General features: G+C 59.2%; 52 protein-coding genes, 1 other RNA gene and 1 pseudogene (1 of these 54 only partly in view). 18 read left to right on the top strand and 36 right to left on the bottom strand.

The genetic code is table 11. From position 1 onward, the window contains the following. Positions 1-418 precede the first annotated feature (418 nt). Complete coding sequence (locus BK659_RS10780) at positions 419-697, top strand: DUF3077 domain-containing protein (protein ID WP_123425054.1); 279 nt, start codon at positions 419-421, stop codon at positions 695-697. Positions 698-756: 59 nt separating this feature from the next. On the opposite strand, the pseudogene BK659_RS10775 reads toward BK659_RS10780, so the two are convergent. The 8 genes and pseudogenes from BK659_RS10775 to hmpA form a co-directional block, all read right to left on the bottom strand. After that, a pseudogene (locus tag BK659_RS10775) lies at positions 757-976 on the bottom strand (transcriptional regulator). A 1,147-nt stretch (positions 977-2,123) separates the two neighbouring features. Next, positions 2,124-3,011: a heme o synthase gene (gene cyoE, locus BK659_RS10770; RefSeq protein WP_123425053.1), complete on the bottom strand. Its 888-nt coding sequence runs from the start codon at positions 3,009-3,011 to the stop codon at positions 2,124-2,126. An 11-nt stretch (positions 3,012-3,022) separates the two neighbouring features. Then, positions 3,023-3,370 carry a cytochrome o ubiquinol oxidase subunit IV gene (gene cyoD, locus BK659_RS10765; RefSeq protein ID WP_123425052.1) on the bottom strand — a complete coding sequence of 116 codons (348 nt, stop codon included), beginning with the start codon at positions 3,368-3,370 and terminating at the stop codon, positions 3,023-3,025. Then, a complete protein-coding gene (locus BK659_RS10760) occupies positions 3,370-3,996 on the bottom strand; it encodes a cytochrome o ubiquinol oxidase subunit III (RefSeq protein WP_019693534.1) in 627 nt (208 codons plus the stop codon). Before BK659_RS10760 ends, cyoD begins: the two co-directional genes overlap by 1 nt. A gap of 3 nt (positions 3,997-3,999) precedes the next feature. Continuing rightward, entirely contained in the window at positions 4,000-6,030 is a 2,031-nt protein-coding gene (gene cyoB, locus BK659_RS10755; protein ID WP_123425051.1) for a cytochrome o ubiquinol oxidase subunit I, read from the bottom strand. Positions 6,031-6,033: 3 nt separating this feature from the next. Then, entirely contained in the window at positions 6,034-6,978 is a 945-nt protein-coding gene (gene cyoA, locus BK659_RS10750; protein WP_123425050.1) for a ubiquinol oxidase subunit II, read from the bottom strand. Positions 6,979-7,791: 813 nt separating this feature from the next. Further along, a complete protein-coding gene (locus BK659_RS10740) occupies positions 7,792-8,301 on the bottom strand; it encodes a disulfide bond formation protein B (protein WP_123425049.1) in 510 nt (169 codons plus the stop codon). A gap of 289 nt (positions 8,302-8,590) precedes the next feature. Continuing rightward, positions 8,591-9,772, bottom strand: a complete 1,182-nt coding sequence (gene hmpA, locus BK659_RS10735; protein WP_123425048.1) for an NO-inducible flavohemoprotein — start codon at positions 9,770-9,772, stop codon at positions 8,591-8,593. Between the two features lie 158 nt (positions 9,773-9,930). Between hmpA and norR the strand changes: the two genes are divergently transcribed. The 4 genes from norR to BK659_RS10710 all read left to right on the top strand — a co-directional run bounded on the left by norR (position 9,931) and on the right by BK659_RS10710 (position 14,141). After that, on the top strand, positions 9,931-11,487 hold the full coding sequence (gene norR, locus BK659_RS10730; RefSeq protein WP_123425047.1) for a nitric oxide reductase transcriptional regulator NorR: 1,557 nt from the start codon (positions 9,931-9,933) through the stop codon (positions 11,485-11,487). 270 nt (positions 11,488-11,757) lie between these two features. Beyond that, positions 11,758-12,666, top strand: coding sequence for a chemotaxis protein CheV (locus BK659_RS10725; RefSeq protein WP_123425046.1), 909 nt, complete (start codon positions 11,758-11,760; stop codon positions 12,664-12,666). A gap of 3 nt (positions 12,667-12,669) precedes the next feature. Further along, a complete protein-coding gene (locus BK659_RS10720) occupies positions 12,670-13,152 on the top strand; it encodes a GNAT family N-acetyltransferase (RefSeq protein WP_123425045.1) in 483 nt (160 codons plus the stop codon). A 239-nt stretch (positions 13,153-13,391) separates the two neighbouring features. Beyond that, positions 13,392-14,141, top strand: coding sequence for a YkgJ family cysteine cluster protein (locus BK659_RS10710; RefSeq protein WP_123425043.1), 750 nt, complete (start codon positions 13,392-13,394; stop codon positions 14,139-14,141). Positions 14,142-14,197: 56 nt separating this feature from the next. Here the strand turns inward: BK659_RS10710 and BK659_RS10705 are convergent, their stop codons facing one another. Both BK659_RS10705 and BK659_RS10700 read right to left on the bottom strand, forming a co-directional pair. Beyond that, the gene (locus BK659_RS10705) at positions 14,198-15,340 is read right to left on the bottom strand and encodes a transporter substrate-binding domain-containing protein (RefSeq protein WP_123425289.1); all 1,143 of its coding nucleotides are present in this window, start codon (positions 15,338-15,340) and stop codon (positions 14,198-14,200) included. 212 nt (positions 15,341-15,552) lie between these two features. After that, positions 15,553-15,798, bottom strand: coding sequence for a hypothetical protein (locus tag BK659_RS10700; RefSeq protein WP_123425042.1), 246 nt, complete (start codon positions 15,796-15,798; stop codon positions 15,553-15,555). Positions 15,799-16,009: 211 nt separating this feature from the next. Here BK659_RS10700 and BK659_RS10695 point away from each other — a divergent pair, with 211 nt between their 5' ends. From BK659_RS10695 to BK659_RS10665, 7 genes are all read left to right on the top strand, one after another. After that, entirely contained in the window at positions 16,010-17,179 is a 1,170-nt protein-coding gene (locus tag BK659_RS10695; protein ID WP_123425041.1) for an efflux RND transporter periplasmic adaptor subunit, read from the top strand. Next, complete coding sequence (locus tag BK659_RS10690) at positions 17,176-20,271, top strand: multidrug efflux RND transporter permease subunit (protein WP_123425040.1); 3,096 nt, start codon at positions 17,176-17,178, stop codon at positions 20,269-20,271. The genes BK659_RS10695 and BK659_RS10690 overlap by 4 nt, the downstream gene beginning before the upstream one ends. A gap of 8 nt (positions 20,272-20,279) precedes the next feature. Further along, positions 20,280-20,957, top strand: a complete 678-nt coding sequence (locus BK659_RS10685; RefSeq protein ID WP_123425039.1) for a heavy metal response regulator transcription factor — start codon at positions 20,280-20,282, stop codon at positions 20,955-20,957. After that, positions 20,947-22,311, top strand: coding sequence for a heavy metal sensor histidine kinase (locus BK659_RS10680; RefSeq protein WP_123425038.1), 1,365 nt, complete (start codon positions 20,947-20,949; stop codon positions 22,309-22,311). The genes BK659_RS10685 and BK659_RS10680 overlap by 11 nt, the downstream gene beginning before the upstream one ends. A 270-nt stretch (positions 22,312-22,581) precedes the next feature. After that, positions 22,582-22,806, top strand: coding sequence for a hypothetical protein (locus BK659_RS10675; protein ID WP_123425037.1), 225 nt, complete (start codon positions 22,582-22,584; stop codon positions 22,804-22,806). Positions 22,807-23,052: 246 nt separating this feature from the next. Further along, positions 23,053-24,321 carry an OprD family porin gene (locus BK659_RS10670; RefSeq protein ID WP_123425288.1) on the top strand — a complete coding sequence of 423 codons (1,269 nt, stop codon included), beginning with the start codon at positions 23,053-23,055 and terminating at the stop codon, positions 24,319-24,321. Between the two features lie 154 nt (positions 24,322-24,475). Then, on the top strand, positions 24,476-25,984 hold the full coding sequence (locus BK659_RS10665) for a sensor domain-containing diguanylate cyclase (protein ID WP_123425036.1): 1,509 nt from the start codon (positions 24,476-24,478) through the stop codon (positions 25,982-25,984). A 125-nt stretch (positions 25,985-26,109) separates the two neighbouring features. Here BK659_RS10665 and lpxC read toward each other — a convergent pair whose 3' ends face one another. The 18 genes from lpxC to rsmI all read right to left on the bottom strand — a co-directional run bounded on the left by lpxC (position 26,110) and on the right by rsmI (position 45,640). Next, positions 26,110-27,021 (bottom strand): UDP-3-O-acyl-N-acetylglucosamine deacetylase, encoded by a 912-nt coding sequence (gene lpxC / locus BK659_RS10660; RefSeq protein WP_123425035.1) that lies wholly within the window; start codon positions 27,019-27,021, stop codon positions 26,110-26,112. Positions 27,022-27,133: 112 nt separating this feature from the next. Beyond that, positions 27,134-28,324, bottom strand: a complete 1,191-nt coding sequence (gene ftsZ, locus BK659_RS10655; protein ID WP_123425034.1) for a cell division protein FtsZ — start codon at positions 28,322-28,324, stop codon at positions 27,134-27,136. A gap of 74 nt (positions 28,325-28,398) precedes the next feature. Next, positions 28,399-29,661 (bottom strand): cell division protein FtsA, encoded by a 1,263-nt coding sequence (gene ftsA, locus BK659_RS10650; protein WP_019693553.1) that lies wholly within the window; start codon positions 29,659-29,661, stop codon positions 28,399-28,401. 14 nt (positions 29,662-29,675) lie between these two features. Beyond that, positions 29,676-30,542, bottom strand: a complete 867-nt coding sequence (locus tag BK659_RS10645; RefSeq protein WP_123425033.1) for a cell division protein FtsQ/DivIB — start codon at positions 30,540-30,542, stop codon at positions 29,676-29,678. Between the two features lie 4 nt (positions 30,543-30,546). After that, positions 30,547-31,527, bottom strand: coding sequence for a D-alanine--D-alanine ligase (locus BK659_RS10640; RefSeq protein WP_123425032.1), 981 nt, complete (start codon positions 31,525-31,527; stop codon positions 30,547-30,549). Beyond that, a complete protein-coding gene (gene murC, locus BK659_RS10635; protein WP_123425031.1) occupies positions 31,524-32,984 on the bottom strand; it encodes a UDP-N-acetylmuramate--L-alanine ligase in 1,461 nt (486 codons plus the stop codon). The genes BK659_RS10640 and murC overlap by 4 nt, the downstream gene beginning before the upstream one ends. Further along, entirely contained in the window at positions 32,977-34,047 is a 1,071-nt protein-coding gene (gene murG, locus BK659_RS10630) for an undecaprenyldiphospho-muramoylpentapeptide beta-N-acetylglucosaminyltransferase (protein ID WP_123425030.1), read from the bottom strand. The genes murC and murG overlap by 8 nt, the downstream gene beginning before the upstream one ends. Continuing rightward, positions 34,037-35,254 carry a putative lipid II flippase FtsW gene (gene ftsW, locus BK659_RS10625; RefSeq protein ID WP_123425029.1) on the bottom strand — a complete coding sequence of 406 codons (1,218 nt, stop codon included), beginning with the start codon at positions 35,252-35,254 and terminating at the stop codon, positions 34,037-34,039. The genes murG and ftsW overlap by 11 nt, the downstream gene beginning before the upstream one ends. Next, positions 35,251-36,597, bottom strand: a complete 1,347-nt coding sequence (gene murD, locus BK659_RS10620) for a UDP-N-acetylmuramoyl-L-alanine--D-glutamate ligase (protein WP_123425028.1) — start codon at positions 36,595-36,597, stop codon at positions 35,251-35,253. The genes ftsW and murD overlap by 4 nt, the downstream gene beginning before the upstream one ends. Positions 36,598-36,602: 5 nt before the next feature. Further along, positions 36,603-37,685: a phospho-N-acetylmuramoyl-pentapeptide-transferase gene (gene mraY, locus BK659_RS10615; protein ID WP_054595712.1), complete on the bottom strand. Its 1,083-nt coding sequence runs from the start codon at positions 37,683-37,685 to the stop codon at positions 36,603-36,605. Next, positions 37,685-39,052, bottom strand: a complete 1,368-nt coding sequence (locus BK659_RS10610) for a UDP-N-acetylmuramoyl-tripeptide--D-alanyl-D-alanine ligase (RefSeq protein WP_123425027.1) — start codon at positions 39,050-39,052, stop codon at positions 37,685-37,687. Before BK659_RS10610 ends, mraY begins: the two co-directional genes overlap by 1 nt. Continuing rightward, positions 39,045-40,508, bottom strand: a complete 1,464-nt coding sequence (locus tag BK659_RS10605) for a UDP-N-acetylmuramoyl-L-alanyl-D-glutamate--2,6-diaminopimelate ligase (protein ID WP_123425026.1) — start codon at positions 40,506-40,508, stop codon at positions 39,045-39,047. The genes BK659_RS10610 and BK659_RS10605 overlap by 8 nt, the downstream gene beginning before the upstream one ends. Then, positions 40,508-42,247, bottom strand: coding sequence for a peptidoglycan D,D-transpeptidase FtsI family protein (locus BK659_RS10600; protein WP_185015341.1), 1,740 nt, complete (start codon positions 42,245-42,247; stop codon positions 40,508-40,510). The genes BK659_RS10605 and BK659_RS10600 overlap by 1 nt, the downstream gene beginning before the upstream one ends. After that, complete coding sequence (ftsL, locus tag BK659_RS10595) at positions 42,247-42,540, bottom strand: cell division protein FtsL (RefSeq protein ID WP_123425024.1); 294 nt, start codon at positions 42,538-42,540, stop codon at positions 42,247-42,249. Before ftsL ends, BK659_RS10600 begins: the two co-directional genes overlap by 1 nt. Continuing rightward, complete coding sequence (rsmH, locus tag BK659_RS10590; protein WP_404942525.1) at positions 42,537-43,484, bottom strand: 16S rRNA (cytosine(1402)-N(4))-methyltransferase RsmH; 948 nt, start codon at positions 43,482-43,484, stop codon at positions 42,537-42,539. Before rsmH ends, ftsL begins: the two co-directional genes overlap by 4 nt. Continuing rightward, positions 43,481-43,936 (bottom strand): division/cell wall cluster transcriptional repressor MraZ, encoded by a 456-nt coding sequence (gene mraZ / locus BK659_RS10585; protein WP_071553412.1) that lies wholly within the window; start codon positions 43,934-43,936, stop codon positions 43,481-43,483. Before mraZ ends, rsmH begins: the two co-directional genes overlap by 4 nt. A gap of 402 nt (positions 43,937-44,338) precedes the next feature. Continuing rightward, positions 44,339-44,692: RNase P RNA component class A (gene rnpB, locus BK659_RS10580), an RNA gene on the bottom strand. A 75-nt stretch (positions 44,693-44,767) separates the two neighbouring features. Continuing rightward, the gene (gene rsmI, locus BK659_RS10575; RefSeq protein ID WP_123425286.1) at positions 44,768-45,640 is read right to left on the bottom strand and encodes a 16S rRNA (cytidine(1402)-2'-O)-methyltransferase; all 873 of its coding nucleotides are present in this window, start codon (positions 45,638-45,640) and stop codon (positions 44,768-44,770) included. 208 nt (positions 45,641-45,848) lie between these two features. Here rsmI and BK659_RS10570 point away from each other — a divergent pair, with 208 nt between their 5' ends. From BK659_RS10570 to BK659_RS10555, 4 genes are all read left to right on the top strand, one after another. Further along, positions 45,849-47,660 (top strand): penicillin-binding protein activator, encoded by a 1,812-nt coding sequence (locus tag BK659_RS10570; RefSeq protein ID WP_123425023.1) that lies wholly within the window; start codon positions 45,849-45,851, stop codon positions 47,658-47,660. Further along, positions 47,660-48,022 (top strand): YraN family protein, encoded by a 363-nt coding sequence (locus BK659_RS10565; protein ID WP_123425022.1) that lies wholly within the window; start codon positions 47,660-47,662, stop codon positions 48,020-48,022. The genes BK659_RS10570 and BK659_RS10565 overlap by 1 nt, the downstream gene beginning before the upstream one ends. 101 nt (positions 48,023-48,123) lie before the next feature. After that, positions 48,124-48,717, top strand: coding sequence for a phosphoheptose isomerase (locus BK659_RS10560; protein WP_007904374.1), 594 nt, complete (start codon positions 48,124-48,126; stop codon positions 48,715-48,717). Next, positions 48,714-49,292, top strand: coding sequence for a BON domain-containing protein (locus BK659_RS10555; protein WP_123425021.1), 579 nt, complete (start codon positions 48,714-48,716; stop codon positions 49,290-49,292). Before BK659_RS10560 ends, BK659_RS10555 begins: the two co-directional genes overlap by 4 nt. Positions 49,293-49,426: 134 nt before the next feature. Here BK659_RS10555 and BK659_RS10550 read toward each other — a convergent pair whose 3' ends face one another. From BK659_RS10550 to rplM, 7 genes are all read right to left on the bottom strand, one after another. After that, positions 49,427-49,840 carry a ClpXP protease specificity-enhancing factor gene (locus BK659_RS10550; RefSeq protein ID WP_123425020.1) on the bottom strand — a complete coding sequence of 138 codons (414 nt, stop codon included), beginning with the start codon at positions 49,838-49,840 and terminating at the stop codon, positions 49,427-49,429. A gap of 16 nt (positions 49,841-49,856) precedes the next feature. Next, the gene (locus BK659_RS10545; protein ID WP_123425019.1) at positions 49,857-50,474 is read right to left on the bottom strand and encodes a glutathione S-transferase N-terminal domain-containing protein; all 618 of its coding nucleotides are present in this window, start codon (positions 50,472-50,474) and stop codon (positions 49,857-49,859) included. 150 nt (positions 50,475-50,624) lie between these two features. After that, a complete protein-coding gene (locus BK659_RS10540) occupies positions 50,625-51,407 on the bottom strand; it encodes a cytochrome c1 (protein WP_123425018.1) in 783 nt (260 codons plus the stop codon). Continuing rightward, positions 51,407-52,618 carry a cytochrome b gene (locus tag BK659_RS10535; RefSeq protein ID WP_123425017.1) on the bottom strand — a complete coding sequence of 404 codons (1,212 nt, stop codon included), beginning with the start codon at positions 52,616-52,618 and terminating at the stop codon, positions 51,407-51,409. Before BK659_RS10535 ends, BK659_RS10540 begins: the two co-directional genes overlap by 1 nt. Beyond that, entirely contained in the window at positions 52,618-53,211 is a 594-nt protein-coding gene (gene petA, locus BK659_RS10530; RefSeq protein WP_123425016.1) for a ubiquinol-cytochrome c reductase iron-sulfur subunit, read from the bottom strand. The genes BK659_RS10535 and petA overlap by 1 nt, the downstream gene beginning before the upstream one ends. Before the next feature lie 252 nt (positions 53,212-53,463). After that, complete coding sequence (rpsI, locus tag BK659_RS10525) at positions 53,464-53,856, bottom strand: 30S ribosomal protein S9 (RefSeq protein ID WP_002555064.1); 393 nt, start codon at positions 53,854-53,856, stop codon at positions 53,464-53,466. Between the two features lie 14 nt (positions 53,857-53,870). Beyond that, positions 53,871-54,299 (bottom strand): 50S ribosomal protein L13, encoded by a 429-nt coding sequence (gene rplM, locus BK659_RS10520; RefSeq protein WP_019693576.1) that lies wholly within the window; start codon positions 54,297-54,299, stop codon positions 53,871-53,873. A gap of 248 nt (positions 54,300-54,547) precedes the next feature. Between rplM and BK659_RS10515 the strand changes: the two genes are divergently transcribed. After that, the gene (locus tag BK659_RS10515; protein WP_123425015.1) at positions 54,548-55,588 is read left to right on the top strand and encodes an NADP(H)-dependent aldo-keto reductase; all 1,041 of its coding nucleotides are present in this window, start codon (positions 54,548-54,550) and stop codon (positions 55,586-55,588) included. 132 nt (positions 55,589-55,720) lie between these two features. Here the strand turns inward: BK659_RS10515 and BK659_RS10510 are convergent, their stop codons facing one another. After that, entirely contained in the window at positions 55,721-56,857 is a 1,137-nt protein-coding gene (locus tag BK659_RS10510) for an acyl-CoA dehydrogenase family protein (RefSeq protein ID WP_123425014.1), read from the bottom strand. Positions 56,858-57,100: 243 nt separating this feature from the next. Here BK659_RS10510 and BK659_RS10505 point away from each other — a divergent pair, with 243 nt between their 5' ends. Beyond that, positions 57,101-57,671, top strand: partial view of a GlxA family transcriptional regulator gene (locus tag BK659_RS10505; RefSeq protein ID WP_185015335.1) — the 5' portion only. Its footprint extends 326 nt past the window's final position; 571 of the gene's 897 nt are visible here — the first part of the coding sequence; it begins with the start codon at positions 57,101-57,103; its stop codon lies beyond the right edge, outside the window.

Below are 57,671 nucleotides of genomic sequence, written 5' to 3'. Positions count from 1 at the left end.
CCGCAGCCCTGTTGCGCCCCCCCTCTTCACACCTCAAAAAAGCGTACCCGAGCCACCACATCGCTACGATTGTTCGCCCAATCTCTCCAGGCTAACTTCAAGCCGTCGCTGCCCATTCAGCGACCGGGCCTGATAACCCGGGTAATATGTAGGCGCACCAACGCCCCACATCACGATTGCCGGCGTTTTTTTATGCCCGCAATCTGTGCAATGGCGGCTGTGCGTGGGAGACCTTCGGGTCTGCCGGGTCCTGCATACCGGTTTATCAGCCTGCGCACAGCTGCCACCCATTCGCCTGATAACGAATGAGGCAGCTCTCACGCCATGTAGGAGTTTTGCCAATGTTCACCAATGATCTGTCCAACGTTCGCGCTTCTGCTCCGCCCGTCGTCACCTCCCAACTTCTCGGAGGTGCCCAATGACTAACCCCCAAGACCTGAAAACCATCGGCCTCACGCCCTTCTCCATTCACTCCGACCAAGCGCTATTTCGCGTCTGCAGTGGCGTCCCGATCCTCGAAGCCCTGTCGCACGTTTCCGACTTGCTCCACCTCTCCAAACTGCTGGCCGAAGACGCGGCAATGGAACGCGGCAAGGACCGTTATGCCTGGGCGTCGCATTATTTGCAGGAGATGAGTAAAGCGGTGATTGATGACGTGGTGAAGGTGCTGGGTGCGCCGGGTAACAACCGCAATTGAATAGAAAAAGCCCCGTGCTTCTCTTGAAGGCGGGGCTTTTCAGGTGCTCGGTTATCTGCTCAAACGGCGCCTAACCGCTCAACCATGTCGGGGAATTTCTCCACCAGTCTGATCAACAAGGCGGCCTGCGCATTGGGCTTCGACGTTTTCTTTCGCGTCCACCTCGGGAGCCGGTTTGTCTTGCACGGAATTACTGCGCAGCGTGATCTCGCCTTCGCGCTGAGCCACCATCTCATCAACGCCCTGCATTAACTCTGCAAACAGGTCACGCTTTTTCATGGAGCTACCTCGTACTTTCAACTTTGCCTCAGTGGCTTTTTTGAGCGCATCGTCTTGGTCGGCGACCATCGCAAAACTATAGGCATGTTGCTGAGAGCTAGGCAATTGGTGGCAGACCGCCAAGATCAAAAGATCGCAGCCTTCGGCAGCTCCTACAGATATCCCCTACCCACAATGAAGTAGCGCGCCCCCACCACTCAGGCCGACCGGCAGGTCGCCGTGCTTTGGCTTTTGACTTTGATCCACCCGCCCCCTCGGGAGGCCGAGTGGAGGTGTTCATCAGGGGGTTGGCGCGCAGCGCCGTACGGCGAAGCCGGACACATCGAGAGGAGGTCGTCGCGAAGCAGACCGTAGGCGATGCCCCCTGATGGACGCCGGAGCGAGGGAACGCCGAGCCTAGGCGAGGTGCCGTACGCTTGGGGCGAAGCGTTTTGGTTACTTTTGGGCGTCTGCAAAAGTGACACGCCGTAAGGGCGGAACCCTAAGTGGCCGTTACCGCAGCAACGGATATGTACACCTGCAAGAGATTAGTCGGCTATCAGGCCGCTATCGCGAGCAAGCTCGCTCCCACAGTTTTGATTGGTGTACGTCTGCGGGAGATTAGTCGGCTATCAGGCCGCTATCGCGAGCAGGCTCGCTCCCACAGGTTTGGTTGGTGTACATCTGCGGGAGATTGGTCGGCTGTCAGGCCGCCATCGCAGGCAAGCCAGCTCCTACAGTTTTGATTGGTGTAAATCTGCAAGAGATTGGTCGGCTGTCAGGCCGCCTTCGCAGGCAAGCCAGCTCCCACAGTTGAACTGTTTACATCCGCAAGAGATAGGCCGGCTGTCAGGCCGCCTTCGCAGGCAAGCCAGCTCCCACAGTTGAACTGTTTACATCCGCAAGAGATAGGCCGGCTGTCAGGCCGCCTTCGCAGGCAAGCCAGCTCCCACAATTTTGATTGGTGTACATCTGCAAGAGATAGGCCGGCTGTCAGGCCGCCATCGCAGGCAAGCCAGCTCCCACAATTTTGATTGGTGTACATCTGCAAGAGATAGGCCGGCTGTCAGGCCGCCATCGCGGGGGAGCCCAGCCCCACAGGGACACGCCCAATAAAAAGCCCCGCGTTTCTCTCGAAGCGCGGGGCCTTTTGTACAACCGCAAAACCTTAAGGCGCGTAAGTCAGCAACAACTCGCTCGGCACCTTGAAGTCCAGCGACATCATCACGCTCAACGCCGTGATGGTGAAAATCGAGAACACGAACAGCTTGCGTGCCCAAACCGTGTCATCCACCGCCTTGTAGCCAGTCCAGGCCATGTACAACCAGTACATGCCCATGGCCGCAGCGACAGCGAGATAACTCATGCCAGCGTAACCACTGAACGTCAGCATCAAGGTCGCCACCAGGAACGCCAGGATGTAAAGCAGGATGTGCTTCTTCGCCACCTGAATCCCACGCTTCACCGGCAACACCGGAATCGATGCCGCCAGGTAATCATTGAAGCGAAAGATCGCGATCGCATAGGAATGCGGCATCTGCCACAAACTGAACATCACCAGCAGCGTCAGCGCCGCCATGTCGAAGCTATTACTCACCGCGACATAACCAATCACCGGCGGCATCGCCCCCGACAGACTGCCCACCAGCGTGCCGTGAACCGACTTGCGCTTGAGGTACAGGCTGTAGAAGCCGACGTAGATGACAAAACCGATCACCGCGAACAGCGCCGCCAACGGATTCGCCACGCGGTACAACAGGGCAACGCCGACAACACCTAGGACAGTCGCATAAACCAGCGCCAGTTTCAGGGAGATCAAGCCCTGCACCAGCACGCGGTTCTTGGTGCGCTCCATCTTCAGGTCGATGTCACGGTCGATGCAGTTGTTGAACACGCAACCCGATGCCACCACCAGGGACGTGCCGATCATCGCAGCCAGGAAAATGGCCAGATCGACATGCCCTTTCGAGGCCAGGAAAAACCCGCCTGCCACAGAAAGCACGTTACCGAAAATGATCCCCGGTTTGGTGATTTGGATAAAGTGCTTTAAGGACATCCGGACTTTCCTCAGTGCGCCATCATGACGGAATGGATGCTGTACATGATCCACAGCGACAGACCGACCAACAGGACGATAACCAGCGCCGCGAAAACAAACGCAATCACGTTGTTACGCTGGGCGGCGGAGCGGTCCAGGTGGAGGAAGTAGACCAGGTGCACCAGCACCTGGATCACTGCGAAGGCCAGCACGATCCACAGGGTCATGGCTTTCGGCAGGGATGGGTACATCACCAGGCCGAACGGAATGACGGTCAGGATCACCGACAGGATGAAGCCGATGGCGTAGGACTTGACGCTGCCATGGCTGTCGTCGTGGCTATCGTGGCCATTGTGTGAGTGAGCTGCGTTAGCCATTACAGAGTCCCCATCAGGTAAACAACGGTGAATACGCAGATCCACACAACGTCCAGGAAGTGCCAGAACAGGCTCAGGCAGCTCAAGCGGGTCTTGTTGGTCGACGTCAGGCCATGCTTGTTGACCTGATACATCATGATCGCCATCCAGATCAGACCGCTGGTCACGTGCAGACCGTGGGTCCCGACCAGGGTGAAGAACCCGGACAGGAAGCCGCTGCGGTTCGGACCGAAGCCTTCGGAGATCAGCGTATGGAACTCGTTGATCTCCATGCCGATGAAGCCCAGACCGAACAGGAAGGTGATGGCCAACCAGCCCAGCACCTGAGTCTTCTTGCCTTTGAACAACGCCAGCATGGCGAAGCCGTAGGTGATCGAGCTGAGCAACAGGCAGGCGGTTTCGCCCAGCACGTATGGCAGTTCGAAGATGTCGTGGCCCGACGGGCCACCGGCTACGTTGTTTACCAGTACCGCGTACACCGCGAAGATCGACGCAAACAGAATGCAGTCGGTCATCAGGTAGAGCCAGAAACCGAATACGGTCATCTCGCCCGAGTCGTGGTGATGGTCATCGTGCCCATGGTCATGACCATGGGCGTGTCCAACATTGGTCACTAAGTTCGACATGGTTTAAGCCTGTTCCAACGAGGTTTCAACACGGGTGGCGGTGGCCGGAATCGCTTTGGCCGCAACCAGACGCTTGTGCTGCTCGGCTTCAATGCGCTCGATCACGTCGACCGGCACCATGTAGCCCTGATCATCACGGGCAGCGTGGATCACGAAATAGATCACGGTGCCAGCGAGGCCGAAGATGGCCATCCACCAGATGTGCCAGATCATCGCGAAACCGAACACGGTCAACAGAGCACCCATGACCAGACCGGTCGCGGTGTTGTTTGGCATGTGGATCGGCTCGTACCTGGCCGGAGCCTTGTACGCAGTACCGTTTTCCTTGGCTTCGGTGAACGGGTCGATACCGTCGGCTTTCGGCAGTACAGCGAAGTTGTAGAACGGTGGTGGCGACGAGGTCGACCATTCCAGCGTGTGGGCATTCCACGGGTCGCCGGCTTCGCACATGTTCTGCGGCAGCTTGCGATCACGGATACTCACGTACAACTGGATCAACTGGCAGGCAATACCGAAGGCGATCAGTACCGCACCGACCATTGCCACGTGCAGGTACGGCGTCCACTCAGGGTTGGTGGTGCTGTTCAGACGACGGGTCATGCCCATGAAGCCCAGTACATAGAGCGGCATGAACGCGACGAAGAAGCCCGAGATCCAGAACCAGAACGCTGCCTTGCCCCAACCTTCGTGCAGCTTGAAGCCGAACGCTTTAGGGAAGTAGAAGCCGAAACCTGCGATGTAGCCGAACACGGCGCCGCCGATGATCACGTTGTGGAAGTGCGCGATCACGAACAGGCTGTTGTGCAGTACGAAGTCAGCACCCGGGATGGCCAGCAGTACGCCGGTCATGCCGCCGATGGCGAAGGTCACCATGAAGCCCAGGGTCCACAGCACCTGGCTGGTGAAACGCAGACGGCCCTGGTAAATGGTGAACAGCCAGTTGAATAGCTTCACCCCTGTCGGGATCGAAATCAGCATCGTCGCCAGACCGAAGAAGGCGTTGACGTTGGCACCCGAACCCATGGTGAAGAAGTGGTGCAGCCAAACCATGAAGCCGAGGATCGAGATCGCGCCGCTGGCGTAGATCATCGAGTGGTGGCCGAATAGTTTCTTGCCGGAGAAGGTCGAGATGACTTCGGAGAAGATCCCGAACGCCGGCAGAATCAGGATGTAAACCTCGGGGTGACCCCAGGCCCAGAACAGGTTGACGTACATCATCGGATTGCCACCAAGTTCATTGGTGAAAATGTGGAAATCCATGTAACGGTCAAGCGTCAGCAATGCCAGGGTAGCGGTCAGGATCGGGAAGGAAGCGACGATCAGTACGTTGGCCCAGGTGCAGGTCCAGGTGAAGATCGGCATGTCCATCATTTTCATGCCCGGGGTACGCATTTTCAGCACGGTGGCCAGGAAGTTGACCCCCGTCAATGTCGTACCCAGTCCGGACAGTTGTAATGCCCAGATGTAGTAGTCCACACCCACGCCCGGGCTGTAGCCCAGTTCCGACAGCGGTGGATACGCAACCCAACCGGTACGGGCGAATTCGCCGACACCCAGGGACACGTTCACCAGCACGACGCCGGAGACCAGCAGCCAGAAGCTCAGGGAGTTCAGGAACGGGTAGGCAACGTCACGTGCGCCGATCTGCAGCGGCACTGCAAGGTTCATCAGGCCGGTGAAGAATGGCATCGCCATGAAGATGATCATGATCACACCGTGAGCGGTGAAGATCTGGTCATAGTGTTCAGGTGGCAGGTAGCCAGGCGAACCCTCAGTGGCCAGGGCCAGCTGGGAGCGCATCATCACGGCGTCGGCAAAACCACGCAGCAGCATGATCATGGCAACGATGATGTACATCACGCCGATTTTCTTGTGGTCGACCGACGTCAGCCACTCGGTCCACAAATAGGTCCACTTCTTGAAGTAGGTGATTGCAGCAAATACCGCCAGACCACCGAGCGCGATCATGGCGATGGTCACCATCACGATCGGCTCGTGGAACGGGATCGCTTCCCAACTTAATTTACCAAACATCGTTTACTCCTCTGCCCCGGCAGCTGAATGCGAACTCATGTCCATCCCTTCCATACCGGCCACTTCCTTCTCTTCTTTCTCGTGGTGCATCGGCTTGCCCGGTTTCATGCCTTCATACTTGTCGATGATGGTCTGGAACAGGTTCGGCGCGTACGAGGAGTAGAGTTCAACCGGGTTGTTCTGGCTTGGTTTGGAAAGGGCTTCGTATTCAGCTTTTTCAAGCTGTTTAGGTGCCTTCTTGACATCACTGACCCAGGCATCGAAATCTGCCTGAGAGGTGGCGATTGCTTTGAATTTCATGCCAGTGAAGCCAGCACCGCTGTAGTTGGCGGAGATACCGTCAAACTCGGCATTCTGATTGGCGATCAGGTGCAACTTGGTTTCCATGCCCGCCATCGCGTAGATCTGACCGCCCAGGCCCGGAATGAAGAACGAGTTCATCACGGTGTCGGAGGTGATTTTGAAGTTAACCGGCGTGTTGGCCGGGAACACCATCTTGTTGACGGTGGCGATGCCTTGTTCCGGATAGATGAACAGCCACTTCCAGTCCATCGCGACCACTTGAATGGTGATCGGCTTGACGTCGGATTCCAGCGGACGGTATGGGTCCAGGGCGTGGGTCGACTTGTAGGTGACATAACCCAGGGCAATGATGATCAGCACGGGAACAGCCCACACCGCGATTTCAATCTTGGTGGAGTGCGACCATTTCGGGGTGTAGACGGCGTCCTTGTTGGAAGCGCGGTATTTCCAGGCGAACAGGAAGGTCATGACAATGACCGGAACCACGACCAACAGCATCAGCAGCGTTGCGGTGATGATCAGGTTTCGCTCGTCCAGGCCGACCTGGCCCTTGGGATCGAGCAAGGTCATGTTGCAGCCTCCCAGCAACAGCGTGCCGAGCAGCGGCAATAAGCCTAGTAGTCTGGGGTACCTGTTTTTACTCATCTCACGACCTCTAAAGCAGCTTGCGCAATGCAGTTGGGTTTTAATCGCCAACACTTCACCCTGCCAAGGGTTGGCATTTTTCTTGGATTGAATAAGGGCTTGCCCGTCGCGCGTTAAACGCTGATCGACACATCCTGGGCTAGCGGTGAGTTCTTATTCGATTTCGTGGTCAAAGGCCTTGTTACAGACCAATTCCATTTGGTGCGGATAATTTGGAGGCGCCGACACCTGGCGTCGCATGAAGCCTCTAAAGCCCCACGACCACCCCTTGTGCCAAGGAGCGCGCCGCGCCGGAATTTCAGTGCGGGCGATTGTAGATATGTAACGTTGTATAAACCATGTCTCATCCCGAAATAATTTTTATCGGATACGGCAACAATCATTAACGAAATCTGCAAAGATTAGCCATGGTATCGCGATTAATTCGCAACAAGAACCCCTGAAATTGTAAGTCTACTGTCCACAGTTCAGACAGCTTCGATGCCTTTCGAAGCATCGCCGACCTTGCGCAAGCCCCCTTGTCACAAGGCCTTTGGCCATTCGTCCGAGCCTGTTAAAACTGCCTGCTGCAATGCATTTGCTGGCTTCCAGAGAGGCCCGTCAGCAAGGTAAATTCCTTGTCAGTTTCAGCGACGACAATCGTCTTTGAAATGAGTTGCGACACATGAGCTGTGACAACATGTCGCACGCGAGCCGCACCCTTCTTTGCCGCGCATCACACTCCTTTTACAAAGCCGCTGAAACGCAAAACGCCCCGGCCTCTTTCGAGGACCGGGGCATTCTTTTCAAGGCCCGAAGCTGCGGCGAGAAGCCTCAGTTCAGGTGTTTGCGGTTACGCGAAATGAGCAGCGGCACCAGCACGACGGTCAACACGAAGGCCACCAGCGCCCACTGTGCCAGCGACAAGCCGAGGATCGGCGGGTACGGCGTCTCGCAGAAGCCGTCGACCTGGAAACCCAGCGGGAAGATTTTCGCCAGCGGCAAGCCGTCGACAATCGGTTGCAACACATCGATGCCACAGCTGACCGCCGGGTAGAACTGCGTATAGACGTGATGCCCGGCAGCCGCAGCGCCGGCGAGGGCGAAGATCACCACCAGCACTTCAAACGCGGTAATGCTGCGACGAGTGCGCATGGCGGCACCAATAAAGGCGCTGATCGCGATCAGCAACAGCGCATACCGTTGCAGGATGCACAGCGGGCATGGTGCCTCGCCCAGCACCACTTGCATGTACAGCGCGCCACCGATCAGCGCCAGGCAGATGATGCCCAGCAACACCAGGAAGCGCCGCTCACGGCCCAACCGCATCATTTCCTCATTCATCGCGTTTCCCTTCTAGATATCGATTACAGGCAAGTCTACACGCAGGTTCTGACCTTGGAGAGCCTGGCGCGTGCCGGTGGATATCGGGGAATAGACGATAAACCGGTTAAGAAAGAATTAACTTTCAAGTGTTTTTCAAGAATAGGGACCGCAGCGCGGCCATCGCGAGCAAGCTCGCTCCCACACTGGGCCGATGTGAACACACATCTTGCGTACGTCGCGGTTCCAATGTGGGAGCGAGCTTGCTCGCGATGAAGGCGACTCGGTCCCCCGAGTCGCCTTAGTACGCTTACTCCAGCGCAGCAGCCGGGCCGAAGAATTCGTAGCGGCTCTGTTTCTCCGGCACACCCAAGGCCTTGAGGTGGCGCTTGATCGCGGCCATGAAACCTTTCGGGCCGAGGAAGTAAGCATCCAGGTCACGCTCTTGCGGCAACCAGTCCGCCAACTGCTCCTGACTCAACAGCCCGACCTTATCCGCCGCCGGGCTGACGCCATCATCTTCGGCGTAGCAATAGAAGCGCTTGAGTTGCGGGTGACGCTCGGCCAGACCGTCGATCCAGTCGCGGAAGGCATGCACGCCACCGTTACGCGCACAGTGGATAAAGTGCACTGGACGCTCGGTGGCCAGCGCCGCTTCAAGCATCGGCAGGGTTGGCGTGATGCCGACTCCCCCGCTGATCAGCACCAGCGGTTTGTCGCTGGCGGTCAGGGTGAACTCGCCCGCAGGCGGGAACAGCAGGATGCTGGCGCCGACAGGGAACTGGTCGTGCAGGTAATTCGAGGCGCGACCGCCCTCTTCGCGTTTGACGCTGATGCGGTACTGACCGTTGTCGCCCAGGGACGACAACGAGTAGTTGCGACGAATTTCTTCGCCGTCGAGGATCAGTTTCATGCCGATGTACTGACCCGGTTCCGCCGCGAGAATCGGTCCCTTGTCCGCCGGTTCAAAGTAGAACGAGGTAATTTCCGCGCTCTCTTCCACACGCTTGGCCAGTGTGAATTCCCGCGCCCCGCGCCAGCCGCCGACCGCTGCAGCTTTCTGGTCGTAGATCGCGGTTTCGGCGCCGATCAGGATATCGGCCAATTGGTTATAGGCAGCGCCCCAGGCGCTCATCACTTCTGGCGTGGCGATCTCGTCACCCAGCACTTCGGAAATCGCCCGCAGCAGGCAAGCGCCGACAATCGGGTAATGCTCCGGCAGAATTTGCAGGGCAACGTGCTTGTTGATGATCTTCGCCACCAGGTCGCCCAACTGGTCGAGTTGATCGATGTGCCGCGCATACATCAGCACCCCGCGCGCCAAGGCCCGAGGCTGGTCGCCGCTGGCCTGATGTGCCTGGTTGAACAGCGGACGAACCTCCGGGTACTCAGAGAGCATCATGCGGTAGAAGTGAGTGATCAGGGCTTCGCCACCGCTTTCCAGCAACGGTACGGTGGATTTGACGATGGCACGGTCTTGAGCGCTAAGCATTAAGGGGGTACTCCTGAACGACTGGGTTTATAGCTTTCTACCCATTGCCTATCAGTTTCCATGCCAAGAATTAAAACGATATAAATCAATAACTTAATAAACATGTAGTCATAACGACACAAGCGAATTTATAGTCACCTCGACTACACGGAGTCAATATGACTGCAAAATCCTTGCTCACCGCCCTGCTTCCACTGGTCTCCGACCTTTCCCGCGAACTGCCCGAAGGCGAGCGCTACCGGCGCTTGCTCGAAGCGATGCGCGCCCTGCTCCCCTGCGACGCCGCCGCCCTGCTGCGGCTCGACGGTGAATGGCTGGTGCCGTTGGCGGTGGATGGCCTGAGCACCGACACCCTGGGACGACGCTTCAAGGTCAGCGAACACCCACGCTTTGCAGCGCTGCTCAACAGCCCGGAGCCGACGCGTTTCCCCAGCGACAGCACCTTGCCCGATCCCTATGACGGTTTGGTCGACGGCCACGGCGATCACCTGGAAGTCCACGACTGCATGGGTTGCCCGCTGTTTATCGATGAGCGTCCGTGGGGCTTGCTGACCCTCGACGCGCTGGACCCGGAGCGCTTCGAGCCGATCGAACTGGACGCCCTGCAAGCCTTTGCCAGCCTCGCCGCCGCCACGGTCAACGCCGCCGAACGCATCGAACGGCTGGCCAATCGCGCCGAAGACGAGCACCAGCGCGCCGAGGTCTATCGTCAGGCCAGCGGCCAGCAGAACCGCGAATTGATCGGCCAGAGCAAGGCGCACAAGCGTTTGGTGGAAGAGATAAACCTGGTCGGCGGCAGCGACCTGACGGTACTGATCACCGGCGAAACCGGGGTCGGCAAAGAGCTGGTGGCCCAGGCGATCCACGCCGCGTCACCGCGCGCCGACAAACCGATCATCAGCCTCAACTGCGCCGCGCTGCCCGACACTCTGGTGGAAAGCGAACTGTTCGGCCATGTGCGCGGCGCCTTCACCGGGGCGATGAACGACCGGCGCGGCAAATTCGAACTGGCCAATGGCGGCACGCTGTTTCTCGATGAAGTCGGCGAATTGTCGCTGACCGTGCAGGCCAAATTGCTCCGTGTGCTGCAAAGCGGTCAGTTGCAGCGCCTGGGTTCGGACAAGGAGCATCAGGTCGACGTGCGCCTGATCGCCGCGACCAACCGTGATCTGGCGGAAGAAGTCCGCAGCGGCCGCTACCGTGCCGACTTCTACCATCGCCTGAGCGTTTATCCGTTGCTGGTGCCGGCGTTGCGTGATCGCGGTCGGGACGTGTTGCTGCTCAGCGGTTATTTCCTTGAGCAGAACCGCTCGCGAATGGGCCTCAACAGCCTGCGCCTGAGCAGCGACGCGCAAGCGGCATTGCTGGCCTACAGCTGGCCGGGCAATGTCCGCGAACTGGAACACTTGATTGGTCGCAGCGCGTTGAAAGCACTGGGCAACTCTCGGGAGCGGCCGAAGATTCTCAGCCTGAGCGCGGCGGCTCTGGACTTGCCCCACACGCCCCTCGAAACACCCCCAGCGCCTGTGGCGATTGCTCCGGCGCCTGCGGTTGAAGTATTCGGTGACCTGCGCCAGGCCACCGAAAACTATCAACGCCAGCTGATCACCGCTTGTCTTGAGCGTCACCAGAACAACTGGGCCAGCGCCGCCCGTGAGCTAGGCTTGGATCGGGCGAACCTTGGGCGGATGGCAAAAAGATTGGGTATGAAATGAAATAACACCCCCTGTAGCAGCTGCCGAAGGCTGCGTTCGGCGGCGAAGCCGTCGTAAAACCTGGGTGCGCGGTGCAACAGATACAACGCGGTGCCAGGTTTGGCGAGGACTCCGTCCTCGAACGCAGCCTTCGGCAGCTGCTACGGGAGTTACGCCGATCAGGAAACCGGGATCAGTCCTAAAGCCTACCCCGTCCGCGTCGATAACCCGATATCAATAGTTGCTGGCGGTCCCACAATCGCCCGTCACCTTTTTTCACAGAAGGTTTTTATGTCTTCCAACAAAGCCCGCGCAGATTCACTTTCGCTTCTGCTCTTTACCTTGCGTAGCGGCAAGCTGATGGCGATCAACCTGCTGAAAGTCAGTGAAATCATTCCCTGCCCGCCGCTGACCAGGCTGCCGGAGTCGCACCCGCACGTCAAAGGCATCGCCACCCTGCGCGGAACCTCGTTGTCGGTCATCGACCTGAGCCGGGCGATCGGCGAGCGGCCGCTGGAGGACCCGGACGGCGGCTGCCTGATCGTTACCGATGTCAGCCGCTCCAAACAGGGCCTGCACGTTCAGGCGGTGAGCAAGATCGTCCATTGCCTGACCACCGACATCCGCCCTCCACCCTACGGCTCCGGCGGTGTGCGCTCGTACATCACCGGCGTGACCTCGGTCGATGGCACGCTGGTGCAGGTGCTCGACATCGAGAAAGTCATCCACGGCATCGCCCCGGCGCAGATCGAAACGGCCCCGACCGAGCTGAGCATGGAAGACGCCGAAGTGCTCGGCAACGCACGCATTCTGGTGGTCGATGACAGCCAGGTGGCACTGCAACAATCGGTACACACCCTGCGCAACCTCGGCCTGCAATGCCACACCGCACGCAGCGCCAAGGAAGCCATCGACTGCCTGCTGGACCTGCAAGGCACCGCACAGCAGATCAACCTGATTGTCTCGGACATCGAAATGTCCGAGATGGACGGTTATGCCTTTACCCGAACCCTGCGCGAAACCCCGGACTTTTCCCACCTCTACATCCTGCTGCACACCTCTCTGGACAGTGCGATGAACAGCGAAAAAGCCCGTCTGGCCGGGGCGAACGCAGTGCTGACCAAGTTCTCCTCGCCTGAGCTGACCAAATGCCTGATCACGGCCGCAAAAGCCGTCGCGCAGCAAGAACAAGGTCATTGAGCCTTGGCTGAGGAGTATTGCCTGCTGCTGCGGCGCGACCTCGCTGGAGTGTTGCCGCCAATCGTCTGGCCGGATGGCATCCAGCTGAGCCTCTATCGCCCGCCATTGGCCAACGCCGTTCATGAGGTGATGGAGCTGGGTTATCAGCAAGGCGGCGGTCGAGTACCGGCGCTCCAGGTGTGGCGCGAGCGCTTTGAAAGCGATGCAGAGTATGACCCGGCGCTGTGCTTCATCGCCTCGGATGCCCAAGGCATTGTCGGCGTGGCCCAGTGCTGGACCAGCGCCTACATCAAGCACCTGGTGGTGCATCCGCGTGCTCAGGGCCAGGGATTGGGACGGGCGTTGTTGTTGCATGCCTTCAGTGTGTTTCAACAGCGGCGCGAAGGGTTTGTTGACCTGAAAGTACTGGAAGACAACCACCGGGCCCGGCGTCTGTATGAAAGCGCTGGAATGCGCGTGGTTCGCCGGGAGCTCGTTCCAGACTGAGACCGCTATCGCGAGCAAGCTCGCTCCCACATTGGATCTGCGTCGTTCACAAATCCCCTGTGGGAGCGAGCTTGCTCGCGATAGCGGTCCGCACTACCAACATCAAACCATCATGCAGATTCAGCCCTTGGTCAACACGCGCCCAAGGCCCAGTGACTGGCGCATAACTTGCTTCGAGACACGCCCTCGCGGTGGTTTTCCGTCATCGCTGACGCCTCTGGAATGTGACCGGTCGCCTAATGAATACGACGTTTTCCTGCGTAGGTTGCGGCAAGTGCTGCAACGATCACCACGTGCCTCTGACCCTCGCCGAGGCCCGGATGTGGGCGGCTGACGGCGGTGCCGTGATCGTCCTGGTGGAAGGTTTTCTCGGCAATGGCCTGGGCCTTCCAGCCTTGCAACGCGAGCACGCCGAACGCCGTTCGGTGGTGGTGCCCAGCGGCGCGACCCAGGCCCATGTAGCCATCACCTTCGCCGCATACAACGCCGGTCCCTGCCGGAATCTTGACGAAGACAACCTCTGCCGCATCTACGAACGCCGGCCGTTGGTGTGCCGCATCTACCCGATGGAAATCAATCCGCACATCCCGTTGACACCGGCCGCCAAGGATTGCCCACCCGAGTCATGGGAGCAAGGCCCTGAGTTGATCGTCGGCGGTCAGTTGGTCGATCAGGCGCTGGTCAGCCTGATCCAACGCTCGCGTCAGGCAGACCGCGACGATGTTCAGACCAAGGAAGCGATTTGCCAACGTCTGGGGATTCGCACCACGGCCCTCAAGGGCGACGGGTTTACCGCCTACCTGCCGGACATGGCGGCGTTTGCCCAGGCGATTGATCAGGTTCAGGCACAACCTTCGACGGGTTCAGCCAGTGAATGGCAGTTCCATGTGTCGGGCGACGACATCGCCGAGCAAGTGCAGGCCGCCGGGGCACAAGTGGCCACGGCGGAACCGCTGAACTATGCGTTTATCTCGTTGCGCGCGGCCTGAGACGACAAGCCAGCCGAGACCCCGGACATTACCGCATAGGGCATGTTTATGGAGGGCTAACGCGCAGTGACCGCCAGACATTCAACTTCCACTCGTGCGTCCAATAGCAGCTTCCCGGCAGCGAACGACGTGCGAGCCGGCAATCGATCCGCCGGGAAGTACTGCCTATAAACCGTATTCATGGCGGCGAAATCCTTGATGTCGGCGAGGATGACCGTGCATTTGGCTACGTGAGCCTGGGACGAACCACTACGTTGCAATGCGTCGCGCAGATTCTCCATAGCCTGGGTCATCTGCGGAACGATGCCGCCCTTGACCAGTTCGCCGTCAGCCCCCAGACCGAGCACGCCGGACAGATAGATGGTCTGGCCAACTTGCACCGCATCGGAGAATGGCAGGCCTTCTTCGTTAGGAAAATAGCGTGGCGAATCGGGTGCTGCAGGCGGCAGAAAGCGCTGGGTGATGGTCTGGTATTGGCCGTTTTGCTTGATACGCTCAAGGGCACCGTTCAGGTTATCGCGCAACGCTGTGTCGTTTTTGCGCACGGCGATGGCCACGCCACTGCCCAGCAAAGGGTCCTTGAGGGTCGGGCCGACAAAATCGAAATCTTGCCCCTGGGGTTGGCTTAACAGCGCGTGGGTGATTTCAATGGAGTCTTGCAGGGTGGCGTCGATCTCACCGGCCAACAGACTGGCAACCAATTGGTCGTTGAAATCGAAACTGCGCACCGTCACGCCCGCCGCAGCCCAACGAGTCTTGGCGAACGCCTCACGACTGGTACCCGCCAGTACGCCGACCCGCTTGCCTTTGAGCGATTGCGGATCGGGTTGCAGGCTCGAGTTTTTGCGCGCCACCAGGCGGTTATTCAGGGGGTACAGGTCTTCGGTAAAGTCGAGCCGTTCCCGACGCAAAGGCGTGGCAGTCATCGGCATGATCGCATCAAAGCGCTTGGCTTCAAGCGCGTCGATATTGGTGGCGTAGGCTTGATCGATCCAGACACAGCGGGACTTGAGTTCGGCACACAGCGCGTTGCCCAACTCGATGTTCAGCCCCACCAACTCGCCTTTCTCGTTGCGACTCTCGAACGGAGGAACCAGGGCTTCGACGCCGAAGCGGATCTGAGGGTCGACCGCGGACGACACGCAACCGGTGGTCAGAGCCATCAGAGAGAGCAAAGTTACGGTTTTTACCAGAGACATTTCGGTGGCCTTCATCAAGCAATCATGGGAATCCGCGATGCCTGCCCCTTCAGTGCGGGCAATGTCATCTGGCAATGGGTCAAACGACACACATTACGCGGGCATGAATCTTCAACGAGTGACCACCGACGTCCCAGAGGACAGATCGCTTATCCTTGTGGGAACTATCTCAGTGACAGAGAGAATTGTTTCCAGCCAAAAACGCCTGACTGTCAGCGTTTACCCATCGAGCGACGGGTGCCAGGAGGCGCTGCGCCCGGGGTCTTGGTGTGGCCATTCTTGGCGCCGTTCTTGTACCACGGCTGATTGGCGTTTTTGGCGGCTGCCAGTTCACCCGGTTTGAACGGGAACTTGAAGGCCGGAATTGCGGCTTTGGTTTCGCTGTCGGCGCTGGAGTCGACGCTGTCTGGCAGGTCAGCCTGTTCGTCAGCCGCAGGCGCTTGTATCGGGGAAGTCATGAATGCTCCGGGTGTTACATTGAGTCGGGCCCGATGAGTGGACCACGAAAGGCCGGCAGTATACCTGCGTGCCCATGATCTTTAACCTCCCGCTGAATGAATGGTCGCCTTTGCTGACAACCCTGTCAGTTAGCAGTCACCCTGCTGACCGCAAGGAAGGGCTATAAATAGGCCATTATCCTCCGTCCTTTTTGCCCGGCGCTTGATGCTCATGCCCATTCCAGGAAAAAAACTGCTGATTGTCGCTCTGCTGGCGACGGTCGCTGCCGTGGCCATCGGGGTTGCGATCAAACCCGCAACCAGCAAACTCTCGGCACCGACGGCGATCCCGGTGCGAGTGGTCAGCGTCGCCGAGCGCGATGTGCCGCGATATGTCAGCGGGATTGGCTCGGTGCTGTCATTGCACAGTGTGGTCATCCGTCCGCAGATCGATGGCATCCTCACCCGGCTGCTGGTCAAGGAAGGTCAGTTGGTGAAGGCCGGTGACCTGCTGGCGAGCATCGATGATCGCTCGATCCGCGCCAGCCTCGATCAGGCCCGTGCGCAACTGGGGGAAAACCAGGCGCAATTGCAGGTGGCCGAGGTCAATCTCAAGCGTTACAAGTTGCTCAGCGTCGATGACGGTGTGTCCAAGCAGACCTACGACCAGCAACAGGCCCTGGTCAATCAGTTGAAAGCCACCGCGCAGGGTAATCAGGCGGCGATTGATGCGGCGCAGGTGCAGCTCTCCTACACACAGATTCGCTCGCCGGTGACGGGTCGCGTTGGTATTCGCACCGTGGATGAAGGCAACTTCCTGCGCATGAGCGATACCCAAGGACTGTTCTCGGTGACCCAGATCGACCCGATTGCCGTCGAGTTTTCCCTGCCGCAGCAAATGCTGCCGACGCTGCAACGGCTGATCAGCGCGAATCCACCCGCCGACGTGAACGCCTACCTCGGCGCCGACACCAGCGGCCAGACCGGCGATTTGCTCGGCGAAGGCCACCTGACGTTGATCGACAACCAGATCAACACCAACACCGGGACCATTCGCGCCAAGGCCGAATTCAACAACGCCGGGCAAAAGCTCTGGCCGGGGCAACTGGTGACCATCAAGATCCAGACCGCGCTCGACAAAAATGCCCTGGTGGTGCCACCGAGCGTGGTCCAGCGCGGGCTGGATCAGTATTTCGTTTATCGGGTCAACGCTGACAAGGTCGAATCCGTCCCCGTGCAGATGGTTTATCAAGACAGCAGCCTGAACATCATCAAGGGTGTGCAAGCCGGTGATGTGCTGGTCAGCGATGGTCAGTCACGGCTCAAGCCCGGTGCCCGCGTGCAGATTCTCGGCGAGCCGCCAGCGCTCACGCAAAGCACTACGGCGGAGCAACAACCATGAAGGTCCATGGCGGTATTTCGGCCTGGTGCATCGACCATCCGGTCGCCACGGCACTGCTGACCTTCGCGCTGGTGCTGCTGGGCTTGATCGCCTTCCCGCGCCTGCCCGTCGCACCGCTGCCAGAGGCCGAATTCCCGACCATTCAGGTCGCCGCCCAATTGCCCGGCGCCAGCCCCGACACCATGGCTTCGTCAGTGGCAACGCCGTTGGAGGTGCAATTCAGCGCCATCCCCGGCATGACCCAGATGACCTCCAGCAGTGCCTTGGGTTCGACCAACCTGACCCTGCAATTCACCCTCAACAAAAGCATCGACACCGCCGCGCAAGAAGTTCAGGCCGCGATCAATACCGCCGCCGGCAAACTGCCCAAGGACATGCCAACGCTGCCGACCTGGCGCAAGGTCAACCCGGCAGACAGCCCGGTACTGATCCTCAGCGTTAGTTCGACGCAAATGCCCGGCACCGAACTCAGCGACTACGCCGAAACCCTGCTGGCGCGGCAACTGAGCCAGATCGACGGCGTCGGCCAGATCTACATCACCGGCCAGCAACGCCCGGCGATTCGGGTCCAGGCCTCGGCCGACAAACTCGCTGCCATCGGCCTGACCCTGGCCGATGTGCGCCTGGCCATTCAGAAAACCAGTCTCAACCTGGCCAAGGGCGCGCTGTACGGTGAGTCGAACATTTCCACGCTGTCGACCAACGATCAGCTGTTCCATCCCGACGAGTACGGGCAGCTCATCGTCTCCTACAAGAACGGCGCGCCGGTCCAGCTCAGGGATGTGGCCACGGTGGTCAGTGGCTCGGAAGACGCCTATGTCCAGGCCTGGTCCGGCGATCGTCCGGGGGTCAACCTGGTGATCTTGCGGCAACCGGGGGCCAACATCGTCGACACCGTGGACCGGATTCAATCTGCGTTGCCGGGCCTTCAAGCGATGCTCCCGGCGTCGATACAGGTCGACGTGCTGATCGACCGGACCCAGACCATCCGCGCCTCGCTGCACGAAGTGGAAGTCACCCTGCTGATCGCCATCCTGCTGGTGGTCGCGGTGATGGCGCTGTTCCTGCGCCAGTGGTCGGCGACGCTGATCGTCGCAAGCGTGCTCGGGGTTTCGCTGATCGCCAGTATCGCGTTGATGTACATCATGGGTTTCAGCCTGAACAACCTGACCCTGGTGGCGATCGTCATTTCCGTGGGTTTTGTGGTCGATGATGCGATTGTCGTGGTGGAGAACATCCACCGCCATCTGGAGGCTGGCGACGGCATGCGCGAAGCGGCGATCAAGGGCGCCGGCGAGATCGGGTTTACCGTGGTCTCGATCAGTTTCTCGCTGGTGGCGGCGTTCATTCCGCTGTTGTTCATGGGCGGGGTGGTCGGCCGGTTGTTCAAGGAATTCGCCCTCACCGCCACCTCGACCATCATGATTTCGGTGGTGGTTTCGTTGACGCTGGCACCGACGATGGCCGCCCTGTTCATGCGCGCCCCGGTGCATGACGCCCACGCAAAACCGGGTTTCGGTGAACGCCTGCTGGCGCTGTATGAACGCGCATTGCGTCGTGCCCTCGCCCATCAAAAGCTGATGCTGGGAATCTTCAGCCTGACGTTAGGCATGGCGATTGCCGGCTATGTGTTCATCCCCAAAGGCTTCTTCCCGATCCAGGACACCGGTTTTATCCTTGGCACCACGGAAGCAGCGGCTGATGTCTCCTATCCGGAAATGGTCAAAAAACACCAGGCGTTGGCCGAGATCGTCGCTGCCGACCCTGCGGTGCAGACCTTCTCCCATTCAGTGGGCGTATCAGGCAGCAACCAGACCATCGCCAACGGACGCTTCTGGATTTCCTTGAAAAAACGCGGTGACCGCGATGTGTCCGCCAGTGAGTTCATCGACCGGATTCGTCCGCAACTGATGAAGATTCCGGGCATCGTGCTGTACCTGCGCGCCGGGCAAGACATCAACCTCAGCTCCGGCCCCAGCCGCGCCCAGTATCAATACGTGCTCAAGAGTAACGACGGCCCGACACTGAACCTCTGGACCCAACGCCTGACCGAAAAACTGCGCGGCATTGCGGCGTTCCGCGACATTTCCAACGACCTGCAATTGGGCGGCAGCATCACCCACATCAACATCGACCGTGCCGCCGCGGCGCGTTTCGGCCTGACTGCCAGCGATGTCGACGAAGCGCTCTACGACGCCTTCGGCCAACGGCAGGTCAACGAGTTCCAGACCGAAATCAACCAGTACAACGTAATCCTCGAACTCGACACCCGCCAACGCGGCAAGGCCGAAAGCCTGGCCTACTTCTACCTGCGCTCACCGCTGAGTGGCGAGATGGTGCCGTTGTCAGCGTTGGCCCGATTCGATGCACCGACCATCGGCCCGCTGTCCATCGCCCACGACGGCATGTTCCCGGCCGCCAACCTGTCGTTCAACCTCGCTCCCGGCGTGGCCTTGGGCGATGCGGTGATTTTGCTCAATCAGGCAAAAAATGAAATCGGCATGCCGGCCTCGGTCAACGGCAATTTCCAGGGCGCGGCCCAGGCGTTCCAGAGCTCTCTGGCCAGCCAGCCATGGCTGATTCTGGCGGCGCTGGTGGCGGTGTACATCATTCTTGGCGTGCTCTATGAGAGCTTCGTGCACCCGCTGACGATCATCTCGACCTTGCCTTCCGCCGGTCTCGGCGCCTTGATTTTGTTGTGGATCCTCGGCCAGGACTTTTCGATCATGGCGCTGATTGGCCTGGTGCTGCTGATCGGTATCGTCAAGAAAAACGGCATCCTGATGATCGACTTCGCCCTCGATGCCCAGCGCAATCGTGGCCTGCCCCCGGAAGAAGCGATCTTTGAGGCATGCCTCACGCGGTTCCGCCCGATCATGATGACCACCCTCGCCGCCCTGCTCGGCGCGCTGCCGCTGATGCTCGGTTATGGCACCGGCGCCGAACTGCGTCAGCCGCTGGGGATCGCGGTGGTCGGCGGTTTGCTGGTCAGCCAGGCGCTGACGCTGTTTACCACGCCAGTCATATACTTATGGCTTGAGCGGGTGTTCCATCGGTCGACACCAGCGCCTGCGCTGGCGACCACACACTGAGGCGGGTCATGCGCGTTCTGATTATCGAAGACGAAGAGAAAACCGCAGACTACCTGTACCGCGGTCTGACCGAACAGGGTTACACCGTGGACCGGGCTCCGGACGGGGTCGAAGGTTTGCACCTGGCACTGGAAAGCGATTACGCGGTGATCATCCTCGATGTGATGCTGCCGGGTCTCGACGGCTACGGCGTGCTGCGCGCCCTGCGTGCCCGTAAACAGACCCCGGTGATCATGCTCACCGCTCGCGAGCGTGTGGAAGACCGGATCAAGGGCCTGCGTGATGGCGCCGACGATTACCTCGGCAAACCGTTTTCGTTTCTCGAACTGGTGGCACGGCTGCAAGCGCTGACCCGCCGCAGCGGCGGTCATGAGCCGGTGCAAGTGACCATCGCCGACCTGTGGATTGATTTGATCAGCCGCAAGGCCACCCGTGCCGGCACGCGACTGGACCTGACCGCCAAGGAGTTCTCGCTGCTCAGTGTGCTGGCCCGGCGTCAGGGTGAAATCCTCTCGAAAACCGCGATTGCCGAAATGGTCTGGGACATCAATTTCGACAGCGACGCCAACGTCGTCGAAGTCGCGATCAAGCGTCTGCGGGCGAAGATCGACGGGCCGTTCGAAGAGAAATTGCTGCACACCATTCGCGGCATGGGCTATGTGCTGGAGAGCCGCAGTGCCTCGTAACTCCATCGCCCTGCGCCTGAGCGGCATGTTCACGCTGGTGGCGGCGCTGGTGTTTCTGTTGATCGGCTGGGCCTTGTATCAACAAGTCGAAAAAGGCCTGGCGCTGTTGCCGGCAGCCGAACTGGATGCGCGTTACAGCGTGCTCGAATCCACGGTCGGGCGCTTTGGTACGCCAGAGCACTGGGTGAAGATCAACAACAAACTCAAGCTGCTGGGCGAAGAGGACAAGCGCATCAGCTTCTGGATCATCAGCGGCGATGCCAACTACGAATACGGCAACATCACCCCGCAGATCCGCGCCTTGGCGCAAGGGACAACCGGCAAGCGCGACATACAGCTGCCGGAGCAACCCTATCCGATGAAAGTGCTGGTCAGCCAGTTTCCGGCCAAGGACCAGCGCCCACCGCTGCGCTTCATGATCGGCATCGACACACAAACCTTCTATGAAACCCAGCATCACTTGCTGATTGCCTTGATCAGCCTGGCAATCATCGGCGTACTGCTGGCCTCGGTGCTCGGTTACTGGGTGGCGCGGATCGGCCTCAAGCCCTTGATCAAGGTGTCTCAGGAAGCCCAACGCCTGGCACCGCCGTTGCTGTCCGCACGACTGCAACTGTCGCCACTGCCGCCGGAACTCAATCAGTTCGTCAGCTCGTTCAACTCGACGCTGGAGCGGGTCGAACAAGCCTATACCCGTCTCGAATCGTTCAACGCCGACGTCGCCCACGAACTGCGCTCGCCGTTGACCAACCTGATTGGTCAAACCCAGGTCGCGCTGACACGTGGACGCTCGGCGGAACACTACTTCGAAGTGCTGCAATCGAACCTTGAAGAGCTCGAACGGCTGCGCTCGATCATCAATGACATGCTGTTTCTGGCCAGCGCCGACCAAGGCAGCAAGGCCACCAAACTGACCACCACGTCGCTTGCGGACGAAGTCGCCACCACCCTGGACTACCTGGATTTCATCCTCGAAGACGCTCAGGTCAAGGTTCAGGTCAGCGGCGATGCCCAGGTGCAGATCGAAATCGCCCACCTGCGCCGGGCGCTGATCAACCTGCTGAACAACGCCGTGCAACACACGGCTCCCGGCCAGGTCATTCAGGTGCGGATCGATGTTCAGGAGCACCAGGTCAGTATCGGCGTCACCAACCCCGGTGAACCCATCGCCAGCGAACACCTGCCGCGCTTGTTCGAGCGTTTCTACCGGGTCGACGCCTCACGCACCAACAGCGGGGCCAACCATGGCCTGGGACTGGCCATCGTCAAGGCGATTGCGCTGATGCATGGCGGTGATGTTTTTGTATGCAGCGATCACGGGGTGAACACATTCGGGATCTATTTGCCGATTTAATTCCAGCATCATGCCCCCCCCGTAGGAGCTGCCGCAGGCTGCGATCTTTTGATCTTTTGATCTTTTGATCTTTTGATCTTTTGATCTTTTGATCTTTTGATCTTTTGATCTTCAGCGATCGTACAGGCGCCAAAAGATCGCAGCCTGCGGCAGCTCCTACTGTTGTTTATATCGCAACAGTCCTTTATTCAATCTGCTCTTTTTCCCAACACCCAAGACCTTTACTTTGGCCGCACCAAACAGCACTTGCCAAGCAAGAAGGTTTTCCAGATGTCCAACAGTATGGGTATTGCCAGCGCTTTCGTTTTGTCGTCCTTGTTCCTGTCGCCGTTCGCCATGGCTGAAGAATCGCCGGCATTTATCGCGCATAATGCTGCCCGCGCCGCAGCCTTCGACAAGGCTCAGGCTGAACTGACCGCAAAAACCCAAGCCCCCGCGCAAACCCGGCAAACATCGGCTAACCAGGCTCAACCACAGGTTGAAAAAGATAGCTGATCGGTAACACACCCCAGTTTCCCTCGACACTTCTCAGGGCTCTTTCCCTTGAGAAGTTGTCTTCAAGCCGCTGCTATCAGCGGCTTTTTTTCGTTGTGTATTTTTCAGGCATTCCTTCGTTATTACCCAATAAGAAACACCCGGATTATTAAAAAATAACAGTTACTGTTATTGACCCAAGGAGCTGTATCTCACGTGAGCATCACCCTCAAACTCAGTCCATTATTCATTGCAATAGCCGCAACGATGGGCGCAAGTGTCCAGGCCGCCGACGATTCCAGCCGCGACGGTTTCGTTGAAGGTTCCAGCCTCAAGCTCAACGCCCGCAACTACTACATGAACCGCAATCGTCAGCAGCAGACCAACGACAATATCGAATGGGGCCAGGGTTTCCTCGGTATCTTCGAATCGGGTTACACCCAGGGCACGGTCGGTTTTGGCGTGGATGCCAACGCCATGCTCGGGCTCAAGCTCGACGGTGGTGGCGGCACCGCTGGCTCGAGCATCCTGCCGATCAGCGATGGCAACGGCAAAGCACCGGGTTCGTTTTCAAGCGGTGGCGGTACCCTGAAAATGCGCGCCCTGGACACCGAGCTGAAAGCCGGTGACCTGTTTCTGAACAACCCGGTGATCGCCGGCGGCATGAGCCGCATGCTGCCGCAGACCTTTCGCGGTGTCAGCCTGACCAACCACAGCTTTGACGGCTGGTTGATCGAGGGCGGCCAGGCCAGCTTCACCAAGCCTTACAACCAGAGCGGGCACAAACGCATCGATACGTCCTACGGCAAGCTTGCGGACGGCGACAAAAGCCAGCACCTGAACTGGGCCGGTGTGGCCTGGAGCGGCCTGCCGGGCCTGACCAGCAGCCTCTATGCGTCCGAACTCAAGGACATCTGGAACCAGTACTACTACGACCTGGACTACACCTACGCGGTCAACGAACTGGTCAGCCTCAACCCGGGCCTGCACTACTATCACACCCAGGACACTGGCGACGCGTTGCTCGGCAAAATCGACAACAACACCTACAGCCTGCACTTCACCGTGGGCGTCGGCAGCCACAGCGTCACCGCCGCCTACCAGCGTGTGAACGGCAACACACCGTTCGACTACATCTCCCAGGGCGACAGCATCTTCCTCGACAATTCGCAGCAGTATTCGGACTTCAACGGCCCGAACGAGCGCTCGTGGAAACTCAAGTACGCCTATGACTTCGCCGGTGTCGGCGTGCCGGGCCTGACCTCTGCCGTGTCGTATTCGCGTGGCACGCTGGACTTGAGCAAGGTCGACCCGAACAGCCGTGGCTACGCGAGCTTCTACAACGCAGACGGCAAAAACGCCAAACACTGGGAGCGTGATATCGATCTCAAATACGTGGTCCAGGGTGGTACGGCCAAGGATCTGGCGGTACGTCTGCAGTGGGCCACCAACCGTGGCGGCAACGGTTATGGCGCGCTGGATACCGACACCGATGAATACCGGATGATCATCGACTACCCACTGAACGTTTTCTAAGAAAAACCTGCAAAAAGGCCAGCACCTTCTGCTGGCCTTTTTTATGCCCGGGATTTATACATGCAGCTGAAACGATAAATGTACTGATATCTGCAACGCTGCCCGACCCGTTCGGGAACTACGCTGATGAAGTCCCCCTGCAGAAATCAGAACCATGAGTGCAAGCCGTACGCCCCACCACATAACGGGCACTACCCGCCGACCGGAACTCATGCTGATTCTCGGCAGTTCGCTGACTGTCATCGCGATCATCGCCATCGTCACCTTCCTGCTGATCCGCGAACGCGCCAACGCCATGCAGGCGGCCACGCGCGGTGCGACCAACATCGTGCAACTGATCGACGCCGATGTGCTGCGCAACGTCGAACTCTATGACCTGTCACTGCAAGGCTTGATTGCTGCCGCCCAACGCGACGATCTGCAAAAGGTTTCCGCTCAGATCCGTCACCTGGTGCTGTTTGACCGATCCAGCACCGCACGTTTCAAGGGCGACATCCTGTTGCTCGACAAGCAGGGCGAGGTGATCGCCGATTCGTCGCTGATTCAGCCCAAACCGGGCAATTTTGCTGACCGCGACTACTTCCTGGCCCACGTTTTAAACAAGGACACCGGGATGTTTATCAGTCGCCCGTTCAAACCCCGTTGCGACTGCGCCGACAGCGAGCAGTGGCGCATCAGCTTCAGCCGGCGCATCTCGTCTCCCTCCGGGGAGTTTCTCGGCGTTGCCGTCGCCTCGATGCGCCTGGCGTACTTCGACGAACTGTTCAACAGCTTGAACATCGGCGCCGACAGCACCCTCAACGTGCTCGACAAGGACGGTATTCTGCTGGCGCAGAAGCCCATGCTGACGGACGACAGCATTGGCAAGAGCTTCGGCAGTCGGCCCAACGTCATACGCATCATGCGTAAAGGCAGTGGCAGCTTCGTCAGCGTCTCGAGCATGGATCACCAGGACCGTCTGTACACCTTCTCGCGCGTCGGTAACCTGCCGTTGACGGTCATCGTCGCGCTCTCCCTGGACGAAGTCTTCGCCAGCTGGAAACGCACTGCATACGTTATCAGTGGCGCCACCGGCGTGTTGTGTATTGGGCTGATGTGGTTGACCTTACTGCTCTGCCGCGAATTGCGCCTGCGCCGTCACGCCGAGCAGGAACTGGCGCAACAGGCCGCTATCGACGCTCTCACGGGTGTGGCTAACCGCCGAACGCTCGACCAGGCCCTGAACCGCGAATGGTCCCGCGCCCAGCGCTCGGGCAAGCCGCTGTCGGTGTTGATGATCGACGCCGATCATTTCAAGTCGTTCAACGACCGTCACGGTCATCAAGGTGGTGACGCGGCGTTGCGCGTGCTTGCCAGGGTCATCAGCGAAAACATTCATCGTCCGTCCGATCTCGTTGCGCGGTATGGCGGTGAGGAGTTTTCCGTAGTGCTGGCCGAGACTGACACCGCCGGTGCACTGCAGATTGCCGAAAATATCCGGGCGGCAGTCGAACAACTGCCGCCGTTCGAAGGCGACACGTCACCGGTCACCGTCAGCATCGGCCTCAGCACCTCGACAGGGCAACCGGGCGAAAGCCTGGAAAACTTGATGTACGCTGCCGACAAAGCGCTGTATCAGGCCAAGCACCGTGGGCGTAACCGGGTGGTCAGCGCCCAGGAATAGACTGCGCCCTCTTCGCCTGCGGCAGCTCCTACGCGGTTTGGTGCAAGCAATGGTGTCACCACAAAACCACGGGCATAAAAAAAGGCCACCCGAAGGCAGCCTTTAAAAACTAGAGAGGTTTTTGCTTACACGGCCGCAACTGGGCGCATGTAAGAGATCGGTGCAGTGCTGGCGTCTTCAAAGGTCACGACTTCCCAAGCATCTGTCTGCTCAATCAATTTGCGCAGAAGCTGGTTGTTCAGTGCATGGCCCGACTTGAAGCCTTTGAACTCACCAATCAGGCTATTGCCCAGCAGGTAGAGGTCACCAATTGCATCGAGGATCTTGTGCTTCACGAATTCGTCTTCGTAGCGAAGGCCGTCTTCGTTCAGTACACCATCCGCGTCGACCACAATGGCGTTTTCAACGCTACCGCCGAGTGCGAGGTTGTGCTTGCGCAGGTACTCGATATCACTCATGAAACCAAAGGTCCGGGCGCGGCTGACTTCTTTTACAAACGAAGTGCTGGAAAAATCCACGCTGGCACTTTGAGTACGGTTGCGAAACACCGGGTGATCGAAATCGATCTCGAAGCTCACTTTGAAGCCTTCGAAAGGGACGAAAGTGGCGCGCTTGTCGCCGTCTTCCACTGTCACTTCACGCAGGATCCGGATGAACTTCTTGGCTGCGTCCTGTTCTTCCAGGCCAGCCGATTGAATCAGGAATACGAAGGGTCCAGCGCTACCATCCATGATCGGGACTTCGGACGCGGAGAGCTCGACGTAGGCGTTATCGATGCCCAGGCCAGCCATGGCCGAGAGCAAATGCTCCACCGTGTCCACTTTGACGTCACCGTTGACCAGTGTCGTCGACATAGTGGTTTCACCAACGTTTTCCGCGCGAGCAGGAATCTGCACCACAGGGTCCAGGTCGGCACGACAAAACACGATGCCGGTGTCTACAGGTGCTGGCTTGAGGGTCAGGTATACCTTCTCCCCGGAGTGCAGGCCTACACCTGTGGCACGGATAATATTTTTCAGTGTGCGTTGTTTAATCATGGCTTGGGCCGCTTCAGCGCAAATTGCGAACTGGTATCAACAAAGGCTGGCGATAATAGCAGACCAGACCTTTGCTGAACACCAATCAACTTCATAGCCCTGATACATTCCATCAATCGGCCTGACGACGCAGGAATGCCGGGATGTCCAGGTAGTCCAGATCGTCTTGCGGATTCATCTTCGCGGCAGTCGCAGCACCGGCCTGAGCCTGGTTGCGCATGACAGTCGGACGGTCCAGATCACGGTAGTTCACCGCAGGCTGTTCCTGACGAGCGGGTGCCGGTTGCGACTGAGAAGCCATGGAGGTGTGAACGGTATTGTCGATGACCTTCACCGGCTTCTCGATTTTTGCGCCTAAACCTGTGGCAACCACGGTCACGTGCAGCTCGTCGCGCATGTCCGGATCGATAACGGTACCGACCTTGACCATGGCGTGCTCGGAAGCGAACGCTTCGATGATGCTACCCACGTCGGAGTACTCACCCAAGGATAGGTCAGGACCGGCGGTGATGTTCACCAGAATACCGCGTGCACCTTGCAGGTTCACGTCTTCGAGCAGCGGGTTGCGGATCGCCGCTTCGGTCGCTTCACGCGCACGGTTAGGACCACTGGCGCAGCCAGTGCCCATCATCGCCATGCCCATTTCGCTCATCACGGTACGGACGTCGGCGAAGTCGACGTTGATCATGCCCGGACGCTTGATGATGTCGGAGATACCGCGAACGGCACCGGCCAGAACGTCATCAGCCTTGGCGAAAGCCGACAGCAGGCTGGCATCTTTACCGAGGATGGTCAGCAGCTTCTCGTTGGGAATGGTGATCAACGAGTCGACGCTTTCAGACAGCAGACGGATACCTTCGTCGGCGATCTGCATACGCTTGCGGCCTTCGAACGGGAACGGACGGGTCACCACCGCAACGGTGAGGATCCCCATTTCCTTGGCCACTTCAGCAATGATCGGCGCAGCACCGGTACCGGTACCGCCGCCCATGCCAGTGGTGATGAACACCATGTTTGTGCCTTGCAGCACTTCGGCGATGCGCTCGCGGTCTTCCAGAGCGGCCTGACGACCGACCTCAGGGTTCGCGCCAGCACCCAGACCTTTGGTCACGCCGGTGCCCAGTTGCAGGATGGTCCGCGCGCCGATGCTTTTCAGCGCCTGGGCATCAGTGTTGGCGCAGATGAACTCAACGCCTTCAATGTTGCTCTTGACCATGTGATTTACAGCGTTGCCGCCGCCACCGCCAACACCGATAACTTTAATAACCGGGCTTGCGGGGATGTTGTCTACGAGTTCGAACATTTTCCCTCTCCTTACATTCTCTAGTTTTTTTCGCCTACTGCGCCTACTGCATACAACGGTGTTGCGGTAAATCTTTAAAAATTGCCCTGGACCCAGCTTTTGATGCGATCGATCAACGGGCTCTTGGCCTCGTCGTTGTTGTAGCTATCGCGACTGCTGCTGATCCCGGAGAAGGAAATGCCGTCGGACTGCTTTTGCAGGCCATACATCAGCAAACCAACACCGGTGGAATAAATCGGGTTGCGTACTACGTCGTCCAGACCCCTGACGCCATGCGGCACGCCCAGGCGAACCGGCATGTGGAAAATCTCTTCGGCCAGCTCGACCGCGCCTTCCATCTTCGAGGTGCCGCCGGTCAGCACGATGCCGGCCGGGATCAGGTCTTCGTAGCCGCTGCGACGCAGCTCGGCCTGGATCAACGTGAACAGCTCGTCGTAACGCGGCTCGACCACTTCAGCCAGGGCCTGACGGGACAGCTCGCGTGGCGGACGGTCACCGACACTTGGGACCTTGATGGTTTCACCGGCACCGGCCAGCTTGGCCAGGGCACAGGCGTAGCGAATCTTGATTTCTTCGGCGTACTGGGTCGGAGTGCGCAACGCCATGGCGATGTCGTTGGTCACCTGATCACCGGCAATCGGGATCACCGCGGTATGACGAATCGCGCCTTCGGTGAAGATCGCGATGTCGGTGGTACCGCCACCGATGTCCACCAGGCACACGCCCAGCTCTTTCTCGTCATCGGTCAGCACCGAGTACGCGGAAGCGAGCTGCTCGAGAATGATGTCGTCGATTTCCAGACCGCAACGACGCACGCATTTTTCAATGTTCTGCGCCGCGTTCACCGCGCAGGTGACCACGTGGACCTTGGCTTCCAGACGTACGCCGGACATGCCCAGAGGCTCACGCACGCCCTCCTGGTTATCGATCACGTAATCCTGCGGCAGCGTGTGCAGAACACGCTGATCCGCTGGAATGGCCACGGCCTGGGCGGCATCGAGCACGCGCTCAAGGTCGGCCGAGCTGACTTCGCGATCACGAATCGCCACGATGCCGTGGGAGTTCAGGCTGCGAATGTGATTGCCGGCCACGCCGACGAACGCCGAGTGAATCCGGCAACCGGCCATCAGTTGCGCTTCTTCGATCGCGCGCTGAATGGACTGCACGGTGGATTCGATATTCACCACCACGCCCTTCTTCAGGCCGCGGGAGGGGTGAGTACCGATACCGACGATTTCCAGTTGGCCATCGGCCGCGACCTCGCCTACCAGCGCCACCACCTTGGAGGTACCGATATCCAGACCGACGATCATTTTGCCGCTTTGCACGTTTGCCATGGTCCTGCCTCTTCTCAATTCTTCGCGACGGCGGGTTGGGCCGTCGTGGGCGCTGCAGGTTCCCGCCAGCCGACGGCGAGGCCGTTGGCATAACGCAGGTCGATGCGCGCAATGTTCGTAATCTGTTCTTTAAGCGTCTTGTCGTAGATGGCAATGAAGCGGCGCATCTTTTCCACCAGGTGATCGCGTCCCAGCAACAACTCGATCCCAGGGCCCGCGCTACCCGCGCCAGTGGTCAAAAACCAGCTGCCGCGTTCACGCAATTCCAGCCGGGCAATCGAGAAGCCCAATGGCCGTAACATCTGGCTCAACACCTGATACTGCTGCATCACTTGCTGCTGAGCCCGCTGTGGGCCGAACAACTGTGGCAAATGTTCGTAGTTGGCCAATTCACGCGGCGTAAACGCCTGCCCCTGGTTGTTCAGCAGCGCTTCGTCACCCCAACGGGCCACGGGCAGTTGCTCTTCCAGGCGAATCACCACCTGGTCAGGCCAGACGCGACGCACTTCGGCGTGTGCAATCCATGGCATCTGTTCCAGCTCGGTACGCATGCTCGCCAGGTCGATGGTGAAGAAGCTCGCCGCCACGTACGGGGCGATCCGCTGCTGCACCGCTTGCTGGCTGATGTAACTCAAATCGCCCTGCACGTTGATCTTGGTGATCGGCCGGTCGGCGTACGGCAGCAAGCGCTGTGCACCTTCGTAAGTACCGAACCCCAACGCAACCAGCAGCACGGGCCAGAACAAGGCTTTGAGAAAACCAAAATTGGCTTTCGGCAGGCGCACCGACATCGGCTCTTTGGCCACCATTCGGCTGGCACCCCGCGGCACCGGCTTGCGGCCGGGTGCGGGTGGCTGATGACGTAGCTGGGCGCCTTGCATGGACTTAACCTCGCGGCTCTTTGTTACTGGCAGCGTTACCGGCAACACTGGCTGCCAGGATCGCCAACACCAACTGTTGGAAATCCAGACCGGCGGCGCGTGCGGCCATTGGGACCAGACTGTGATCGGTCATGCCCGGTGCGGTGTTGACTTCCAGGAACCAGAACTGCCCATCGGCGTCCTGCATCACGTCAGCCCGTCCCCAACCGGCGATACCCAGCGCCTCACAGGCTTTCGCCGTGAGGTCCATGAGCTCTTGTTCTTTGGCGCTATCGAGGCCACACGGGATCCGGTACTGGGTATCGGAAGCCAGGTACTTGGCGTCGTAGTCATAGAAAGTGTGTGGTGTGCCCAGAGCGATCGGTGGCAACACCTGATCACGCAGGGTGGCGATGGTGAACTCAGGACCTTGAATCCATTGCTCGACCAACACTTGCGAATCGTAGGTACTGGCCGCTTTCCAGGCTTCGATCAATTCAGCTGCCGAAGTCACTTTGGCCATACCGATACTTGAACCTTCATGCGCCGGTTTGACGATCAAAGGGAAGCCCAGTTCCGTCGCCGCCAAAATACAGTCGGCTTCGCTGCTCAGTACCGCGTGACGTGGCGTCGGAATACCCAGGCTGTGCCAGACCTGTTTGGTCCGCAGCTTGTCCATGGCCAGTGCCGAGGCAAGGATGCCGCTGCCGGTGTACGGAATCCCTGCGCATTCCAGCAGGCCCTGCATGCTGCCGTCTTCACCGCCACGACCGTGGAGAATGATGAAGGCGCGGTCGATTCTTTCGTTCAGCAGGCGTTGCAGGAAATCGTCGCCGACGTCGATGCCGAACGCATCCACGCCCGCGGACTGCAGCGCTTCAAGCACCGCGTTACCGGATTTCAGCGAAACCTCACGCTCGGCGCTTTTGCCACCGAACAGCACGGCAACGCGGCCGAAGTCTTTCGGGGCGATGGTCGAGAACAGGTTGGCGTAGGCAGCAGTCATTTCAACTTCCCTTCGTTTGGAGCGACAACAGCACCCGCGAACAACGGACTATTCAACAGTTTCGGTGCAAGACCGCCGATATCCCCGGCGCCTTGGCACAAGAGGATGTCGCCAGCACGCAGCAGTGGCTTGACCAGCGGCGCGAGGTCGACACCGCGCTCGATGTAGATCGGGTCGAGCTGGCCGCGCTGGCGGATGCTGTTACACAGCTTGCGGCTGTCGGCACCCGGGATCGGCTCTTCGCCGGCCGGATAGACTTCCATCAGCAGCAACACGTTGGCGTCAGCCAGTACATTGACGAAATCGTCGTACAGGTCGCGGGTGCGGCTGTAGCGGTGCGGCTGGTAAACCATCACCAGACGGCGCTCCGGCCAGCCACCGCGCACGGCTTTGATCACCGCAGCGACTTCGGTCGGGTGGTGACCGTAGTCGTCCACCAACATCACGTTGCCGCCTTCGACCGGCAGTTCGCCGTAGACCTGGAAGCGTCGGCCAACACCCTGGAAGCCCGACAGCCCCTGAACGATGGCTTCATCGCTGACGCCCTCGTCGGTCGCGATGCAGATGGTCGCCAGCGAGTTCAGTACGTTGTGATTGCCCGGCATGTTCACCGAGACATCCAGCGGTTCACGATCAGGACGCAGCACGGTGAAGAAGGTCTGCATGCCTTGCTGGCGAACATTGATGGCGCGTACGTCGGCGTCTTCGCTGAAGCCGTAGGTCATGGTCGGACGTTTGACCAGCGGCAGGATTTCACGCACCACCGGGTCGTCCAGGCACATCACCGCCAAACCGTAGAACGGCAGGTTGTGGAGGAACTCGACGAAGGTTTTCTTCAGCTTGTTGAAGTCACCGTCGTAGGTCGCCATGTGATCGGCGTCGATGTTGGTGACCACGGCCACCAGCGGCTGCAAGTGCAGGAAACTGGCGTCGCTTTCGTCGGCTTCGGCGATCAGATAACGGCTGGTGCCCAGCTGGGCATTGGTGCCCGCTGCATTCAGGCGGCCACCGATCACGAAGGTCGGATCCAGGCCACCGGCGGCGAACACCGAAGCGATCAGGCTGGTGGTGGTGGTTTTGCCGTGAGTACCGGCAACGGCGATGCCGTGGCGATAACGCATCAGCTCGGCGAGCATTTCGGCACGCGGCACCACGGGGATACGACGCTCCAGGGCCGTCGCGACTTCCGGGTTGGAGGTGTTCACGGCGCTCGACACCACCAGCACATCGGCGCTCGCGCTGTTCTCGGCGCGGTGGCCGATAAAGATCTGTGCGCCGAACGATTCGAGACGCTCGGTCACCGGCGATGCTTTCAGGTCGGAACCGGACACTTGATAGCCCAGGTTCAGCAACACTTCGGCAATTCCGCACATGCCCACACCGCCGATTCCGACGAAGTGGATGCGACGGATACGGCGCATTTCCGGCTGCGGCATGGCTTTCTGATTCTCAACCATGAACCACCTCCAGGCAGATATCGACTACGTTGCGGGTTGCATCAGGTTTGGCCAGGCGACGAGCGGCGCCAGCCATGTCGTTGAGTCGTTGCGGTTGCATCAAGACCTCTGTCAGGCGTGCAGCGAGATCCGCTGCGCCAGTCGTTCTTTGCGGCATCAGGAAGGCAGCGCCTTCACGAGCCAAATATTCGGCATTGCGGGTCTGGTGATCGTCGATAGCGTGGGGCAAAGGCACCAGCATCGAGGGCAGACCGGCAGCAGCCAGCTCACTGACAGTCAGCGCGCCCGCGCGACAGACCACCAGGTCGGCCCAGCCATAGGCTTGGGCCATGTCTTTGATGAAAGGCTGCACTTGCGCCTCGACACCGGCAGTGCGATAGCGCTCGGCAGTCACTTCATCGTGGTTTTTGCCGGCCTGATGAAACACTTCCGGGCGCAGTTCAGCAGGAACCAGCGACAGGGCTTCAGGCAGCAATTTGTTCAACGGTTCTGCGCCCAGGCTTCCGCCCAGGATCAGCAAACGCGCTTTGCGTCCAGCCAGGGCTGAACGCGGTGTCTCGAGGAACAACTCGGTGCGCACCGGGTTACCGGTAGTGCGCCGGCTGCCACTGGCAGCAAAGGTGTCCGGGAAAGCTTCGCAGACTCGCGCGGCCAACGGCACCAGCAACCGATTGGCGGTACCGGCGACGGCGTTCTGTTCATGAACGATGACCGGCACACCGGCCAATCTGGCCGCTACACCACCAGGGCCGGTGACATATCCGCCAAAGCCCAGTACGCAGACCGGTTTCAGCTGACGAATGACCGCACGTGCCTGCCAGATCGCCTTGAGCAATACAAAAGGTGCCTTGAGCAACGACAGCTTGCTCTTGCCACGCAGGCCGCTGACGTTGATCAAGTGCAACGGCAGGCCGGCATTCGGGACCAGTTCGTTTTCGATCCCGCGTGGCGTCCCGAGCCAGTGCACGGTGTAACCGCGCGCCTGAAACTCGCGAGCGCAAGCCAGCGCCGGGAACACGTGGCCGCCGGTGCCGCCCGCCATGATCAGCACGTTAGCGCCCATGGGTCGGCTCCTCGGCGAAGTCGCTCTCGCTGAATTCCATCTCTTCGCTGCCCAAGTGGGTTCGACTCTCCCATTCGATGCGCAACAGCAAGCCAAGACAGGCGCAGCAGATCACCAACGAACTACCGCCGTAACTGAGGAACGGCAAGGTCAGGCCCTTGGTCGGCAGCAGGCCGACGTTCACCCCGATGTTGATCAGGAACTGGCCAATCCACAGGAACGACAGGCCGTAGGCGACGTAAGCGGCGAAGAATTGTTTGGCCTTTTCTGCCCACAAACCGATGTACATGCCACGAATACAGACAAAGACGAACAGTGCGACCGTGCACAAGGAACCCACGGCACCCAGTTCTTCGGCCAGAACCGAGAACACGAAGTCAGTGTGGGCTTCCGGCAGGTAGAACTGTTTCTGCACGCTGTTGCCCAGACCAACGCCCAGCCATTCGCCGCGACCGAAGGCGATCAATGCTTGAGACAACTGATAGCCGGCGCCGAACTGGTCGGCCCATGGATCCGCAAAGTTGGTCAGGCGCGCCATTCGATACGGCTGCACTTGAATCAACAACACCACCGCCCCGACAGCCAGGACAACCATCAAGGAAAAACGGAACAGCCCGACCCCGCCCAGGAACAGCATCGCCGCAGCCGCCGCCATCATCACGACGGTGGCGCCGAAGTCCGGCTCCATCAGCAGCAGACCGGCCATTGGCAGCAACACGATGAACGGCTTGAAGAAGCCCATCCAGCTCTCGCGAACTTCTTTCTGCCGACGCACCAGATAACCGGCGAGGTAGATCACCACAAACACCTTGGCAATCTCGGAGGGCTGAACGTTGAAGAAACTGAAACCGATCCAGCGCATCGAACCGTTCACCTCACGGCCGATCCCTGGGACGATCACCATCACCAGCAAACCGAACGCGCCGATCAGCATCAGCCAGCCCAGGCGTTGCCAGGTGGCGATCGGGATCATCATGGTGACGATGCAGGCACCCAAGCCGAGCACGACGTAAATCAGGTGACGAATCATGTAATACAGGGCACTGCCCGATTGCACCGCCGCCACTTCGGTCGATGCCGAGGCGATCATGACCAGCCCCAGCCCCAGCAACGCCAGGCAACCGGCGAGCATCGGGAAGTCGAGGTCGATACCACGCCCGGTGATGATCGGCGACGGGTACGGCTTGATGATGTTTCTCAAGCTCATGCCAAGTCCTCCACGGCTTGGGCAAACAAATGCCCACGCTCTTCGTAGTTCTTGAACATGTCGAAACTGGCGCAGGCTGGCGACAGCAGCACGGCATCGCCTGGCTGGGCGATAGCGCGACATTGCTCGACCGCTTCGATCAGCGAGTTGACGCGAATCAGTGGTACGGCATCGCCAATGGCCTGGCCAATCAGTTCGGAGTCACGGCCCATCAACACCACGGTGCGGCAGTTGGCCGCGACCGGATCACGCAGATCCTTGAACTCGGCCCCTTTGCCGTCGCCACCGGCGATCAGCACCAGCTTGCCTTCGATGTCCGCGCCCAAACCTTCGATGGCGGCCAGCGCAGCACCAACGTTGGTGGCTTTGGAATCGTTGTAGTAACTCACGCCATCCAGGTCACGAACCCACTGGCAGCGATGCTCAAGCCCGGCGAAGGTGCGCAGGCTCGACAACATGGCGTCGAACGGCAGGCCGACGGCGTGCCCCAGGGCCAATGCCGCGAGGGCGTTGGACTGGTTATGCGCGCCACGAATTTTCAGTTCACGCACAGGCATCAGGTTCTGGAATTCAAAGGCCAGATATTTCTCGCCATTTTCCTCACGCAGACCAAAGGCCTTGAAATCAGGTTTGCTCAGACCGAAGGTCCAGCATGGCAGGCCCTCGCCCATCAACGGACGGCTCAGCGCATCCTGACGATTGACCACCACTTGCCTGGCACCACGGAAGATCCGGTGCTTGGCCAGGTGATACGCCGGCAGGCCGCTGTAACGGTCCATATGGTCTTCGCTGACGTTCAGCACGGTGGCCACTTCGGCGCCCAGATGGTCGGTGGTCTCCAGCTGGAAGCTCGAGAGCTCCATCACGTACAACTCGACATCATCACTCAACAGGTCGAGCGCCGGAGTTCCGAGGTTGCCGCCCACCGCCACGCGCTTGCCAGCCGCAGCCGCCATTTCGCCGACCAGGGTGGTCACGGTGCTTTTCGCGTTGGAGCCGCTGATGGCGACAATCGGCGCCTTCGCGTTACGTGCGAACAATTCGATATCACCGGACAACTTCACGCCACGAGCCGCGGCGGCTTGCAGGGCCGGAGTCGACAAGGCCAGGCCCGGGCTCACGTAGAGCTCGTCGGCACGGCAAAGGAATTCGACATCCAGCTCGCCACAACGCACTTCCACGTGCGGATAGTCACGGCGCAGCGTGACCAGTTCCGGTGGATTTTCCCGCGTATCGGCGACAGCGAACGACACACCCCGGTTCGCCAGGAAGCGAACCAGGGACATGCCGCTCTTGCCGAGGCCGACAACGATGCGGAAGTGGTCAGAAGCGATCAGAGACACTCGTTCTACCTCAGCTTCAGGGTGGCAAGGCCGACCAGTACGAGAATCACGGTGATGATCCAGAAACGGACGATCACGCGTGGCTCGGGCCAGCCCTTGAGTTCAAAGTGGTGGTGAATCGGTGCCATGCGGAATACCCGGCGACCGGTCAGTTTGAAAGAGGCAACCTGAATAACCACCGACAGGGTTTCCATCACGAACACACCGCCCATGATGAACAGGACGATTTCCTGACGGACGATCACTGCGATGGTGCCCAAAGCTGCGCCCAGCGCCAGTGCGCCGACGTCGCCCATGAAGACTTGAGCCGGGTAGGTGTTGAACCAGAGGAAACCCAGGCCGGCACCGATCAGCGCGCCGCAGAACACGATCAGCTCACCCGCGCCCGGCACATAAGGGATCAACAGGTATTCGGCGAACTTCACGTTACCCGACAGGTAGCAGAAGATCCCCAGTGCACCGCCGACCATCACGGTTGGCATGATCGCCAGGCCGTCGAGGCCATCGGTCAGGTTGACCGCGTTGCTGGAGCCGACGATCACGAAGTAGGTCAGGACCACGAAGCCAATGCCGAGCGCGATGCTGGCATCTTTGAACATCGGCACGATCAAGGTCGTTTCAACCGCGCTTGGTGCAGTCATATAAAGAAAGATCGCCGCGCCCAGACCGAACACCGACTGCCAGAAGTATTTCCAGCGGCTCGGCAAGCCACGGGAGTTCTTCTCGATCACTTTGCGGTAATCGTCGACCCAGCCCACCGCACCGAACAGCAGGGTGACCAGCAACACGACCCAGACATAGCGGTTGTGCAGGTCAGCCCAAAGCAAGGTACTGACGCCGATGGCGGTCAGAATCAGTGCGCCGCCCATGGTCGGAGTGCCCGACTTGGACAAGTGCGATTGCGGGCCATCATTACGGACCGACTGGCCGATCTGGCGGTTCTGCAAGGTGCGGATCATCCAGGGACCCAGGCACAGCGACAAAGACAGGGCGGTCAGTACACCGAGAATCCCGCGCAGGGTCAGGTACTGAAAGACCGCGAAGCCTTTGTAGAACTGTTGCAGATACTCCGCTAACAACAGCAGCATTAATGTTTCTCCCCGCTCGAACCGCACAAAGCCGCAACGACGTTTTCCATCGCAGCGCTGCGCGAGCCCTTGATCAAAATAGTGGTGTTTGTATCGTGTTCGGCGCCCAGCGCCGCGATCAGATCAGCCTGATTGGCAAAGTGACGAGCCTGCTCACCGAAGGCTGCGACGGAATGCGCCATCATCGGGCCAACGGCGTAAAGCGCGGAAACCTTGCCGCTGGCATACGCGCCAACGTCGCGGTGCCCCTGCTCCGCCCACTCGCCCAACTCGCCAATATCTCCGAGCACCAGAACGGTGCGGCCGGAAAAGCCGGCGAGTATATCAACGGCGGCGCACATCGAGGTGGGGTTCGCGTTGTAAGAATCATCAATGACCCGCATGCCATTGGTCGCCAGTTGTGCGACGGCACGGCCCTTGACCGGTTGCACCGCATTCAGCCCCGTGGCGATACCGAACAACGACACGCCCAACGCGTGGGCAGCCGCCGCGGCGGCCAAAGCATTGGCAACGTTGTGGTTGCCGAGCAGGTTCAACTGAACATGCTCGACACCCTGCGGGCTGTGCAGCTTGAAGGACGAGCAACCGCGCGCGTCACGGTCCAGATCGCTGGCGTGGAAATCCGCACGGCTGTCGTTCAGGGCAAAGCTCAGCACCTGGCGACCGGCGGCACGTTTTTTCCAGATATCAAAAGCCTTGTCGTCGAGATTCAAAACGGCGACGCCATCGGCGTCCAGCCCTTCGAGAATCTCGCCCTTGGCTTCAACGATTTTTTCCGGCCCGCCGAATTCACCGACGTGGGCGGTCCCGGCGTTGTTGATCACGGCCACATGCGGTTTGGTCATGCCGACGGTGTAGGCAATCTCGCCGATCCGCGAAGCACCGAGTTCGATGACTGCGGCTGTATGTTCCGCGGCCAGTTCGAGCAAGGTCAGCGGAACGCCGAGGTCATTGTTCAGGTTGCCACGGGTCGCCAGCACCGGCCCGCGTGTGCGCAGAATGCTCGCGAGCATTTCCTTGACCGTGGTTTTGCCGCTGGAACCGGTGATCGCCGCGACCGGGTTCGAATACGCCGCACGGTTCAGCGCGCCGAGTTCGCCCAAGGCCTGACGGGTGTCCTTGACCAACAACTGCGGCAATGTGCTGTTCGTCACTTCGCGCTCGACCAGGGCTGCGACCGCGCCTTTGGCAGCAACGTCGTTCAAGTAGTCATGACCATCGAAACGTGGTCCGGTCAGGGCAACAAACAACTGGCCCGGCTTGATTGCCCGGCTGTCGATGCTGACACCATCGAAGCTGCAATCGGCAGCCAGCACACGCCCAGCCAATGGACCGGCCACTTCGCTCAACGTCAAGGCTTTAAGCATGGGCCACCTCCCACGCGGTCAAGGCACGGTCGGCCTCCACCAGATCGGAGAAGTCATGGCGTTCGCCGTTGATTTCCTGATAGTCCTCGTGACCTTTACCGGCCAGAACAATCACGTCATCTGCGCTGGCGCTGGCGATCAACTGGGCTATCGCCTGGCCACGGCCGGCGACGAAACGGACGCTTTCCACCGCCGTGAACCCGGCGCGGATATCGTCGAAAATCTGTGCAGGGTCTTCGCTGCGCGGGTTGTCATCAGTGACCAGCACACCATCCGCCAGACGCTCGACCACTTCGGCCATCAGCGGACGCTTGCCGCGATCGCGATCACCGCCGCAACCGAACAGGCAGAGCAATTTGCCCTTGGCGTGCGGACGCAGAGCCATCAAGACTTTTTCCAGCGCATCCGGGGTGTGGGCGTAATCGACCACCACCAGCGGCTGAGTGCCGCCGCCCAGGCGCTGCATGCGACCGGCCGGGCCTTCGAGTTTTGGCAGCACGCGGAGGATTTCATCCAGCGCGTAATCCAGACCGAGCAAGGCACCGACAGCGGCCAGCACGTTGCTCAGGTTGAAACGACCGAGCAAGGCACTGCGCAAATGGTGTTCGCCCTGCGGCGTCACCAACGTAGCGCGCACGCCTTCGTCGTCAAACTGCGCTTCACGGCAATACAGATACGCGCTGGCGTCTTCGAGGCTGTAGGTGATCAGGCGCGACTCACGTTTTTCAGCGGCCAGTTGCCGACCGAATTCGTCGTCGAGATTGATCACCCGGCACTTCAGATCGTTCCATTCGAACAGCTTGGCCTTGGCCTCGCCGTAGGCTTGCATCGTCCCGTGATAATCCAGGTGATCGCGCGACAGGTTGGTCATCACCGCCACATCGAACGCCAATGCGGTGACGCGCCCCTGGTCCAGACCGTGGGAGGACACTTCCATGGCCACTGCCTTGGCGCCGGCCTTTTTCAGGTCGGCCAGGGTCGCCTGTACGGCAATCGGGTTCGGGGTGGTGTGCAGGCCGCTTTCCAGTGCACCGTAGAAACCGGTGCCCAAGGTGCCAACGATGCCGCAGTGCTGGCCCAGCAGATCCAGCGCCTGCGCGACCAGTTGGGTCACGCTGGTTTTACCGTTGGTACCGGTCACGCCAATCAGGTTCAGGTTGCGGCTCGGGTCGCCATAAAAACGCCCGGCAATGTCCGACAGCTGCGCAGCCAGGCCCTTGACCGGAATCAGCGGTACTTCGGTAATCGGCAGAACGGTCGCGCCTTCAACTTCATAAGCGACAGCCGCGGCACCGCGCTGCAAGGCGTCGGCAATGTGTGCACGACCATCGAACTTGCCACCGGGGACGGCCAGGAACAGGTCGCCTGCACGGACATTACGGCTGTCCAGGGTCAGTTCGCGAATCAACAGATCACGGCCAGCGTGGGCGAAAATCTTGTTCAGGCTAAGAGACATCAGCCGCGCCCTCCATTGGTTTTAACAGGGATGACCGGGGCAGCGTTGGCTTGCTGAGTGGCCGGTAGGTTGTCCGGCGTAACGTTCATCAGACGCAGGGTTCCAGACATCACTTTGCTGAACACCGGCGCCGAAACCAGACCACCGAAGTAACCGGCCTTGCTCGGTTCGTCGATGACCACGACGATCGCGTAGCGCGGGTCGCTCATGGGACCAAAACCTGCGAACAGCGAGCGGTAGGAGTTCTCGGCGTAGCCTTTGGTGCCCACCGATGTCTTACGTGCAGTACCGGACTTGCCAGCGACGTGATAGGCCGGCACTTGCGCACGGAATACACCGCGCGGCGCTTCGATCACTTGCTGCAACATGCCCTGCATGGTTTTCGCCACGGTTTCCGGAATCACTTGAGTGGTTTGCGGGGCCTTGTCGGTCTTGATCAGGGTCAGCGGTGCGATACGACCGTTGTTGGCCAGCGCCGAGAAGGCGTGGACCAGTTGAATCGCGGTCACCGAGATGCCGTAGCCGTACGACAGCGTGGCCGTCTCGGCTTTGCGCCATTCGCGATAATTCGGCAGGTTGCCGACACGCTCGCCCGGGAAGCCCAGGCCGGTGTCCTGGCCGAGACCGACTTTCTGCGCCAGGCGGAAAATGGTTTCGCCGCCGATATCGAAGGCGACCTTACTCATGCCGACGTTACTGGAGTTGATCAGAATGCCGGTCAGGTCGAGCACCGGGCCTTCGGTCTTCGACACGTCCTTGATGGTGTACTTGCCAATCTGCAAGGAGCCCGGGTACACCTCGACGGTGTCGCTCGGTTTCCAGCGCCCGGTTTCCAGTGCGGCGCTCATGGAGATCGCTTTCATGGTCGAACCCGGTTCGAACACGTCGATCATCGCGCGGTTACGCATCATCGCCGGTTGCAGGTAGCGACGGTTGTTCGGGTTGTAGGTCGGCTGGTTGACCATGGCGAGGATCTCGCCGGTCTTGACGTCCATGATCACCAGGCTGCCGGCCTTGGCGCCGTTCTCGATGATCGCGTTGCGCAGCTCGCGGTTGGCCAGGTATTGCAGACGCAGGTCAATCGACAACGCCAAGGGCTTGCCGGCCTTGGCGTTTTTGGTCACTTGAACGTCTTTGATCAGTCTGCCGCGCCGGTCCTTGATGACCTGACGTTTGCCGGCGACACCGGCCAGCCATTCGTCGTAAGCCAGCTCCACACCTTCACGCCCGTGGTCATCGATGTCGGTAAAGCCGACCATGTGCGCAGTGACTTCACCGGCCGGGTAGAAACGCCGGAACTCTTCGATGCCGTAAACGCCCGGTACTTTCAGATCAAGCACGACCTGGCCCTGCTCGGGGGTCAGCCCGCGCACCAGATAGATGAATTCTTTATTGGCCTGGGCTTCGAGGCGTTCGGTCAGGGCTTTAGGGTCTTGACCCAGCGCAGCCGCCAGTGCTGGCCACTTTTCCTTGGCCAGTTGCATTTCCTTGGCGTTGGCCCACAGGGTGGTGACCGGGGTACTCACAGCCAACGGCTCGCCGTTACGGTCGGTGATCAAGCCACGGTGAGCCGGAATCGGGATGTGTCGAACACTGCGCGCATCGCCCTGACCGATCAGGAAGTCACGGTCGATCACTTGCAGGTCGATAATGCGCCAGGCGATGGCTGCCACCATGACGCCCAGCAAGCCGAGCACCACGCGAAACCGCCACGGAAAGAGTGCCCCTTCGAGTTTCATCATGGCGCCACCATTCGTACTTCGGCAGCGCCGGGAATGCGCATCTTCAGCTGTTCGGTGGCCAATACTTCGATGCGGCTGTGGGCGGTCCAGGTGCTCTGCTCGAGAATCAACCGGCCCCACTCTGCCTGCGCCTTGTCGCGCACACTCAACTCGTTGTACAGCGAGTTCAGCAACTGACGATTCCAGTGAGCGCTATAGGAAACGCCGATCGCCGAGACCAATACGGCGAGAAATAGCAGCAGCATGAAAAAGCTTCCGCCTGGAAGTGGCTTGGCGAAGAGCTTGCTCACCGAAGTTTCTCCGCCACACGCATGACAGCGCTACGGGAACGAGGGTTGGCTTTGAGCTCGGCTTCGGAGGCCGTCTGCGTTTTGCCATGGACTTTGATTTTCGGCTCGAAGGCGACGTGCCGCACCGGCAGATTGCGCGGCAGGTTATCGGCTTCACCCTTGACCAGTTTGCGCATGAACAGTTTGACGATGCGGTCTTCCAGCGAGTGGAAGCTGATCACTACCAGACGGCCACCGATCTCCAGCGCTTCAAGGGCTGCTTCAAGACCGGCTTCAAGATCGCCCAACTCGTTGTTGACGTGAATTCGCAGGCCCTGGAACGCGCGGGTCGCCGGGTTCTTGCCCTTTTCCCAGGCAGGGTTGGCGACTTTCAGGACTTCAGCCAGATCGCCAGTGCGCTCGAAGGGCTTGATGTCGCGACGCTCGGCCACGGCACGGGCCATACGACCGGAGAAACGCTCTTCGCCGTATTCCTTGAACACGCGGGCAATTTCTTCGACGGGTGCGGTATTGACGAACTCTGCCGCACTGATCCCGCGAGACGGGTCCATGCGCATGTCCAACGGACCATCATTGAGGAAACTGAAGCCACGCTCCGGGTCGTCGAGCTGTGGCGAAGACACGCCCAGGTCGAGCAGAACGCCGCTGACCTTGCCGGCCAGACCGCGCTCGGCAACTTCCGAACCGAGCTCGGCAAAGCTGCGCTGCACAACGACAAAGCGGCCGTCTTCGGCCGCTAGCGTTTGCCCGGTGGCAATCGCCTGAGGATCTTTGTCGAACCCCAGCAACCGACCATCGGGACCGAGCTGGCTGAGAATCAGACGGCTATGCCCGCCGCGCCCGAACGTGCCATCCAGATAGCAGCCATCAGGGCGTACGGCGAGAGCCTCGACGGCTTCGTCAAGCAGTACGGTGATGTGGTTAAAGCCGCTATCAATAGTCACAGGATCAAATCACGCAGTTCATCAGGCATGGCGCCCGGTTGTTGAATAGCAGCCAGGTCAGCAGCAGAAACTGCATCCCAGGCATCCTCGTCCCACAATTGGAACTTGTTCAGTTGGCCTACCAGCATCGCGCGCTTATCCAGCTTGGCGTATTCGCGCAGACGCGGTGGAACCAGAAAACGACCACTGCTATCGAGCTCGAGGTCGACGGCATTACCAATCAGCAAACGTTGCAAACGGCGGTTCTCTTCGCGAAGCGAAGGCAGTGCGCGCAGTTTGGTTTCAATCAACTCCCACTCATCGAGTGGGTAAACACACAAACAAGGATCAACGGCATCAATTGTGACAATTAATTGCCCGGAACTTCGCGAAACGAGCTCGTCACGATACCGGCTCGGCATGGCGAGACGGCCTTTTGCATCGAGACTGATAGCGTTAGCTCCGCGAAACACGTCAGCGTTTCTCCAAATTTTAGCGTTTTACGCTCAAAAAACCCACTTCATGCCACTTTCCGCCACTTGCGCACACTATAGGAATGCGCCCACCACACCGTCAAGGCGCGGATTGAAGGAAAACCCTTACAGATCGGAGATTTAGCACTGCAAAAGAAGGGGTTACGAGTATTTGGCGGATGATTCAGCTCAATAACTTGAAGCAGCGCTGAAGGCTACGTTCAGAAGTTAAAGTGATTTGTTAAGAGTAAGATTTTTTCGGTATTACAAATGCGCTTCTGCTATTGATTCAAGCAGGGAGGGTAATCACTACTGTATCGGAGCCTCTGCAGGGGGTCAGCAGATGGCCAATCAGTATTACCACGTCCTTCCGCCAAAGAATCAAGCCGAAGGAACAAAAAGGTGGAGAGTCGATCTATAAGCCGGGTTCTGTCTTGAACAGTCATTCGTCTACGATGGCCATCACTGGACATCTTTAGCAACCTACCCGGTCCCAGCGCGGGCCACGCCTTGGGACCCTATTTGGTCTTGCTCCAAGTGGGGTTTACCTAGCCACGAACTGTTGCCAGTCGTGCGGTGCGCTCTTACCGCACCTTTTCACCCTTACCGGCACCGAAGTGCTTAGGCGGTTATTTTCTGTGGCACTTTCCGTAGGCTCACGCCTCCCAGGCATTACCTGGCACTTCGCCCTATGGAGCCCGGACTTTCCTCCCCCCCCTAATTTTCATAGAGGGCAGCGACTGTCCAATCGACTCTCCGCCGCAAAGGTTAACGGCAGAGAGCCCGAAGAACAAGCGATAAAAGCCTTTTGCCGCCCTGCAACCCGCGTTCTTACTCGCCTTTCTGTTTATCCAGGGCGACTTGATAGAGAACATTCTTGCGTTCACCGGTAATTTGCGCCGCCAGAGCCGCGGCACGCTTGAGTGGCATTTCCTCGAGCAGCAGATCGAGAATACGCATCGCCTCGCTACTCACCGCCTCCTCACTCTCCGGCGCCGACCAGCCCGCCACCAACACCACGCACTCGCCGCGCTGCTGATTGCTATCGTTTTCAACGAATGCCCGCAACTCGGCCAACGGCAGTCCCTTGAGGGTTTCGAAGGTTTTGGTCAGCTCACGAGCGAGCAAGGCCGGACGCTCTGCACCGAACACCAGCTCCATATCCTGCAAGCATTCAAGAATCCGGTGCGGCGCTTCGTAAAAGATCAGTGTGCGCGGCTCTTCTTTTATGGCCTCCAGGCGCGCACGTCGCCCCACGGCCTTGGCTGGCAAAAAGCCTTCGAAGATGAACCGGTCAGATGGCAACCCCGCCGCAGACAACGCCGCAATCAGCGCGCAAGCACCGGGAACCGGTACTACATTGATACCTGCCGCCCGCGCCTGACGCACCAGGTGATAACCCGGATCGGAGATCAGCGGCGTACCCGCGTCGGAGATCAGCGCGACATTGTCACCGGCCAGCAAGCGCGTGATGAAGCGACTGCCCTCATCGCGCTCGTTGTGCTCATGACACGCCGCCAGCGGCGTGGTGATCCCGAAATGTTGCAGCAACCGCAAGGAGTGACGAGTGTCTTCAGCAGCGATCAACGCCACCTCACGCAAGATTTTCAGTGCCCGCGCACTGATGTCGTCCAGGTTGCCGATGGGCGTCGCCACCACATAAAGCGAGCCAGCAGCGGAATTCAAAGCACCTGGAGCAGTCAAAGCGCACACCTCATGATCGGTAAAACCGGCATTGTAGCGCGTAGAAGCGCTTTGAATGCGCACCGCGACCATCTTGCGCTGCAGCCTTTTCTTGAGCTCCGTAACATTTACACGACCTAAATTGAAGGTTTAACGCCAGTAACATCGCGCCCCGGCCAGCGCTTGGGTACAATTCCACGCTAATTTGATCGAGTATCAGGAACATTACATGATCGCTTGCCTGCGGCTGTTCTCTGCCCTCTGCCTCGCTGCCCTGTTGGCGGCTTGCGCCAGCTCGCCCTCCTCCAGCCTTGGCGAACTTCCACGGACTGCGGATGCCAGTATCGAGCAACTGCTCGAACAGGCTGCCACCAGCAAAACTCCGGAAAAGGCCGCCCTGTTGCGCCTGAGCGCGGCAGACCTGGCCTACCGCCAGGGCAACGCCGGCCAGTCTGCACAAATCCTTCAACAGGTCCCGATGGACCAGCTGAAGCCCGGCCAACAGGTTTTTGCCAGCACCCTGGCCGCCGAACTGGCGATGACTCGCAACCAGCCCAAGGCGGCGCTGACCGCCCTGAGCCATCCGAGCCTGCAACGCCTGGGTGAAATGCCAGTCGAGCAACAAGTGCGTACCGGCACCGTGCATGCCCGTGCCCTTGAAGCTGACGGCCAGACCCTGGCCGCCGCCCGCGAGCGCATCTTTATCGCCCCAATGCTTAGCGGCGATGCGGCCAGTAAAAACCATGAGGCCATCTGGGCACTCATTGCCTCCTTGCCAACCGATCAACTGCAACCCATCACCACCGACGACCTCGGCGGCTGGATGAGCCTGGCCGTGGCGGTGAAAAACGCCGCTACGCTGGAACAGCAACAGGCCGCCATCGACAACTGGCGCGCCCAGCACCCTAAACACCCTGCCGCCATTGTGCTGCCACTGCCGCTGACCAAACTCAAGGAACTGGCGAGCCAACCGGTCAGCAAGATCGGCTTGCTGCTGCCGCAAGACGGCCCGCTGGCTTCGGTCGCCAAAGCCCTGCGCGAAGGTTTCATGGCCGCGCACTATCAGGCTCAACAAGCCGGACAGAAGCCGCCTGCCATCGAATTCTACGACAGCTCGCACCTGACCTCGCTGGACGACTTCTATCGCAAGGCACAAGCCGACGGCGTGCAACTGGTTATCGGCCCGCTGGAAAAGCCGCTGGTCAAACAACTCGCCGCTCGCCCGCAACTGCCGATCACCACCCTGGCGCTGAACTACAGCGAAGGCGAACAAGGTCCGGCCCAACTGTTCCAGTTCGGCCTGGCTGCCGAGGACGAAGCCCGCGAAGTTTCCCGTCGCGCACGCGCCGACGGCCTGCATCGTGCTGCTGCCCTGGTGCCGAAAGGCGAATGGGGCGATCGCGTACTCAAAGCCTTCCGTCAGGATTGGGAAGCCAACGGCGGCACCGTCGTGGGCATTGAACGTGTTGATCAGCCGGTGGCCCTGGCCCAGCAAATCGCCGACCTGTTCCAGCTGCGCCAGAGCGAAGGTCGCGCCAAGAGCCTGCAAAGCACCGTAGGCTCGCAAGTGGCTGCACAGCCTTCGCGCCGTCAGGATATCGAGTTCATTTTCCTCGCCTCGACACCGCAACAGGCTCAACAGATCAAGCCAACGCTGAACTTCCAATACGCAGGTGACGTACCGGTTTACGCCACGTCCCACGTGTTCAGCGCCAGCGGCGACCAGAACCAGTACAACGACATGAACGGCGTTCGCTTCTGCGAAACCCCATGGTTGCTGGACGCCAACGACCCACTGCGCAGACAAGTAACCGCCCAATGGCCACAAGCCGCGGGCAGCCTGGGCCGTCTCTATGCGATGGGTGTCGATGCCTACCGCCTGGCTCCGCGCCTGGGCCAACTCAAGGCTCTGCCAGACAGCACCATCGAAGGTCAGTCGGGCACCCTGAGCATGACGTCGTCGCAACGCGTTCAACGTCAGCTGCCATGGGCACAGTTCGTCAACGGCCAGGTTCAACGCCTGCCTGACACACCTCGCTGATGCCCGACAGATCACGCCAACAAAGCGGTCGAGATGCTGAAAGCCAGGCGCTCAAGCATCTCCAGCAACACGGTCTGCGCCTCTTGGCGCAGAACTGGTTGTGTAAACGCGGCGAGCTTGATCTGGTCATGCTTGACGGCGATACAGTAGTATTCGTCGAAGTCCGCTACAGACAAAACACCCAATGGGGTGGCGCGCTCGGCAGCATCGATGCGCGCAAGCGTCAGAAACTGATACTCGCCGCGCAGTATTTTCTGCAGCGCGAGTCGCGCTGGGCCAACTCCCCCTGCCGTTTCGATGTAGTTGCCATAGACGGCAGCGCGGCTCATTTGAACTGGCTAAGGAACGCCTTTGACAGCTGACTGCTCAAAGGCAAGGCCGATCTTCACTCAACACTTTTGCTCTTTGCTTTGCGGGCCGCACATTGCTGTGCCACCAAGCCGCGCTACTTAAGGTCACACAGATGGACATGCAATCCCGAATTCGCCAGCTTTTTCAGGCCAGTATCGATACCAAGCAACAGGCGATGGACGTACTTGCACCGCACATCGAGCAAGCCAGCCAAGTGATGGTCAACGCCCTGCTCAACGAAGGCAAAATGCTCTCGTGCGGCAACGGCGGTTCAGCCGGTGACGCGCAACACTTCTCCTCCGAGCTGCTCAACCGCTTCGAGCGCGAGCGCCCGAGCCTGCCGGCCATTGCACTGACTACCGACAGCTCGACGATCACCTCGATTGCCAACGACTACAGTTACAACGAAATCTTCTCCAAACAGATCCGCGCGCTCGGCCAACCCGGCGACGTGCTGCTGGCGATTTCCACCAGCGGCAACTCGGCAAACATTATTCAAGCGATCCAGGCCGCACATGATCGTGAAATGATTGTCGTAGCATTGACTGGACGCGATGGCGGCGGCATGGCTTCGCTGTTATTGCCCGAAGACGTTGAAATTCGCGTACCGGCCAATGTCACTGCACGTATTCAGGAAGTCCACCTGCTGGCGATCCATTGTCTTTGCGACTTGATCGACAGCCAATTGTTCGGGAGTGAAGAATGACCCTTAATCGCCTTGGCCTTCTGGCCTTGACTCTAAGCCTGGGCATCAGCGGCTGCACCTCGGTACTCACCGCGACCCGCGACGCCCCCATTGAAGACGATCGCGGCACTCGCACCTTCGGCAGCAAGATCGACGACTCCCTGATCGAAACCAAGGTCGGCGTGAACGTGGCCAAGGCCAGCCCGGACCTGGATAAAGGCTCGCGCATCATCGTCACCAGCTTCAACGGTGTGGTGCTGCTCGCCGGGCAAACACCACGCCCCGACCTCAAGGAACTGGCCGGACAAGCCGCCGCTGCAGTTCAGCGGGTAAAGACCGTGCACAACGAACTGCAGGTGATGCAACCTTCGTCAATACTGGCCCGCAACAACGATGCCTGGCTGACCACCAAGATCAAAACCCAGATGATCGCCGACGCCAGCATCCCGGGCTCGCGCATCAAGGTCGTGACCGAGAACGGTATCGTCTACTTGCTGGGTCTTTTGACCAAACAGGAAGCTGACCAGGCCACCAACCTGGTGCAAGGCGTTTCCGGCGTACAGAAGATTGTGAAACTGTTTGAGTACATCGACTGATTTACGGTTTGTACGGTCTGTATGGTCTGTAGGAGCTGCCGGAGGCTGCGATCTTTGGATTTTAATCAAAAGATCGCAGCCTCCGGCAGCTCCTACGTAATAAAAAAGGCGATCCATTCGGATCGCCTTTTTTATTACTTCACTACCTTCAAACTCGGCCGGCCGCTGGGACGCGGTGGCTCGCTGTCAGGGGGCGGAAGATCATCATCGGGCTCGACCCCTTCCTCGTCTTCCATAGGCGATTCCAGATCGAACACCATGCCCTGACCGTTCTCCCGGGCGTAAATACCCAGGATCGCAGCGATAGGCACGTACAGCGTGTGCGGCACGCCACCGAAGCGCCCTTCAAAACTGACCGCATCGTTGTCCATGTGCAGATGACGCACCGCCGCAGGCGATACGTTCAGGACAATCTGTCCGTCACTGGCAAAGCCTTGCGGCACCTGCACCGACGGATACTCGGAATTGACCAGCATGTGCGGGGTGCAATCGTTGTCCACAATCCACTCATAGAGCGCGCGGACCAAATAAGGTCGACTGGAGTTCATAGCGGCTCCTTAAGCCTTAGCGCATATCGCGTTCGACACCAGACAGACTCGCCTGGAAAGCCTCACGCGCAAACTGACGCTCCATGTAATCAAGCAGCGGCTTGGCAGGCCGCGGCAGTTCAATACCCAGAATCGGTAAACGCCAGAGTATTGGCAGTAGGCAACAATCCACCAGACTTTGTTCCTCACTTAAGAAAAACGGCTTGTCGGCGAACAGCGGCGAAACGCCAGTCAGGCTTTCACGCAACTCCTTGCGAGCCTGCACACGTGCCGACTCCTTGGTCCGCGAATCCAGAATCAGATCCACCAGAACACACCAGTCACGCTGAATACGGTGAATCAGCAGACGGCTGTTGGCACGCGCCACCGGATAAACCGGCAGCAAAGGTGGATGTGGGTAACGCTCATCCAGATATTCCATCACCACGGTCGACTCCCACAACGCCAGGTCACGATCGACCAGGGTGGGCAAGCTGCCGTAAGGGTTCACTTCGATCAGTTTTGGCGGATGACGGCCCGCCTCCACACTGATGATCTCGGCGCTGACACCCTTCTCTGCCAGTACGATGCGCACTCGGTGGGAATAGTGGTCGGCGGGGTCGGAGTAACAGGCCAACCGATTGGTCACGCCCATGGCGGTCCTCCTCGCTTGTTGAAATTATCGGGAGCGGAAAAACGAGCGCGCCCAGAGGGTGCCTCCCGTAACGCCTGGATAACCAGACTCGTTACACGTTCAGAGACACCCTTGGGCGCGCGCGATTAACAGCAATTGCTTAAAGCTTTATCAATGCACGTCTTTCCAGTATTCACGCTTGAGCAAGTAAGCGAATACGAAGAAGAACGCCAGGTACAGCAACACATAGGTACCGATGCGCTGATGCTGCAGCTTCACCGGGTTGGCCGAATAGGCCAGGAAGGTCACCAGATTCTTGACCTTCTCATTGAATTGCTCTTCGTTCAGAGCACCGGTTTTCGGCACGATAGTCAACTGATCGCACGCTTCATGAGTCAGCGGCGTGCCGGTCAGCGGATCATACTGCTTCTTGCCGTCTTCGACGATTTGAACTTGTTTGCAGCCTACCACCTGGCGCCCCTGCAGGCCGACCAGAACGTTAGGCATACCGACGTTCGGGAACACCTTGTTGTTCACACCCCAAGGGCGCGAAGGATCTTCATAGAAAGACCGCAGGTAGCCGTAGAGCCAGTCAGTACCACGAACGCGAGCGACCAGCGTCAGGTCGGGCGGCGCAGCGCCGAACCAGGACTTGGCGTCTGCCGGCTGCATGCCGATACTCATGTGGTCACCGATCTTGGCGCCAGTGAACACCAGGTTCTTCAGCATCAGGTCATGAGGAATCCCCAGATCGTCGGCAACGCGCTCATAGCGCTGGAACTTGGCACTGTGGCAGCCCATGCAGTAGTTGGCGAACGTACGCGCGCCATCTTGCATTGCCGCTTTATCGGAGACGTCGATATCGACTTTTTCCAGCTCTGGACCACCGTGCTCGGCCGCGAAGGACAAGACAGGCAAAGCAGCAAGAATCAGTACAGCAAATAGCTTTTTCATCAGCCAGTCACCCTTTCCGGAACCGGTTTGGTCTTCTCGAGCCTGGTGTAGAACGGCATCAGAATGAAGTAGGCGAAGTACAGGAAGGTACACACCTGCGACAGCAACGTACGTTCCGGGGTAGGCGCCATGACACCCAGCCAGCCAAGAATCACGAAGGAGATACAGAACACCCAGAGCCAGATTTTGCTCAGCCAGCCCTTGTAGCGCATCGACTTGACCGGGCTACGGTCGAGCCAGGGCAGGACGAACAGCATGGCAATCGAAGCACCCATGGCAACCACGCCCAGGAGCTTGTCCGGAATCGCCCGCAGAATCGCGTAGAACGGGGTGAAGTACCAGACCGGGGCAATGTGTTCCGGGGTCTTGAAGGCGTTCGCCACTTCAAAGTTCGGCTTCTCGAGGAAGTAACCGCCCATTTCCGGGAAGAAGAACACGATCGAGCAGAAGATGAACAGGAACACCACCACGCCGACGATATCTTTCACGGTGTAGTACGGGTGGAAGGCAATGCCGTCCAGCGGTACGCCGTTTTCGTCTTTGTGTTTCTTGATGTCCACGCCGTCGGGGTTGTTCGAACCGACTTCATGCAGCGCCAGAACGTGCAGCACCACCAGACCGAGAATGACGATCGGCAAGGCCACGACGTGCAAGGCGAAGAAGCGGTTCAGGGTGATGCCCGAAATCAGGTAGTCACCACGGATCCACTGGGTCAGGTCGTTACCGATGACCGGGATCGCACCGAACAGCGAGATGATCACCTGGGCGCCCCAGTAGGACATCTGGCCCCACGGCAGCAGGTAACCCATGAAGGCTTCAGCCATCAGCGCCAGGTAGATCAGCATGCCGAACACCCACACCAGCTCACGCGGTTTCTGGTACGAACCGTAGAGCAAGCCACGGAACATATGCAGGTAGACCACGATGAAGAACGCCGAAGCGCCGGTGGAGTGCAGCAGACGCAGGATCGAGCCGTACTCGACGTCGCGCATGATGTATTCGACGGAGGCAAACGCCTCTTCCGCCGACGGGGTGTAGCTCATGGTCAGCCAGACGCCGGTTACGATCTGGTTAACCAGAACCAACAGCGCGAGGGAGCCAAAGAAATAGAAGAAGTTGAAGTTTTTTGGGGCGTAGTACTTGCTGAGATGGTCTTCCCACATTTTAGTGGCGGGAAAGCGCGCATCAACCCAATCCATGAACTTGCTCATCACGCTTTCTCCGTATCGACGCCGATGACAATAATGTCGTTCGACTCATAGGAATGCGGGGGAACTGGCAGATTCAAAGGCGCGGGTTGCGACTTGAAGACGCGGCCAGCCAGATCGTAGTGGGAACCGTGGCAAGGGCAGAAATAACCACCTACCCATTTCGGACCAAGATCGGCCGGGGCCACTTCTGGACGGAAGGTCGGCGAGCAACCCAAGTGCGTGCAAATACCGATCAGCAACAGAACTTCCGGCTTGATCGAACGCGTCTTGGGATCTACATAAGCCGGTTGTACCGAATTCTTGGAGTCTGGATCAGAGAGGTCACCCTCGATCTTTGTAAGATTCCCCAATATCTCCTGGGTACGGCGGACGATGAATACCGGCTGACCGCGCCACTCAGCAATCATTTGCTGACCTGGTTCGATTTTGCTGACATTCACTTTCACCGGTGCACCTGCGGCTTTCGCCTTGGCACTGGGAAACCATGACCCCACGAACGGGACCGCAGCCCCCACCGCTCCTGCAGCACCCACCACGGATGTGGCTGCTACCAAGAAGCGACGCCGGCCTGCATTCACGCCGTCATTGCTCATTCAGTCCTCTCCCATCAGCTTTGTGGCCTGTTAAATCAGGCATCTACTAAGTAAAAATCTGAACTTATAAAAATTTTGCAGAATGGTAATGAAAAGCCCCAGTTCTGACAAGGTAATTACCACCCAAGGTCAGCGCCAAGCCTTGTAGTATAGGGGCTCTACAGATGTGGCAAGTTGTCACATCATAAATCTTCAAACAAAAAAAACGCCCAGCTCCGCGAGGAGACTGGGCGCTTTGAACGCGAAAGCGAATTAACGCTTCGAGTACTGCGGACGCTTACGCGCTTTACGCAGACCAACTTTCTTACGTTCAACTTCACGTGCATCGCGAGTAACGAAGCCCGCTTTGCGCAGAGCACCGCGCAGAGTTTCGTCGTACTGCATCAGAGCGCGAGTGATACCGTGGCGGATTGCGCCAGCTTGACCACTTACACCACCACCGATCACGGTGACGTAGATGTCGAACTTCTCGACAGTCTCAGTCAATTCCAGCGGCTGACGAACTACCATGCGGGCAGTTTCGCGACCGAAGAAATTATCCAGGGAGCGGTTGTTGATGGAGATGTTACCAGTACCCGGACGCAGGAAAACGCGTGCGGTTGCGGTCTTGCGACGGCCAGTGCCGTAATTTTGAGTCGCCGACATAATGAACTATTCCGTTAAAACTTCAGTTCTTGGGGCTGCTGAGCAGTATGAGGGTGAGCAGCGCCCGCATAGACTTTCAGCTTACGATACATGTCGCGACCCAGCGGGTTCTTAGGCAGCATGCCTTTGACCGCGGTCTCGATCACGCGCTCAGGGGCTTTAGCGATCAGCTTTTCGAAGTTGATCGACTTGATGCCGCCCGGGAAACCGGAGTGGGAGTAGTAGATTTTGTCGGTGGTTTTAGCACCGGTTACACGAATCTGCTCGGCATTGATAACGACGATGTAGTCGCCGGTGTCAACGTGAGGAGTGTACTCAGGCTTGTGCTTGCCACGCAGACGGCTCGCGATCTCGGTGGCCAGACGACCCAGGGTCTGACCAGCAGCGTCGACGACAAACCAGTCGCGCTTTACTGTTTCCGGTTTAGCAGTAAAAGTTTTCATTCTTTATAGCCTCAGGGGCCGCCCTGTAAATTTAGACGGCGGATCTTACTGAATAGTGCGTACTTTGACAAGTCAAAGGCAGCCGGGTACAGACGCTATCGGGGGCTCGGGTCGGCGCGTCCGTTCAACGGCAAGATTCTTCGGCAGGCGGCGCATCACTTCCACTGCAGAAAGAGGTGCGCAATTATGCAGATTGCGAAAAAAAATTCAACCTGCTTTTATGATTGTTTTCCGCCAAGGACTACCCGATGGACTATCGACAGCTGGGCCGTACCGATCTGAACGTGAGTGCAATCTGCCTCGGGACCATGACCTGGGGCGAGCAAAACAGCGAGGCAGAGGCCTTCGCACAGATTGAACGGGCCAAGAGCGCCGGGATCAATTTCATCGACACCGCCGAAATGTACCCGGTGCCGCCCAAGGCCGAAACCTACGCCACCACCGAGCGCTACATCGGTAACTGGTTCAAGAGCCGTGGCGATCGTGCCGACTGGATTCTGGCGAGCAAGATCGCCGGCCCCGGCAACACCATCGACTACATTCGCGATAAAAACCTGCGACACAACCGCCAGCACATCACGCAAGCCGTCGATGCCAGCCTCAAGCGCTTGCAGACCGACTATATCGACCTCTATCAGTTGCACTGGCCGGAACGCAGCACCAACTTCTTCGGTCAGCTGGGCTACAAACACAAGATCGAAGCCAACCTGACCCCACTCGAGGACACCCTCGAAGCGCTGGACGAGCAGGTCAAGGCCGGCAAGATCCGCCACATCGGCCTGTCCAATGAAACGCCGTGGGGCACCATGCGCTTTCTCGCGCTGGCCGAAGCCCGTGGCTGGCCGCGTGCGGTGTCGATCCAGAACCCCTACAACCTGCTCAACCGCAGCTTTGAAATCGGCCTGTCGGAAATCGCCATCCGCGAACAATGCGGACTGCTCGCTTATTCGCCGCTGGCGTTCGGTTTTCTCTCAGGCAAATACGAAGGCGGGGCTCGCCCGGCGAAAGGTCGCTTGAGCCTCTACAGCCGCTTCAGCCGCTATTTCAACCCGCAGTCGGAAGCCGCGTGCAGCCGTTACGTGGCACTGGCCCGTGAACACGGCCTGGACCCGGCACAAATGGCCCTGGCGTTCGTGACCCGGCAGTCGTTCGTCACCAGCAACATCATTGGCGCGACCACGCTGGAACAGCTGGACAGCAACATCGCCAGTTTCGATCTGAAGCTGTCGGATGAAGTGCTGGCGGGGATTGAGGCGATTCACAAGGATCACCCGAACCCTGCTCCTTGATTGATTCATAGGCCCAATCGCGAGCAGGCTCGCTCCCACAGGAGTCCGTGCCGATCACAAACATGTGGTCACACGCAGATCCAGTGTGGGAGCGAGCCTGCTCGCGATGGCGTCCGCCCAGTCACCACAAACTCAAAGCGACCGCGCAATGATCTCCTTCATGATCTCGTTGGTCCCGGCATAAATCCGCTGCACCCGCGCATCCGCCCAGGCCCGGGCGATCGGGTATTCCCACATGAAGCCGTAACCGCCATGCAACTGCACGCACTCGTCGAGCACCTTGCATTGCAGGTCGGTGCCCCAGTATTTGGCCATCGCCGCCGTTGGCACGTCGAGCTTGCCTTGCAGGTGCAGTTCCAGACAGCGGTCAACGAAAACCCGACCAATCTGAATCTCCGTGGCCATCTCCGCCAATTTGAAGCGGGTGTTCTGAAAGTCCGCAATCGCCTTGCCGAACGCCTTGCGCTCGCGGGTGTAATCCAGGGTCCACTGCAACGCCGCCTCGGCTGAGGCCAGACCGCCGATGGCGACCGTCAGACGCTCCTGCGGCAATTCCTGCATCAGATAGGCGAACCCCATCCCCGCCTGCCCCAAGAGGTTTTCCTTGGGCACACGGACGTCCTGGAAGAACAGCTCCGAGGTGTCCTGCGCTTTCATCCCGACCTTCTCCAGGCGCTTGCCCTTTTCAAAGCCCGGGGTGTTCGCTTCCACCAGAAACAGACTGGTGCCCTTGGCGCCGGCCTTGGGATCGGTCTTGGCCACGACAATCACCAGGTCCGCGAGGAAGCCGTTGGTAATGAAGGTTTTCGAGCCGTTGATCACGTACTCGTCGCCGTCCAGCACCGCAGTGGTTTTCACTCCTTGCAGGTCGGAGCCAGCGCCTGGCTCGGTCATGGCAATCGCGGTGACCATCTCGCCCGAGACCAGCTTCGGCAGGTATTTATGCTTCAGCGCTTCGCTGCCGTAATGCAGGATGTACGGCGCCACGATGTCCGAATGCAGGGAAAAACCGATACCGGTCAAACCCAGTCGACCGACCTCCTCAATCACCACGGCGCTGTAGAGGAAGTCCGCATCGAACCCGCCGTACTCTTCCGGCAGGTGGGAGCAGAGCATCCCCGCCTCCCCCGCCTTGTTCCACAGTTTGCGGTCGATGTAGCCCTGTTTTTCCCACTGCGCATGAAACGGCACGGCCTCTTTTTCGAGGAAGGTTCGTACGCTGTCGCGAAACAGTTCGTGCTCGGAACTGAACAAGGTTCTGGGGATCATCGGGGCACCTGTGGTGATTGTGGGTCGCAAAAGAATCCCAGAGCCTAAGCCTCCAGTAGATAACAGGACACTGGACACATCAGACAAAAAATAAGACGATCCAGCCGCTTGGTGACCACTTTCCCCTATAAGAATAAATTGAATATGTCTATCCAACTCTCCACGCCCTTGCGGCGCGTCAGCATCCTGGCTATCGACCGGGTTTTTGCTTCCACCCTCATGCAAGCCAAGGATTTCTTCCATCTGGCCAGCCTGCGCTATGGCAAACAACTGGGCCACGGCCTGACCCCGGCGTTCGAAACCCGCCTGGTCAGCCCCGACGGCAAACCGGTCAACAGCTTCAGCGATGTGATCATGCCGGTAGACGGCGGCCTGGAAAACGCCGACATCATCATCCTTCCAGCCTTCTGGGACGATTTCGAGACGCTCTGCAAACGTTATCCACAGGTGCTGCCGTGGCTGCGCGAGCAACACGCCCGCGGTGCGGTACTCTGCGGCGAAGCCACCGGGGTGTTCTGGCTCGCCGAGGCGGGCCTGCTCGATGGCAAGGAGGCGACCACCTACTGGCGCTTCTTCAACGCCTTCGAAGAGCGCTTCCCTAACGTTCAGCTCAATCAGGACAAACACCTGACCGACGCCGATAACCTGTACTGCGCCGGCGGCACCACCTCGGCCTGTGACCTCTACATTTACCTGATCGAGCGCTTCTGCGGAGCGAACGTCGCCCAAGCCGTGGCCCGCGACATTCTGTATGAAGTGCAGCGCAGCTATTCACCCGGCCGCATCGGTTTCGGCGGGCAGAAGCTGCACCAGG

The sequence above is a fragment of the Pseudomonas brassicacearum genome (genome assembly GCF_003732225.1).
Taxonomy (GTDB): domain Bacteria; phylum Pseudomonadota; class Gammaproteobacteria; order Pseudomonadales; family Pseudomonadaceae; genus Aquipseudomonas; species Aquipseudomonas brassicacearum_E.
The sequence above is the reverse complement of the archived record's forward strand: the minus strand, read 5'-3'. Positions and strand labels throughout refer to the sequence as shown.

Coding starts and splice junctions, on each gene's coding strand:
- BK659_RS10780 (WP_123425054.1), top strand. CDS start 419: ATGACTAACCCCCAAGACCTGAAAACCATCGGCCTCACGCCCTTCTCC.
- cyoE (WP_123425053.1), bottom strand. CDS start 3,011: ATGTCCTTAAAGCACTTTATCCAAATCACCAAACCGGGGATCATTTTC.
- cyoD (WP_123425052.1), bottom strand. CDS start 3,370: ATGGCTAACGCAGCTCACTCACACAATGGCCACGATAGCCACGACGAC.
- BK659_RS10760 (WP_019693534.1), bottom strand. CDS start 3,996: ATGTCGAACTTAGTGACCAATGTTGGACACGCCCATGGTCATGACCAT.
- cyoB (WP_123425051.1), bottom strand. CDS start 6,030: ATGTTTGGTAAATTAAGTTGGGAAGCGATCCCGTTCCACGAGCCGATC.
- cyoA (WP_123425050.1), bottom strand. CDS start 6,978: ATGAGTAAAAACAGGTACCCCAGACTACTAGGCTTATTGCCGCTGCTC.
- BK659_RS10740 (WP_123425049.1), bottom strand. CDS start 8,301: ATGAATGAGGAAATGATGCGGTTGGGCCGTGAGCGGCGCTTCCTGGTG.
- hmpA (WP_123425048.1), bottom strand. CDS start 9,772: ATGCTTAGCGCTCAAGACCGTGCCATCGTCAAATCCACCGTACCGTTG.
- norR (WP_123425047.1), top strand. CDS start 9,931: ATGACTGCAAAATCCTTGCTCACCGCCCTGCTTCCACTGGTCTCCGAC.
- BK659_RS10725 (WP_123425046.1), top strand. CDS start 11,758: ATGTCTTCCAACAAAGCCCGCGCAGATTCACTTTCGCTTCTGCTCTTT.
- BK659_RS10710 (WP_123425043.1), top strand. CDS start 13,392: ATGAATACGACGTTTTCCTGCGTAGGTTGCGGCAAGTGCTGCAACGAT.
- BK659_RS10705 (WP_123425289.1), bottom strand. CDS start 15,340: ATGTCTCTGGTAAAAACCGTAACTTTGCTCTCTCTGATGGCTCTGACC.
- BK659_RS10700 (WP_123425042.1), bottom strand. CDS start 15,798: ATGACTTCCCCGATACAAGCGCCTGCGGCTGACGAACAGGCTGACCTG.
- BK659_RS10695 (WP_123425041.1), top strand. CDS start 16,010: ATGCCCATTCCAGGAAAAAAACTGCTGATTGTCGCTCTGCTGGCGACG.
- BK659_RS10690 (WP_123425040.1), top strand. CDS start 17,176: ATGAAGGTCCATGGCGGTATTTCGGCCTGGTGCATCGACCATCCGGTC.
- BK659_RS10685 (WP_123425039.1), top strand. CDS start 20,280: ATGCGCGTTCTGATTATCGAAGACGAAGAGAAAACCGCAGACTACCTG.
- BK659_RS10675 (WP_123425037.1), top strand. CDS start 22,582: ATGTCCAACAGTATGGGTATTGCCAGCGCTTTCGTTTTGTCGTCCTTG.
- BK659_RS10670 (WP_123425288.1), top strand. CDS start 23,053: ATGGGCGCAAGTGTCCAGGCCGCCGACGATTCCAGCCGCGACGGTTTC.
- BK659_RS10665 (WP_123425036.1), top strand. CDS start 24,476: ATGAGTGCAAGCCGTACGCCCCACCACATAACGGGCACTACCCGCCGA.
- lpxC (WP_123425035.1), bottom strand. CDS start 27,021: ATGATTAAACAACGCACACTGAAAAATATTATCCGTGCCACAGGTGTA.
- ftsZ (WP_123425034.1), bottom strand. CDS start 28,324: ATGTTCGAACTCGTAGACAACATCCCCGCAAGCCCGGTTATTAAAGTT.
- ftsA (WP_019693553.1), bottom strand. CDS start 29,661: ATGGCAAACGTGCAAAGCGGCAAAATGATCGTCGGTCTGGATATCGGT.
- BK659_RS10645 (WP_123425033.1), bottom strand. CDS start 30,542: ATGCAAGGCGCCCAGCTACGTCATCAGCCACCCGCACCCGGCCGCAAG.
- BK659_RS10640 (WP_123425032.1), bottom strand. CDS start 31,527: ATGACTGCTGCCTACGCCAACCTGTTCTCGACCATCGCCCCGAAAGAC.
- murC (WP_123425031.1), bottom strand. CDS start 32,984: ATGGTTGAGAATCAGAAAGCCATGCCGCAGCCGGAAATGCGCCGTATC.
- murG (WP_123425030.1), bottom strand. CDS start 34,047: ATGGGCGCTAACGTGCTGATCATGGCGGGCGGCACCGGCGGCCACGTG.
- ftsW (WP_123425029.1), bottom strand. CDS start 35,254: ATGAGCTTGAGAAACATCATCAAGCCGTACCCGTCGCCGATCATCACC.
- mraY (WP_054595712.1), bottom strand. CDS start 37,685: ATGCTGCTGTTGTTAGCGGAGTATCTGCAACAGTTCTACAAAGGCTTC.
- BK659_RS10610 (WP_123425027.1), bottom strand. CDS start 39,052: ATGCTTAAAGCCTTGACGTTGAGCGAAGTGGCCGGTCCATTGGCTGGG.
- BK659_RS10605 (WP_123425026.1), bottom strand. CDS start 40,508: ATGTCTCTTAGCCTGAACAAGATTTTCGCCCACGCTGGCCGTGATCTG.
- BK659_RS10600 (WP_185015341.1), bottom strand. CDS start 42,247: ATGAAACTCGAAGGGGCACTCTTTCCGTGGCGGTTTCGCGTGGTGCTC.
- BK659_RS10570 (WP_123425023.1), top strand. CDS start 45,849: ATGATCGCTTGCCTGCGGCTGTTCTCTGCCCTCTGCCTCGCTGCCCTG.
- BK659_RS10565 (WP_123425022.1), top strand. CDS start 47,660: ATGCCCGACAGATCACGCCAACAAAGCGGTCGAGATGCTGAAAGCCAG.
- BK659_RS10560 (WP_007904374.1), top strand. CDS start 48,124: ATGGACATGCAATCCCGAATTCGCCAGCTTTTTCAGGCCAGTATCGAT.
- BK659_RS10555 (WP_123425021.1), top strand. CDS start 48,714: ATGACCCTTAATCGCCTTGGCCTTCTGGCCTTGACTCTAAGCCTGGGC.
- BK659_RS10550 (WP_123425020.1), bottom strand. CDS start 49,840: ATGAACTCCAGTCGACCTTATTTGGTCCGCGCGCTCTATGAGTGGATT.
- BK659_RS10545 (WP_123425019.1), bottom strand. CDS start 50,474: ATGGGCGTGACCAATCGGTTGGCCTGTTACTCCGACCCCGCCGACCAC.
- BK659_RS10540 (WP_123425018.1), bottom strand. CDS start 51,407: ATGAAAAAGCTATTTGCTGTACTGATTCTTGCTGCTTTGCCTGTCTTG.
- BK659_RS10535 (WP_123425017.1), bottom strand. CDS start 52,618: ATGAGCAAGTTCATGGATTGGGTTGATGCGCGCTTTCCCGCCACTAAA.
- petA (WP_123425016.1), bottom strand. CDS start 53,211: ATGAGCAATGACGGCGTGAATGCAGGCCGGCGTCGCTTCTTGGTAGCA.
- rpsI (WP_002555064.1), bottom strand. CDS start 53,856: ATGTCGGCGACTCAAAATTACGGCACTGGCCGTCGCAAGACCGCAACC.
- rplM (WP_019693576.1), bottom strand. CDS start 54,299: ATGAAAACTTTTACTGCTAAACCGGAAACAGTAAAGCGCGACTGGTTT.
- BK659_RS10515 (WP_123425015.1), top strand. CDS start 54,548: ATGGACTATCGACAGCTGGGCCGTACCGATCTGAACGTGAGTGCAATC.
- BK659_RS10510 (WP_123425014.1), bottom strand. CDS start 56,857: ATGATCCCCAGAACCTTGTTCAGTTCCGAGCACGAACTGTTTCGCGAC.